Source organism: Nonomuraea recticatena (genome assembly GCF_039533245.1).
Lineage (GTDB): Bacteria > Actinomycetota > Actinomycetes > Streptosporangiales > Streptosporangiaceae > Nonomuraea > Nonomuraea roseola.
In genome coordinates this window covers 1-54,396 of record NZ_BAAATE010000022.1, presented here as the reverse complement: position 1 = coordinate 54,396, position 54,396 = coordinate 1, and the positions used below count along the sequence as shown (strand labels likewise).

Sequence of the window (54,396 nt, the reverse complement as noted above, 5' to 3'; positions counted from 1 at the left end):
ACGTGCTTCTGCTGGACGCCCACCCCCGGCTCGGTGAGTCCTGGCGACGCCGCTGGGACTCTCTGCGCCTGTTCACCCCCGCCCGCCTGAGCGCGCTGCCCGGCATGTCCTTCCCCGGCCCGGAGAACCGCTACCCGGGCAAGGACGAGGTGGCCGACTACCTGCAGGCGTACGCGACCCGCTTCGAATTGCCCGTCCACCTCGCCACCAGGGTGACCGGGCTGCGTCTGACCCCGGACGAAGGCTTCGAGGCGATCACCAGCCACGGCACCTTCACCGGCGACGGCGTCGTGGTCGCCACCGGCCCGTTCCAGCAGCCTCATATCCCCGACCTGCCGATCCCGCCCGAGATCGTCTCGCTGCACAGCGCCGCCTACCGTAACCCCGAACACCTGCCCGACGGGCCCGTGCTGGTCGTCGGCGGAGGCAACTCCGGCGTGCAGATCGCCGCCGAACTGGCCGCCACCCGCCCGGTGACCCTCGCCCTCGGCAAACGGCGACCCGTGCTGCCCCAGCGCATCGGCGGCACCGACGTCTTCACCTGGCTTCAGGCTCTCGGCCTGGTCCGCGCACCGGTCACCGGCCGGCTCGGCCGCCTTGTCCGCAACCGCGACCCCCTCATCGGCCTGGGACCCCGCGACCTGCGCCGCCTGGGCGTCCGCGTCGTCGACCGCATCACCGCAGCCGACGGCAGGCGGCTTCGCAGCGACACCGGAGAAACCATCGCCCCGTCGGCCGTGATCTGGGCGACCGGCTACCGTCCCGACTACCGCTGGATGCACATCCCCGGCGCGCTGGTCGGCGGGCTCCCTCTCCACACCGGCGGCATCAGCCCGATACCTGGCCTGACGTACCTCGGCCTGCCCTTCCAGCGCAACCGCGGGTCCGCCCTGCTCGGCTGGGTTGGCGAGGACGCCGCAACGGTCGCCGCCACCTTTGCGGCTCAACCGCAGGCCACCAGGACCGCGACGAGCCGCCACCGCTGACCCTTCGCTGGCGCACCCGCCGGCCCTGCGTGCGGCGGACGCGCCCGCGGCGGACATCGCCGCTGCGCTGGGTGATGGGGAGGGCGTGGAAGTCGCGCGGGGTGGGGTTCGTGGCGGTGCAGCGCCGCCGGCCGCCGCTGGAGTGGGAGGTGCAGGCCCAGGTAGTGCCTTCCGCGCAGCCGGTCGCTGGCTGGGAAACGATCGCCGTGCGAGTGTCGTTGATCACCTCAGGTGGTGCTGTCCTGACGGTGAGGGAGAAGGACGTGGCGGTCGCGGAGGTCGAAGGGGTGGCAGCCGGGTACGAGCTGCACGGCCCTGTCGATGGTGAGCCGGTGCTGCTGCTGGGCGGCACCAGCATGCCGCGCGGGGTGTGGACGATGATGCAGCTGCCCGCCCTGGTAGAGGCGGGCTACCAGGTGGCGGCCGTGGACCCGCGCGCACCGGGGAGTCCTCGGCGCCGCTGGGCGGGTACGCGATCGCCGACCTGGCCGCCGACGCGACCGGGGTGATGGCGCATCTGGGCTGGGCGCAGGCTCGGAGCACGCCGGGCGATCGCGGCCAGTACCTGGCTTGCATCGAGTGGATGCTGGATGTCGATCACGCCGCCCGCTGGCCGCGCATCGGCGTCCCGGCGCTGGTGCTGGCACTGGAGCATGACCTGCCGTTCCCGCCGCGCGGGGGACGCCTGGCGGCGGCGGTGATGCCACAGGGCCGCTTCGCTGAGATCGCCGGCCATGCGCATGGTGGTGCGATTGCGGCCGGCGACCAGATTGGCGCGGCGGTGCTGGAGTTCTTCGCCGAGCACTGACCCCATCGCTCAGAATTGGCGCCCGTGGGATCGGTGGCCACGCCCGGGTGGCGGGGATGTTCTCAGTCGGCGGCATCGGCGATCACCGGGCGGGAGTTCGTCTCGCGTCCGGCCTTGCGCTTGAGTCAGGCGGGTCAGGAGAGCGTCAGAGCTGTGTCGCCGTGCGGATCAGCCCGGCGAGGGCGAGGGAGCGGCTGTGCGCGGGCCAGGCGATGTGGGTGACGACGGGGGGTGCGTCGGTCAAGGGGACGGCGGTGTGCTCGGCCCATAGCCAGGCGCGGGCGGAGTCGGGGAAGACGGCTACAGTGCGTCCGAGGGCGATCAGCTGGGCCAGCTGCGTCTGGTCGTGGATCTCGGGGCCTGGGCCGGGTGGATACGTGCCGTGGCGGGACCAGCGGGCGAGCGGAAGATCGGGGATGTCGCTGACGTCGGCCAGGGACAGAGTCTTGTGCGCGGCGAGGGGGTGCCCGGCGGGCAGGATCGCGATCTGCCCCTCGGTCATCAGTTCCTCGCTGTCGAACCCGGCGAGGGAGTTGAACGGCGCGTGCATGAGCGCCACATCAGCGCGGCCATCGCGCAGCATTTCTTCCTGCTCGCACGTGCCGCTCGGTAGCACCTCGACCTCGGCGGCGTCAGGCTCGGCCGCGTAGGCGTCGAGGAGCTTCTGCAGCAGTTCGTGAAAGGCGGCGGCCTTCACCGCCAGCACCAGGCGGTGGCGGGGTTCACCTGGTCTGTCGGCGCCACCGGCGCGACGGGTGCGGCGAGCGGCGGCGGTGATCGCGTCGAGGGCTGCGCGGCCCTCCTGCAGCAGTACCTCTCCGGCACCGGTCAGGGAGACACCACGGCGGTTACGTTCCAGCAGGGAGACGCCGAGGCGCCGCTCGAGCTGCTGGATCGCCCGGGACAGCGGTGGCTGGGCCATGCCGAGGCGCTCGGCGGCGCGGCCGAAGTGCAGTTCCTCGGCGACGGCCATGAAGTACCTCAACTCGCGGGTCTCCAAGGTGTCCACGGCCACACCATCCTCCACTGATACCTGCCAGGTATGACAGAGCACTGTATCGGTGTTGGAGGCGCCGCTCGGCCGCGAGCGAAGATCGACGGCATGAGCGAAACGAAGATCGCGCTGGTGACCGGCGCGAACAAGGGAATCGGGTACGAGATCGCCGCCGGGCTGGGCGCCCTCGGGTACCGGGTGGGCGTGGGAGCCCGCGACGAGGCCCGGCGCGAGAGCGCCGTTGAGAAGCTGCGCGCCGCCGGGGTGGACGCATTCGGGGTGCCGCTGGAGGTGACCAGCGACCAGAGCGTCACCGATGCCGCGGACCTGATCGAACGGCAGGCCGGGCGCCTGGACGTCCTGGTGAACAACGCCGGTATCTCAGGAGAGACGGGGCCTGGGTGGGCTCAGGACCCGACCACGCTCGACCTCGACATGGTCCGCACGGTCGTGGAGACCAACGTCATCGGTGTCATCCGGGTGACCAACGCGATGCTGCCGCTGCTGCGGCGCTCGGCGTCGCCCCGCATCGTCAACGTCTCCAGTGCCGTCGCCTCCCTGACCCGGCAGGCGGACCCGGACATCGAGATCGGCCCCATCATGGCGGCCTACTCGCCGTCGAAGTCGTTCCTCAACGCCGTCACCGTGCAGTACGCCCGGCAGTTCGCCGGTACGAACATCCTGATCAACGCCGCCTGCCCAGGCCTGGTCGCGACCGACTTCACCGGCTTCCACGGACCCCGCACCCCTGAGCAGGGCGCAGCCACGGCGATCCGGCTCGCCGCGCTGCCCGACGGCGGCCCGACCGGTTCGTTCTTCGAGGACGACGGCGTCATCCCCTGGTGACCCCGAACCTGTCGTGATCATGCGGTAAGCCCTGCCCGCCGAAGCGGCCGCGTCTACGGGCTGCTGTCGCCGCGGGTATGACCGCCGGTGAGATGGGCCTCGCCCCAGGGCGCCGTGCTCCGAGAGCGTGCTGCAGCGGCTGGCGGTAGGCGCCGCCCAGATGGTCGCCCTGCCCGCCGCCATAGAACATCGGCATTCCCTTCGTTCGGCATGGTGCCATCGAGGCAGGCCCGCCCTGTGGTCAGCAGCCGGCCCGATGCGTCAGGCGGTCGCTGGCGCAGGCTGGGTGTCGCGCAGTGCGGCCAGGGCGGAGGCGAACATGGTGGTCTTGATCGCGGCCAGGGTGGTGCGGTCCTTGCCGGCCAGGGGCCGGACCCGGGCGTCGGCGGTGGCGATGAGCTGGTCGAGCTCGGCGACGTCGTCGACCAGGCCCAGGTCTCGGGCTTCGGGGGCGCTGAACCGGTGGCCGGTGGTCATGGAGGCGATGGCGGCGGCCGGGGTGAGCTTGCCCTGGATGAGGGCGGCCATGCCGGGGGTGAAGGGGATGTTGATGTCGACTTCAGGCAGGCAGAAGTACCCGCGATCGGCGCGCATGAACCGGTAGTCGTGGGCCAGGGCGAGCATGGTCCCGGCTCCGAAGGCGTGACCGTTCACGGCGGCGACCGTGGGGACGGGCAGGGATAGCACCCGGGCCAGAAGATCCTGGACCCGCTCAACGTAGGGCAGCAGTTCATCGGGGTGGGCTCCGAGCCAGTCCAGGTCCAAGCCGTTGGAGAAGAACTTGCCGTGGGCGGTGGTGACGAGCGCGGCCGGGCCCGGGTGATCGACCACGGCGTCCAGGTGGCCGTGGACGGCAGTGATCCACTCAGGAGAGAACCGGTTCTCGTCCCCGCCGAGATCCAGGATGAAGACGGGGCCGTCGTTGCGCAGTTCAGGCATGATCGATCAATCCTTCGTTGTCGGGATGGAGGACCTCCGGCAGGGATGGCCGGGCGGCGGGATGGTCAGGACGGCACGGACTGCGGCTTCCAGCCGCTGCCGACTGTCGGGGTCGATGGGCGTAGCCGCGGATATGGACTCATCGGCAGCGGGGGCGATGAGGGAACGCCGGAACGCCGCGGTGGGCAGGTCGACCACGCACAACGTGATGACGGCGACCGCGGCCGCATCTGCGCGGTCCCACATGCCGCGGGCCAGCTGCGAGAGCAGGGCCAGCAGTCGCCGGTCGAGCGCGAACAGGTCGGCGGCCAGCTGGTCGGGCAGATCAGGCCCCAGAAGCTGCTCACGGCGCACGCCCATCAGCATCCGGGCCGCCGCTGGACGGCGCAGCGCGAAAACGGCAGGCGCGTCGGCCGCCGCGACCACCGCCGTGGCCGGCTGCCCCCCGGTGTTCAAAGCCTGCTCAACCAGCGTGGACTGTAGGTCGAGGAAATCGTTCGCCGCACGCAGCCAGACCCGCCCCAACAGCGTGGGCAAAGACCCGAACGAGTGATAGATCGCCCCATTCGACATCCCCGTAGCCGCCGCCAGGCCCCGGATGGTGACGCCATCAGGCCCCGAGCCGGCCACCAGCCGCTCCGCGGTGTCCAGGATCAGTTCGGGGTCGTGAATACGAGGCCGCGCCATACCCCAGACCATAACAGAGCGCGTGCTCTGTTATGGTCTGTTCGGGGTTCGTGATGGGCGTGCTCCATGGTGCGCCCAGCCAGTGGTGGAAGGCGCCGATGAGCCGCATGCCGGGCATGACTGCGGCGCGATGGCGCCGTCGTCCTGGTAGAACCCCATGCTGTCGAAGCGGAGCGCGAGGTCGACGCCCGCATCAGGACCGTTGCCGGATCCCGCTTCGTCACTGATCTTCTCTGCGCGAAGGTGGCCTGACACCGTGGACAATCAGGACATGGGGGATCTAATCGAGATCATGGACTATGACCCGGTTTGGCAGACGGAGTTCGCCGCGATCGGGACAGCGTTGCGTGGGGCGCTCGGTGACGGCGCACTGCGGGTCGATCACATCGGCTCGACGTCGGTACCCGGCCTGGCCGCCAAGTCGGTCATCGACATCCAGATCTCGGTACGCTCGCTGGAGCCGCTGGATGCCTACAGGGCTCCGCTGGAGCGGCTCGGCCTGGTGTATCGGGCGGACAACCCCGAACTGACCAAACGATACTTCCGCGAGGCGCCAGGCGGCCGCCGCACCCACATTCACGTGCGCGAGCTCGGCAGCTTCTCCCAGCAGTTGCCCCTACTGTTCCGCGACTACCTGCGCGCCCACCCCGCCACCGCGGCCGAGTTCGCGCGGGCGAAGCGACGATGTGCGCGAAAGTTCCGCGATGACAGGCAACAGTATGTCTATGCCAAGGAGCCCTTCGTCTGGGACATCGTGCGGCGCGCCGACACGTGGGCTCAGAGCGTCGGCTGGCGGCCGGGTCCGAGCGACGCCTGACCCGGCCGACAACAAAATCTGAACGAATCCACCCAGAAACGCCCGCATGAACATGACGGGCGGAACCTTTGTGAGGGTGGAGTCCTCCCGTTTCTCCCTGCTGACCGGCTCGACCGGAGGGAAGCGCGGTGGTCTCTACGGCCAGGACACAACAACGGCTCCGTGCCTCTTGATGATCAACCCGCTGGACGGTGCCGGGACGGCTGCGGATTTCGGGAGGTAGCGGATGGTCGCGGCGCCGCGACGGCGGTGCTCGCGCGCCCAGCGCCGCAGCGACTCCACGTAGCGGTCGGCGATCTGCTCGTCCGAAGGCGCGTGCGCGATGACACCGGTCTCGTATCCGCCCGTCTCCTCGTTCTCCCGGCTCGTCCTGTAGCGAAGCTGCTGCCGCTGATCAGAACGGGTGCCCCGCGGCCCGTTGAGCCGGCGAGTAGTTTCTGGTCGATGCGCTCCTGATCGGCGAGCAGCGTGGCCATGTGCGGGTCGCTGGTGAGAAGGAACAGCTCCAGCTCGTCCGGCAGATCGAAGGCCGCTCCGGACCAGCGCTCGATGCCCGGAGAATGCAGCGCCTGCCGCAACGCCGCCACGTCGACCTGCTGGGTGTGGTCGTCGAGGCGCACCGACACCCCGTCGTCGATCGCGACCAGCCGCTCGGTGTGGGAGCCAGCGCCCTGAAACGGCACGAAGCCGCACAGGCCGTAGCTGCGGCTGATCAGACCGCCCTCGCCGTCGCGGTCGAACGCGATCGTGCGGGTCACCCCTTTCAGTCGCAGCGGGACGACGATGCGGCCGTCCGGACGGAGCTGCTCCAGCCACGCGGGCGGGATGTCCCACGCCCCAGCCGTGACGATGATCCGGTCGTACGGGGCGTTCGCGGGCACGCCTTCCTCGGCGTCGGCCAGGACCACGTCGACGTGGTCGTAGCCTGTCGAGCGCAGGCATGAGCCGGCACGCTCGACGATCTCCGGATCGATGTCCACGGTGGTGACGCGACCCTGCTCACCGACGATCTCGGCCAGCAGAGCGGCGTTGTAGCCGCCAGACCCGATCTCCAGCGCCCGCATGCCGGCTTCGATGTCGGCCTGCTCCAGCATCACGACCTGAATGTGGGCGGCCGACATGGAGCTCAGGGCCTTGCCGTTGACGTCGCGTTTGATCACCAGAGGGTTGTCGGCGGCGTAGGCGTCCTCCAGTGGCGCACCCGGCGCGAACAGATGCCGAGGCACGGTGGCGACGGCCGCTGCCACCGACTCCGACCGAATGGCTCCCAGATCGTGCAGCTCGCTCACCATGGTTGCCCGGAGCTTGGCGGCAGCCTGGGAGTCGTCGGTGGTCACGGGTGATTCCCTCTCATTCGGTGATGGCTCGTTGGTCGCGGTCAGGTTGGCTGCTGACAGGCGCTCTTGCGCGCTTGACGGCAGGGCTTGTGGTGGTCGCCGGGTGGAGCCTGGCACGTCCGCTGTCTGGTCTGTGGCGTCGCGTCCACCTCGGCCGGATATCTGTCCCGCACTGCTCCCGCGTCGCCGCCGGATCCTGCTCCTCGAACCGCGCCTGCTCCCCGATCGCCCCCGACTGCTCGACGAGGATGAGCGCCTCCGGCCCTTCAGCCAGTCTGGCTCGCGTGGCCGTCCTCGATCAATGGCCGTGGCGGCGACGCCGACCTCGTGGGTGGGCTGGGTGACCGCCTGCGCGACGACCTCGTAAACCGTCCGGGGCCCGGGGGACAGGTACAGCCGCTCCCCGCCCGTCGGACGGTCCACGCCGCCTTCATGCGACCTCGCGGGGAAGGGTCGCGGTGGGGCGGCGGGTCAGGGCCCCGACGTGGCGTCGGCCTTTAACAGCTCCGCGACCAGCGGGCCTACGACTCCGGTTGCCCCGGGGCCAGAATCGTCATGCCACCTCCATGAAGTCCGCCGCGTGGTCGCGGGCCCACCGGGTGAACGCGCGCGGCGGGCGGCCGGTGAGCTCCTCGTACGTGCCGGTCGGCGGCAGCGCGCCGGGCCCGTCGAGCGCATCGGCCAGCAGCTCGATCAGCCAGTCGGCGACGTCCGGTGGGCAGCCGTCCGCGAGCCACTGAGCGCGGGCCTGCGCCGGGGTCAGCTCCTCGAAGCGGACGTCCGCCCCGATGGCGGCGCCGATCGCCGCCGCCTGCTCGGCCTGGGTGACCTTGGCGGGGCCCGTGATCGTGTACGCCGCGCCGAGGTGGTCGTCCGTCAGCAGCGCGGCCACTGCTACCTCGGCGACGTCCGCCTCGTGGACCAGAGGGTAACCGGACCGGCCGTACGGCTCGCGTACCGTGCGCTCGGTGCGGATCCGCTCCGCCCAGCCGAGGGCATTGGCGGCGAGCAGGCCGGGACGCACGTGGGTCCACTCCTTGCCGGTGGCCTCGACCATCAGCTCCAGCCCGCGATGGGCCGCCCGCTCCTCCTCCAGGTGCCGCCCCAGCGCGCTCGGGTCGTCGGACGGGGCGAATCCGGCCGCCGCGGCCGAGTGGACCACGAACCTGCGTACGCCGGCCGCCGAGGCCCGCTCGACGAAGCCGAGGTCGGCCGATTCGGGCACGTGGTAGGCGAACGGGAACAGGTAGACCCGCTCGACCCCGTCCAGCACATCCGGCCAGGTCTCCGGCCGCTCGAAATCGCCGCGGACCAGCTCCACCCCATCGGGGAGGTGGGCCGCCCGCGGGTCGCGCACCATGGCGCGTACCCGCTGGCCGGCTCCCACCAGCCCGTCCACCACGCGACGGCCGATGTTGCCGGTCGCGCCCGTCACTAGAATCGTCACGTTGCTCCTCTGACTTGCCGGATGGGCAATGGGCCGCCGCCGCGGTCCGTGGCCTTGGCTTCGCGACGGCGGCCTCTGACCCGGGGGATGCTAGGCCGGGTTCGGTGGACTCGCATATGGACCGGTCCAAGCGGGCGCCCTGTGTGATGCACGGCGCGCCGGAGCGCGGTGTCCTGAGAGCCTCTCGGCCGCTGTCCGAAAACGATGGGGGCCGGTCTGCAGGCGGCTCGTCGTCCCGCTCGCCGGTGGGCGGGGGAGGAGCTTCCGGTGCCGTGACGTGAGCACGAGAGAGCACCTGCACAATCCGGTTGATCGTTGATGGTGGCGACGCGATCCCTCCGCTCCCGTCAAGAAGCCGGATCTCAGGCCTCGTCGGGGTGGGCTCCCGGCCAGTGGCCGGCCGGCAACCCGGTCGAGCAGCAGGGAGGTGCAACGTGGCCTGGCCGTACTACGGGTGGGGCGGCGCGGCTCAGCTGAGCGCTCCTGGGAAGGGGAGGGGACGGCGACCGTCAGGGGTGTTCGCGGTGGAAGGATTGCCTGCGCCACAGCCAGGAGGCCAGCAGGGCGATCGCCGCGCCGGCCAGGCCGGACAGCGCCATCGCCAGCAGCGAGGGCCCGCTACGCGCGGCGTTCGCGTTGAGTGCCGCGCAGGCCCGGTCGAAGGTCGCCGGATGCTTGGCGCGCCAGGTCTGCAGGCTGACCGGGGTGCCATCTTCCAGCAGTATGCCCTGCGCTGAGGCGACCGAGGGCTCGAACACCCTGATCGCGGAGATCATCTCGGCCTGGCGCTGGGAAGCGAAGCAGTACACCGTGTCGGCGTCGCTGGGACCGGAGCAGCCGGTCAGGGCGACGAGCGTCGAGAGCGTCACGACCCATCGGGGAACGGCCACCGGGCGCCCTACCCCTGCGAGCGCCCCTCACGCCATCCGCGCCCTGGACCATCGCCGACCACTCTGGCGAGACCGGCTACGTCGTCATGCCGTCACCCCGAACACGAATGACCTTCTCAAACGCCCAGGAAGAGGGACACACGCCCGCTTAGGCGTGCTCAGACGTGGGCGGCGACGTTCGTCTTCCCGCGCCGCGAGGGCGGTGAGTCATGACGCGGGTCAGTCGAAGGGGGGAAGGCTCAGCAGGCTCATCAGCCTGGCCATCTGTCGTGGTGTGTTGCGGACATGGAGCGTGTGATCGGCGGTGAAGGCGGTCAGCGCCTTGATGGCGGAGATGTCGGCGAAGGTGACGGCGCCGAGGTCGAGGATGAGCCGCTCGTCGATGCGGCGGGCCTGGGTCAGGATGGACAGCATGGCCCGGCTGTTGGTGGCGTCGATCTCGCCGGCGAGCCAGATCACCGACGAGGCCGGCGTCACGGTGCAGGTGATGCGCAGCATCCGATCGACGTACAGCAGTTGCTCGGGTCGGGCTCGCTCGGGCGCGAGCTGCTCAGGGGCGTTTCCGTCGGCGAACTTGGGCAACTCCTCCAGCGGGCCGTCGCCGCGCGACATCACGGCACCTGATCTGAGCGGCATCATGTTCCTTTGATCGACAACGGCTCGCTGGTCCATGCGAGCCGCGACGTCACTCCAATTCCGTAAAAAGATTACCGGAAAAACTTTTCGCCTTACAAGCTTCGTGCGTCAGGATCGCCTTCGATATACTCGCCAGACGATGGACAACGCTGCCGATCGACGCTCCGCTTGGACGTTCCTGACCAACCACGCCCGCGTGCTGTTGGCGGTCGCGGCGGATCCCCACGTGCGCATGCGCGACATGGCGGCCAAGATCGGCATCACCGAGCGAGCGGCTCAGGGCATCGTGGCCGATCTGGTGGAGGCCGGCTACCTGGAGCGCATCCGGGTCGGGCGTCGCAACCACTACCAGATCAGACCTGATCAGCACTTCCGCCATCCGGCTGAGGCCGACATGCCGGTCCAGGTGCTGATCGACATGTTCACCCACCGCGACCTGCCGTCCGGCGCGCTCCGGAAGGAATCCGAGCCCGTTCTGACCTGATCGCTCCAAGCACACGTGGGCGTGTATCGGACGTGGTGCGATCATTCATGCCATGACAGCTGATGGGGATGGCAAGGAGGTCGTCTTCCAGCGCGTTGGCGTCGACCGTATGGGCGAGGTGCTGAGCGTGCTCGATGAGGCGGCGCAATGGCTCAACACATGTGGAATCAGCCAGTGGCCTGCGCATTTCGAGGCCGCATGGGTTGAGGAAGCCATTTTGCGCGGCGAGACGTGGCTGGTGACAACGGGGGACAAGGTCGCCGGGACGGTCACCATGGACTGGTCGGATCCCCTGTGGACGGATGCCGACGCGGCGGGATACGTGCACCGCATGGCCGTGCGCCGATGGGCGTCGGGGCTCGGGGTCTGCATTCTCGACTGGGCAGCCAACGCCGCACAGCAGCGGGCCGCCAAGTACCTGCGGCTGGACTGCGTGAAGTCCAATGATCGGCTGCGTGCCTACTACGAGGCGCGCGGCTTCGAGCACCGCGGAGACGTACCGGTGGGTGGGGCTCCTGGTCAGCGGTTGGAGGACGGCCTGGTCACCTGGGTGAGCCGCTATGAGCTTGCCTTGCCACGGGCGTGACCTGCCCGTCATAGCCACTCGTTGCTTGCCGCGACAAGGCCGACCACCGCGCGAGCCACACTTCGTGCGGTTGCCGACCGGTGGGTCTTGTCTGGAATCGTGCAGCGACTCCCACGCCGGCGCAGGTAGGTGTCCGGGGAGTATCAGACCGGATTTCGGCGCCAGATACGGTGACGACGGCTGTTTGCCCTTGTTGAGCGCCGCGCGACCGCCCCCGGCGCTCGTACGCGACCGCGGCAACGACGTGCGCTGACCCGGCGTGGCGTCATCCGCGCCTACCACGCCGAAATCGACCCGGCGACGCTCAACCGTGGAGTCCAGGCCATGGCCGACGTGCAGGTGCGGCCGCTTCGCGCAGGCATCGGAGTCTGTTGAAACTCCCGCTGAGCGCCAGCCGGTCAGCACTCCCGAACATGTCCCCAGCCCGCCAAACGGCGGCACAGAGTCAGGTGGTCGCGGCGGGCGCGATGTCGAAGGCCGCCTCGAGGCGGGTGAGCCTCAGCACGCGGTGCAGCTGGCCCTGGACGTGGGTCAGGCGCAGCGCTGCGCCGTTCTGGTCGGCGGCGTGCTGGACCTGGAGCAGGCCTTGAAGGCCGCTGGAGTCGCAGAAGGTCAGCGCAGCGACGTCGACCTCCAACGTCGCGGGCTGGGCGGCCAATGCGGCGTCGACGGCTCGGCGCAGGACGGGTAGCGCGGTGATGTCGAGTTCGCCGACCAGGTGCATCACCGGCCGGTCGGGATGGCGGAGAAGGTCCACGTGTAAAACGGTCATGGAGGCCTCGCCCAACGACGGGGGTGGGTGTCGCCAGCGCACAAGCCGCGCGACTGGCACGGTGCCGTGGTCTCACTGTACGCCGCCCCTCATGCCACACCCCAGACGCAAGGTGCGCAAGAAACTGCAGCGGCTTTTGGCCTGCGGTGACAGAGGCTGGCGGCCCTTTTCCGCCGTAACCTCGGTGGCAGGCCCGCGGGGGCCACATGCGGTGGCGGTCATCGGGTAGGGCATCGGGAAACACCACTTCAGGGGGATGACATGGCCAAGACCGTAGCCGACGTGATGACCGCCGATCCGCAAACCATCGAGGCCGCACAGCCCGTCTCCGCGGCGGCCCGCCTCATGCTCGATCACGACACCGGCGCCGTGATCGTGACCGAGGACGGCCGCGTCAGCGGCATCATCACCGACCGCGACATCGCCATCAGGGTCGTGGCGGCCGACAAAGGCCCCGACACCCCGGTGGCGGACGCCTACAGCGGCGACCTCACCAGTGTGGGGCCGGATACGAGCATCGCGCAGCTGGTGCAGCTGATGCGCTCGGCCGCCATCCGCCGGGTGCCGGTGGTGCAAGACGAACGGGCCGTCGGCATCGTGAGCATCGGAGACTTGGCGATCGAACGCGATTCCGACTCCGCCCTGGCCGACATCTCGGCCGCCGAGGGCAATCAGTAGATCACCGGGAAGACGACCGTGTGACAAACGTTCACGACGAGCGGCCCCACCGGGCCGCCGCCCTCGCCACCGCCGCTCAGGCCATCGAGCGTCAAGCCGCCGCCCAGACCGTCACCGTCGTCGCCGACAGCATCGCCTTCACCGGCCGGGACAAGGCTTCCAGCGCTCTCCGCACAGGGCAGCGCCTTCATCCGCCGGCCTTCGCGACCTTCGGTTCCGGGGCTGCCGGAGTCGCTGCCTCGCCTGGGCGGCGGCCAGGCGCGAACATTGCGATGATCATGCCGACGAGGGCCATCGCACCGCCCAGGAACAGCGCCGCCCGAAACCCGTCGATGGCCGCCGCCGGCGTGGCGTAGCCGCGGTTCGCCGCGAACATCGCGCCGAGGAAGGCAACGCCGAAGACACCTCCGAGCTCCCGCATGGCGTTGTTGGCACCGGAGGCGACACCCATGTCCTCCATGGGCGCCGAGCTGAGAGCCACATTGATCGTGCTCGGCAGGCTCACGGCGATTCCGATGCCACCGAATGCCAGCGGCGCCAGCAGGACGAGGTACCCCGGTGTCCGCGCCGGCCACCGCACCGAGCCAGGCCAGGCCTGCCGCCATGAGAAGCAGACCGCCCACGATGAACGGGCGGGCGGTCGGAGAAGCGGCCCGCGATCGGGGCGACCACCAGCACCATCGCGGTCAGCATCAGGCCGAACCCGAGACGGGTCGCCCCCGTCTTGTTCCCCACCCGTTCCCAGTCGCCGTCCAGCAGCGTCCACGCCGCGATCAGCTCTTCCGGCCCCCACTCCCGACGCACCCGAATCCGCCCTCCGCCCGACTGTCTCCGACAGGAACACGATCAAGCAGAAGCGCCACGCAGCCAGCAGCATGGCGGCTGGGGACATCTTCGGGAGCGGAGGGCCTAGTCGCGGTCGCGGCGGGCGGCCGCGCGGACGCACGCCTTGTTGACCTGGTCGTGTTCGGTCTCTGTGAGGTCGTCCATGATGGCGCGGTAGGCGGCCGGACGCCGCTCCTGCAGTGCGGTGGCCATGGCGTAGGTGGCGGCGTCGCACGCTTCGTCCTCTGCCTTCGAGGGTATGGGCGCGGGCTGCTTCGTTGTCGCCGCGGCGGGCCGGTCTTCCTCCTCCAGGGCCCGGTACAGGGTGGAGCGGCCGACACCGAGGTGCTTGGCGATGGCGGTGATGGACTCACCGCGGGCCTGGCGGGCGCGGGCGGCGGCCAGCTTGTCCGCATCGAGTGCGGGGGGCCGGCCTCCGGTGCGGCCGTGGGCGCGGGCGGCGGCCAGGCCGTCCAGGGTGCGCTCGCTGATCAGGTCGCGTGCCATCTCGGCGGCCATGGCGGCGACCATGAACAGCATCTTGTCGGCGATGGTTTGCCCGTTGGGCCGGTGCAGGCCGGCGCAGATGCCGGACAGGATCTGAAGGTTGATGCCTCGCGGGGCGAGCTCGTCTTCGAGGAAGACCAGCAGCTCCTTCATGCTGCGGGCGATGCGGTCGGGTTTGTAGATGACCAGGGTGTCGCCGGGGTGCATCCGCTCGATGGTGGCGCGCAGCTTGGGCCGGTCTTTGCGGGTGCTGGCGGTCTCTTCGACGATCTCGCGGCAGTGCGCGCCTTCGAGGGCCTGCATCTGCGACAGGTGGTCTTGGGCGCGGGTGGAGACGCGGGCGTAGCCGATCCGGATCGCGTTGGCCGGGCCGTGCGGTTTCGTCTCGGTGACGGTGGGGGCGTTCACTCCGACCATCGTCCCTAAAACCGTCCCTAAACTCAAGAAGCGAGAGGGTGGTTTCGGGACGACTGTCGGTTTCTGAAGTCGTCTGCACGGATGCGCGAAGTGGCCTGCACGCCCACAGCGTGCAGGCCATCTACCGGAGGATCCGTACCTCCGCACCGGGTAGATCGGACCACCAGCGGTCATGGCGGCGGTAAACCCCCGGCTCGCGGTCGGCCAACAGCGCCGCCAGCGCCTGCGCCTCGGCGGCCAGCTCGTCCCACACCTGGCCGGGCAACGGATGGAACGCGGTGGCCTCGATCCCATCCTCGGTCGGCCGCCACACGCCGGCGACATAACCGTCGACCAGGAGCGTCGGCAGGACATCGCCGTTGGCCCGGGTGACGAGCCTGCGATAGTCCGGCGGGATGACCCGGCTGCGGTCGGCGTGGGCGAGCAGGACGTTGTCCCACATGGGCAGCAGCCGTGCCGGGGCGGGCGTGTCCTCGACCGGGCGAGGCGCGCCTGGCAGGTCGAACAACTCCGAGCCGTCCGGTCCGGTCAGCCGCTGGAGTGTGCCTGCTAGGGCGTCAATCGCGGCGCGGGCGCGCTTGCGAGTCACCAGCGCGAATTGCGCCACGTCGACAGCCGATGCCGGGCCGAACCCCTCCAGATAGCGCAGGACCAGCCTCTGCAGGGCTTGGTCGGCCTCCGCTCCGAGCGTCGGCGGGATTCCGGCGGCGACGTAGGCCGGGCGGGCGCCGAACGACCACGGCGCTCCCGTGGCCGCGTGCAGGAGCGGGGCGTAGGTCCGGAGCGCCCACCACACGCCCTTCGGTGGAACGCCGAGCCGCTCTTCGATCCATGACTGGATCTCGTCCGCGAACCGGGGCTGATCCGCGAAGGCCAGCAGGTCGCCGACCAGTGCGTCAGCGTCGGCCGGGGTGATGCCACTGCGCGTGAAGCGCGGGTCGCCGAGCCGGGCGCCGCGCAGCGAGGGCTGCATCGCCTCATGGAGGTGGGGGTGGTCGTCGGCGTGAACGGCGTGCAGCGTGATCCGCAACAGCGTGGCCTTGACGATCTTGCGGTCGGCGAAGGCCGCGTCCAGGTCGGCCGGGTCGAACGCGGTGATCCGGTTCCATAGGGCCAGGTACGGCGAAGCTGCATGTTGCGCCTGCAGGGCGACCACCCGGCGCACCGCCTCGGCGACATCGAGGGCCTCCCGCCCCAGAAGCAACTGGCGCGCGAGGGTGGACCGGTTGAGTTCGCGCATGGTGAGCATGCCGTCATTCCTCCTCAGCCGGCAGGGTCGGATAGTCCGTCATGGGATACAGGCCGACGGCGAATCCGTAGGTCGTCTCACCGGAGCGAGGCATCAGGTCGAACTCCTGCACGAGGTCCTTGATCCGGTGCCAGAACTCGGTGGCCTGATCCGGCGAGATGCGGGCATGCCGGATGAACGCGTACAGCTGGTGAGCCTGATAGGCCGCGGCGGATTCCTTGGCAGCGACCTCGAAGTCGTTGAAGTCCAGCGGCAGCGGGCCGCCGCCCGGAGCCTGGCCGACGCCGACGTAGAACATCCGGGCCGTACGGCCGTAGTAGCGCTCGTCGATCGCCCGTACGCGCCGGGTCCGTACCACGTACAGCAGCCCGGCCTCGGCCAGAACGTTGACGTGGTGCGCGACCGTGCTCTTGGGTCGTTTGACCGCGGTGGCCAGCTCGGTCACGGTCGCGGCCCGCTCGTGCAGGAGGCCGAGAATCGTGGTCCGCAGCGGATCGCCGATGGCCCGGATCTGCTCCGGAGTGGTGAGGACGATCGTGTCGGTGAGCTCGTAGTCGGGCATGTTGTTTGACATATCCAGATTAATCTACCGTCTTCGACTGTTCGGGATATCTGGTTCATAGCCTCCGGATCGCGTTGCCGGGCTGTGCGCCGTGGTGGCGGTGACGGTGGGGGCGTTCATTCGCCCATCGTCCCGAAAAGGATCCCGAAACCTAAGAAGCGAAGGGGAAATTTCGGGACGACTTTCGGGACAGTCGTTCCTGGGAAAACGCGCTTCCCGATCGTCCACGTCGGCACGTCCCGTAAACGACGGGCGCAGGTGCTGCGCTGGTTGGTGGACGCCCTGGGGGAGGAAGGCTCCCGTTACCTGGCACAAGACGCCGGAGACCGCGCCCTCGACGTGCGGCAGCGAGCCGAAGCCTTGGACGCGAACTGTGGCGATCCCTGGCCCGCACCGCCCACGACCACCCCGAGATCCCTCTAGTGACCGGCTGAGCCCAGAACCCCACACCGACCGTTTCCCGGCAACGCGGGCTTCCCGCCTGGTGGGGGGCAGCTAGAACGAGGCCAAGAGAAGGTCTGTGAGGCCCTGTTTGGCGTGTTCGTCGCCGCCGAGGTGCAGCGAGCCCGAGTCCAGTGCCGCCGCCAGGGTGATCTGGTGGTCGCAGATGGCGCGGAGGGTGTCGAGGTCGGTGGTGAGGGTGGCGTGGGGTGTCGTGGGTGCGCTGTCGCGGCTGATGTGGAGCGAGTCGTCGGTGACCTCGATGAAGTAGGTGTCGGCGTCGATGTGCAGTTCGTAGACGCCATGGAGATGCGCGGCCTGGGCCGGGTCGAAGCCTGCCTTGATGCTGAGCAGGAGCGAGTCGATGCCGAGAAGGCCGTCGGGGGCGGTCGCGGTTTGGCTGCCCCAGCGGCCGAGGTAGAGGATGAGCGGTTCCAGCGCGCGGCCCCGGTCGGTGAGTTCGTAGAGGCGGACGCGGGTCGGGGGTGGCAGGTCGCGGCGTTGTACGACGCCGTGCTCGGTCAGGTCGCGTAGCCGCTGGGTGAGCACGTTCGGGCTGACGCCCGACAGGCCGGCGTGCAGGTCGTTGAAGCGTTTGGGGCCTAGCAGGAGGTCGCGTATCACCAGCAGGGCCCAGCGTTCGCCAATGACGTCCAGGCCGCGGGCCACCCCGCACGGGTCTCCATAGCTGCGCATGCCGCTCATAAGCTTCAGACTACCGCAGGGGTCCTAAATTAAGAGCAGCGCTTGTTGTTTAGGAGTTGCTTCGCTAGCTTGAGGCCTCATGAGCCTCTCTGACACCCAGGCGGCGGACCCGCCGCAGGGCGACGTGCGACTGCTGGACACCCCCATCGCGCAGCGCCTGCTCAACGACTCGACTCTGGTGGCGCGGCTGGCCTACACCGGTAAGGACGGGACACCGCGGCTGATCCCGGTCAACTTCCTCTGGAACGGCGGCGAGGTCGTCATCGGCGCTTTCGCCGGCACCTACAAGATCCGCGACCTGCGCGCCCGCCGTGACGTGGCGATCTGCATCGACACCGCGGACGTTCCACCACAGGCCCTCATGCTGCGTGGGAAGGTCACCCTCACCGAGGTGGAAGGAGTGCTTCCCGAGTACGCCACGATTCAGCTCGCGGGGATGGGCGAGGAGGCCGGAACCGCCTACCTGACGGCGATCGACCAGCCGGGCCTCCGGATGGTCCGGATCGCACTGCGCCCCACCTGGGTCGGCGTCCTGGACTTCCAGAAGCGCTTTCCGGAGCGGACTCCCGAATCCGTCCTGGCCGCCTTCGGCGCCAACCGATGACCACCCCTGAGCAAGGACGTCTGAGAATGGGCAAGATTGTTGTGACGGCGTTCGTCACCCTCGACGGCGTGATCCAGGCACCCGGCCTCCCGGACGAAGACCGCGACGGCGGCTTCGAGTCCGGCGGCTGGACCCAGCCCTACGCCGACCCGGTGGTGGACCAGCGCACCACCGAATCGGTGCTGGACGCCGACGCGCTGCTGATCGGCAGGCGGACTTATGAACTGTTCGCCAGTTACTGGCCCGGCGCCGATCCAGCAGACCTGCGGACCGTCCAGCTCAACAGCCAGCCCAAGTACGTGGCCTCCCGCACCCTGCGGACCGTCGACTGGAGCAACTCCACCCTGCTGCGCGGAGACGTCACCGAGCAGGTCGCCCAGCTGAAACGGCGGCACGACCACATCAGCATCTGGGGCAGCAGCCAGCTGATCTCCACCCTGCTGCCCGCCGGACTCATCGACGAATTCGTCCTGCTGACCTACCCCACCGTGATCGGTGGCGGCAAGCGGCTGTTCAACGCCGGCACCCCGCTGGACCTGGAACTGACCGACACCACGACGGCACTGACCGGAGTGGTCATCTCCACCTATCGACGGACCTGATCGACGCCGCCTCCCTGGTGCCGCAAGAGGGACCACGTCGCAGTTGCCGGCCGTGCAGACGGCTTCGGAAATCAACACCGGCCCGGCAAGACGCCAAGTTCAACGCACCGCGACGGAGAACGAAAGATGCGCAAGATCATTGTGTCGATGTGGACGACGCTCGACGGATTCGTCGCCGGTCCGCGAGACGAGATGGACTGGTTGCAGATCGACGAGCAGGTGCTCAGGTATGAGCGGGAGCTGGTGGAGGGCTCCGGTGGCCTGCTGCTGGGGCGGATCACGCACGCCGACTTCGCCGGCCACTGGCCGCGGGCCGCACAGGACCCTGACGAAGCGGAGGAGGTGCGGAGATACGCCCGACGGGTCGACACCATGGAGAAAATCGTCATCTCCGCTTCGGGAAGCATCGCGGCGTGGCAGAACACCCGCAGACACGAACGCGTGGACCCGGACGAGATCATCGAACTCAAGCGCGGCCACGGCGGGGACATCGTGGTCTACGGCAGCCTAGGAGTGATCTGGTCTCTCGTTGAGCTCGGGCTCGTCGACGAGTTCCATCTGCTGGTACATCCCGTGTTCCTGCGCGACGGCAAGGCTCTGTTCGAGGGCGGCCGACCACCGCAACGGCTGGAGCTGATCTCCGCCGAGCCGTTCACTTCAGGAGTCGTCCTGATGAAGTACCGGCCGGTCGACCGCGCCGCCTCCTGAATCCCGAGGCGGCCGGCGATACGGCATCGTCGGGCGCGCTCGGTCTGGGCGGCCATGCGCGTTGGCGGGCCTACCAGGCGGACAGCACAAGAATCTGATCTTGTCGATAATCGCGGCCATTGCCGGAGTCAGGCGGAGCACCTCGTGCATTTCCAGCAGGGCGTCGATCTGGGCTTTGGCGACGTCGACCGCGTCGCCCCGCCGCGCGGCTCCCGGTCTCGCCGCTTGTGCCAGCAAGCTCTGGAGTACCTTGCAATGCTAAGTTAGAATGCTAAGTTATGTGTGTGGAACGCAACCTCAGCCTCAACCTGCACGTGCTCGTCGCCCGCCTTGACCGGGCGGCCGACCGGATCCTGCGGGCCGAGCACAACATCTCCTACAGCCGCTTTCTTGCGCTGGCCCTGGTAGGCGAGCTGGGCGTCTCAACGCAACGCGCCCTTGCCGACGGCCTGGGTGTGACCGAGCCGTCGGTGAGCCGCATGACCGCCGTCCTTGCCACCGAGGGGCTTCTCGATGTCCAGCCCGACCCTGCGGGTGGGAACCGCCGGCAGCTCAGCCTCACCGACGAGGGAAAACAAGTCGTGGCCTCGCTCCGGCAGGAGTTCGAGGAAAGGCTGGCCGCCCTGGTCGCACACAGCGGTGTGCCCTACGCCGAGTTCGCCGAGCACACCGCGACGCTGCTCGCGACGTTGGACCGCGCGGAACGGGAGTCAACCAGATGAAGCAGGCCAACCAGATCCCGCAGACGCATCAGCGCACAGTCTCCTCAACCGACGGCACGCCGATCAGCTATCAAACGATAGGCGCAGGGCCGGGCCTCATCGTGCTCGGCGGCGCTCTGCGAACCTCGCAGGACTACCTGCCGCTGGCCTCCGCTCTGGCCCGCTCCTTCACTGTGCACGTCGTCGACCGGCGAGGACGCGGCGCCAGCGGCCCTCAGGGGCCCCAGTACACCCTGGGCAAGGAAGTGGAAGACCTGCTGGCCGTCCAGGCGGAGACCGGCGCGCGGCTGGCATTCGGCCACAGTTACGGCGGCCTTGTCATCCTTGAGACCGCACGGTCGTTCCAGGTGTTCGAGCGCATCGCGGTCTACGAGCCCGGAGTTGCCGTCGGCCCCCTTTCCACAGACTGGATGGCCCCTTACCAGGAACGGCTGGCCGCAGACGATCCCTATGGCGCGTTCGTCCATTTCATAAAAGGCTCGGGCGGCGCGCCCGCCTTCGTGTCCAAGCTGCCGTACTGGTATCTGCGGATGGCGTTGCGTGTCGGGTTCCGCGGGCCGAGTTGGCAGCGGATGCGGCCGCTTCTGGAGGTCAACCTGGCCGAGCACGAGCAGATGGCGGGCCAACAGGGCCGGCTTGCCGCGTTCGCGGCGGTCACCGCTCCGGTGCTGCTGCTGTGCGGGGGTCGTACGCCGCGGGCGACCAGAGCGGAGTTCGATGCTGTACGCGACGCCCTTCCCCAGGCCACACTCGAAAGTGTGCCCGGCCTGGACCATTTCGGGCCGGAAGGGAAAACGGCCCCGGTTGTGGCCGAGCGCACCCTGCAGTTCCTCCTTTGACGTTCAGCCCGCGCCCTGTCCAGACCCTTTCCCGTCCAGCTGTGGTGACGCACAACTGTCGCCCGGCGTTCAGCGTGATGCTCCTGGCTTTTGCGGCCTATGTCGTCGGCGCGATCGTGGCCAGGCTGCGTGCCAGGGCTCCGGCCACCGGCGAAGGGGTCGCGCGCCGGGCATCCCGGGTGCTGTTGGCCAGCGGGGGGCTCGTCTTCGTGCCGTGGGAGGTGTACTGGGGGCTGCTCACCCCCTGAGCGGTGGGGCGGCCATCGATTCGGATTCGCCGAAGCCGACGCCCTGCGTTGTCGGAGATGTCGAGGCGCTGCTGTGGCGCCTGAACGACGCGTTTGAACTCCTCTACGAGGCCCTCACCGAAGCGGTGATCGGCATTCAGGCGGGGGATGGAGCCGGCTCAGGCGACCGACTCATGGCGCGGTGCGGACGGCGTGTCTCGTCGTGACCTCGCTACAGTGCGCTCGGTATGCCGAACGAAGGAAGCAGGTCTTCCTTACCGAACACGGTGATTCGGCTGATGCCGCCCGGCGTGACGGTGAGGACGGCGAGGCCGAAGGCGTCGTAGGTGCCGTTCTCCCCGCGTAGGTAGGCGGCGGCGGCGGGCTGCCCGTTGGCCTGGACGGCCACCATCCGCCAGGTTCCGGGAGAGCCCAGCGCCCGGGCGAGGTGACGCAGGCAGGTGTCCAGCCCGGAGAACCACGTGGAGTAGCCGACCATCTCCAGCGCGGCGTCCTTGCGCAGGGCCCGTTCCAGAGCCGCCAGATCCGCCTTCTCGAAGGCGGTCATGTACTGCTCCAGCAGGTCCTGGACACCATGCTCGGTGGGTTTCTCGTGCGTGGTGTCTAGGCCGGTCAGGGCCGCGCGAGCGCGCTGCAGCGAGCTCTTGACCGCGGGCACGGAGGTCTCCAGCATGGCCGCCACGTTCGCGGCAGGGAATTCCAGCACCTCGCGCAGCAGGTAGACCGCCCGCTGCCGCGGCGTCAGCTTCTGGAGGCTGGCAATGAGGGCGAGACGCAGTTGTTCGCGCGAGGTGACGATGGAGGCGGGGTCGCCCGGGCCGGGCGTGACCATCGTGTCGGGGATCGGCTGCAGCCAGAGCACGTCTCCGCCCGCCGCTTCGGGCGGGGCATCGGGGTCACCGAACGCCGCCCCGAGGCCGGAGGGCAGCTCACGCCGGCTGCGTTGCTTGCGCTCGTTCAGGCAGGCGTTGGTGGCGATCGTGTAGAGCCAGGTACGCAGAGACGAGCGGCCTTCGAACTTCTCAAAGCCGCGCCAGGCGCGCAGGTAGGTCTCCTGCACCAGGTCTTCGGCTTCGTGCACCGAGCCCATCATGCGGTAACAGTGCGCCAGCAGCTCGCGACGGTATGGCTCCGCGAGCGCGGCGAACTCCTCGTGCGTGCTCACCGTGGTCCTCTCCCGCCTGTTGTGTCGACTCTCGCTGAGCCTCACCAATGAGGACCATCCAGGGCGGCAAAAGGAATCGCCGCCGAGCGGTCCAAAGACAGCCGAGCGGTCCAAAGACAAGGGCAGGCGAAGAAATCGGCCGATCCCGCCGGCGCCTACGACACCTGGGTCCTCTCCCGAAACGACGGCTAGTTCGAAGTGATCAAAGGTCCAGCACGTCCAGGGCCCCATCGATTGAGGAGGTCTCCAGGTGCCGGACGGTGGCATGCAGCGTCGCGTTGCGCCGTGGGTCTTCCCGCAGCGTGGGTGCCTTGAACGCCATCCCGTACCCGGCAGCAACTGGCCTGGGGTGCCTGCGTGGATGGTGTTCGGCTGGATCTCCCCGAGGCATGCGCATGCTCGACACGAGGCGTGGTATCGGCACCTACGTCACCATGAGCAGAGCAGGGAGCCGCCGGTCACAACCGCCAACCCCTATGCGTCGGCGTCGCGCGGGTCGAGCAGGGCGGCTGCGTGCCGGCGGGCCTCTTGCAGCCAGTGGTCCCGTTGCCGTTCGTTCGCGTCCGTCACGGTGCGGAAGACGATCCTGCGCAAGTCCGTGATCCCGACGTAGGGCAGCACGCAGGCGCTCCAGATCCGCTGCAGCGGGTCGCCGAACTCGTCCCGCTCGCGTTCCGCGGGGGTGTCGGAGGTGTTGAGCACCAGCGCCCGCCCGGCCTTCAGCAGCCCGGTGGGCTCGCCGTCGGCGGTGCCAAGCTTGTAGGCGACGCCGGGGACGAGCACGCGCTGCACCCAGCCGGCCAGCATCGCGGGCGGCATGCCCCACCAGTTGGGATGCACGAATACCAGGGCGTCAAGCTCGGCGACCTCGGCCCGGTGTGCCTGGACCAGGTCGTCGGCAGAGGGTGCGACGTCCGCCACGGTCTCGGTCTCCGCGGCTGACAGGGCCGGGGCGAAGCCCTCGGCGTACAGGTCGTGCGCGCGGACTTCGACATTCAGGCCGCGGAGTTCGTCCACCACCGCGTCAAACAGGGCCCCGTTGAAGCTGTCCGGCCGGGGGTGAGCGAGATAGACGCCGATACGCATGGGCATGTCCTTTTCGTTGTGGGCAAGCTGGATGACCTGCGCGGATGGCATTATCGGCAGGTTCGTCGGGCAGGGCCGGTGCGGGGGAGCTACCTTCAACGGTGCCGGCCGACTCCGCTCGGCGCATCCGTGCTGTGTCCCTCCCGTGCTGAGCGGGCGGGGTTCAGGAGAGCGGGCAATTCCCCTCGGGAGGTGACGCCGAGTTTGGGGTAGGCGTTGTACAAGTGGTAGCCGACGGTTCGTGGGCTGAGGAACAGCTGAGCGGCGATGTCGCGGTTGCTGAGCCCGGTGGCTGCCAGCTTGGCGACCTGGAGTTCCTGGGGAGTGAGGCGGCTCAGCAGGTCGAGGTTCTGAGTTCGGGAGGGCAGGCTCTCGCCTGTGGCGCGCAGTTCGGCGCCCGTGCGCTCGGCCCACGGCTTGGCGCCGAGTTGTTCGAAGACCTCCAGCGCCGAGCGTAGCGGGGAGCGGGCGTCGGTCTTGCGTTGCTGCCTGCGTAGCCATTCCCCGTACAGCAGGTGGGTACGGGCTCGTTCGAACGGCGGGTCGTGCTGGTGACGGTGCAGGTGGACGGCTCGGGCCCAGGCGTCGTCTCCGCCGTTCAGCATCGCCTGGCAGCGGGCAGCGATCGCGTGTGCCCAGGGGTGCGCGGTGTGGTGGGCCCAGCCTGCGTACCGGCGGGCCGCATCGTGGGCGCAGTCCGGCTGGCCAGCTCGTATGGCGGCCTCGGCGAGGTCTGGCAGGCTGTGGACCGTGACCAGCTTGTTAGGACCCTGTACGGCCTCGAACAGCCTCTCCAGGGCGGCATCGTGCCTGCCGAGGCTGAGGTCGAGCAGGGCTGTGATGGCCGTGGCCCGCGTGTGGCCCGGGGCGGTTCCGTGTGCCATGATCTGGGCCGTCAGTTCTCCGCAGCGTTCCTGGTCACCCTCGATGGCGGCGAGGTGGGCGAGAACTGCGCGCAGGAAGACGAGGTTGTGGGTCTGGCCGATGTCGTGTGCGATGCGTAGTCCCTCGGCCGCGTTGGCACGGGCGTCGCGGTGAGCGCCGCGCCACAACTGGGTGCGGGCGAGCAGCATCAGGGCGCGGGGCAGCACGCCGATCGCGCCTTGGGCCCTGCTCTCGCGTTCCAGGCTGACAGCCTGGTCGTGCGCGGCACGGTAATCGCCGAGCAGGAGCTCCCACCAGGTGATCTTGGCGCTCTCGCGCAGGCCGCGCGGGTAGGCGCTCAGATCGCGGTCGAGCAGCAGGCGCACGGCGAGCGCCGCCTCTGCCGCCCCGTCCCCCGTCCCGTTGAGCCGGGCCTCGGGCTCGGCTCCGCTCAGCGCGGCGATGTGGCCGGCCAGCTCGCCGATGCGTGGGGCGCCGGCCAGGCGCAACCGTAGCGCTTGGTCGGCCGCTGCCCGTACCGCCGTGAAGTCTCCCACGGTCCAGGCCCTCTCAACGGCGGAGAACAATAGGTCGGCCGCGAGATCGGGCTCATGTCCTGCGACGGCGCAGGCCGCCTCGGCCAAGAATTGGTGCGCGAAGGTGGCGCTGCTGCGCTCGTCGGCCAGGTCGGCTCTGAACTTGGCCACCATGGCCCGGGCCACCGGGTCGGCGATCAGCGCGGCCGCATCGTCGGCGAGGATCGCCGCGCGATCCAACTGGCCCGCGTCGGCGGCGGCGCGGGCGGCGTGGGCCAGACGGCGCCCGCGCTCGCGAGGGTCGGCGCTGAGCCTGGCGGCGCGCTCGTAGGCGGCGGCGACGACGGCGTGCCCGCCGCGCTCGCGTGCGCTCTGCGCATGGCGTTCGAGCTCGGCCGCCACCTGTTCGTCCGGTCCGGTGCTCGCCGCGGCCAGATGCCACGCTCGCCGCCCTCCTTCGAGCACCTCGGCGAGGGCCCGGTGCACGGCCAGCCGATGGCTGACGGTGGCGCTGCGGTAGGCGGCTGTTCTGATCAGTGGGTGCCGGAACACCAGGCGTTCGTCGGTCATGACCAGAAGGCGCTTGTTCTCGGCAGGTTCCAGATCGGCCAAGCCGGCGCCGAGCCGCCCGGCCGCGGCGAAGACCGTGGCCGGGTCGCCGCCTTCCTCTGCGGCGGCCACCAGGAGCAAGGTCTGGGTCGCCTCGGGCAGCGTGGCGATGCGGTCGGCGAAGGTCTGCTGGATGCGGCTGAAGGTCGAGGGGACACGAACGGCGTACGGCTCCGCCGCGAACTGGCCCTCCCGTTGGGCGGCGGGCAGTTCCAGCAGGGCCAGCGGGTTGCCCCTGGCCTCCTGGAGAATCCGGTCACGCGCGTACCTGGGCAGGTCGGCAGCATGCTCGGCGAGTAGCCGCGCCGCGACCTCCGGGGCCAAGCCCGCCAGCCGCAGCTCGGCCACTCCCGGCGCGGCGAACGACGGGGCGTGGACGTCACGCGCGCCGAACAGCATGACGACGCCTTCGGCCTCCAGGCGCCGGGCGGCGAACAGCAGCGCCTCGGCCGAGGCGCTGTCGAGCCAGTGCGCGTCGTCGATGACGCACAGCACGGGCCGCTCGTCGGCCAGGTCGGCGAGGAGGGTGAGCACACCCAGGCCGACCAGGAATCGGTCGCCGTCCAGGACGGCGGCCATCCCGAAGGCGCCGCGCAACGCCTGCGCCTGTCGTTGCGGCAGCGCGCCGATCCGGTCGAGCGTCCCCTTGAGCAACAGGTGCAGCCCCGCGAACGGCAGCCCGCTCTCCGACTCGATCCCGGCTCCGCGCAGAACGCGCAGGTCGCCGGCGGCCTCGACGGCGTGGTCGAGCAGGGCGGTCTTGCCGATCCCCGCCTCGCCCCTGAGAACGAGCGCGCCGCTCATCCCGTTGCGCGCCCCCTCCAGGAGCCGGTTGATGATGGCCATTTCGTCGGGCCGCCCCTGAAGCATTCCGGAATATTACCTTTCGACCATTTCGGGCGCAGTTACGGGATCAGTATCACTTTGCCCGTTGTACGTCTGGACTCCAGGGCCGCGTGCGCGGCGGCTGCGTCGGACAGGGCGAATCGCTGGACCAGGGGGTCGAGCAGGCCGTTCGCGACCTGAGCGAGGGCACGTTCCTCAAGCCTGCGCACACCGCCCGGCCGGCTCAGCAAACCGGGTCCGGGCGCGGCGCAGAGGGTCAGCCCGCGTTCGTACAGCTCGCGGGGGGACACCTCGACGGGATGTCCGCTCAGCCAGCCGTACATGATCAATCGACCGCCGTACCCCAGGAGATCCAGCGCCTCGCGGGCGATGCCGCCGCCGATCCCGTCGAAGGCAGCTGTGAGCTCCCTGCCGTCCAATTCGTCGCGCAGGTGCTCTGCCCACTCGGGCCGGGTGTAGTCGATCGCGACCGCCGCGCCGAGCCGTCGGGCGATGGCGGTCTTGGAGGGGCCGCCCGCCGTGCCGACAACGGTCGCGCCGACGCGCGCTGCTGCCTGGACGAGCAGGCTGCCCACCCCACCCGCCGCAGCGGGTATCAGCACGACGTCCTGAGAGGTCAGGCGGGCGGCATCCATGATGCCGACCGCAGCACGACCGGTGCCGACGGCGGCCACGGCCGCGTGATCGGGCAGGCCGTCCGGGATCTCGTGCACCGCCGCCACCTCGCGCACTGCAAGCTCGGCGTAGCCGCCGCTGGCCAGGCCCAGGCAGGTGACCACCCGCCGGCCGAGCCAGCAGGCCGCGACGTCCTCCCCCAGCGCCTCGACTACGCCGGCGACCTCTCTGCCGGGAATCATCGGCAGGTCGGGCAGCCAGCGATGGGTCCCTTCCCTGACGGCGACGTCGAGCCAGGTGACCCCGGCCGCGGCGACCGCGATGCGCACCTGGCCGGGACCGGGACGGGGGGCCGGGACGTCTGACTTGTAGACCAGCTTCCGCGCGTCGCCGAAGGCGTACTGCCTCACAACCTGCACGATCAGGCTCCGTACGGGTGCTCGGCCTTGGCGTTCTTCAACGTGCGGCCCCACCACAGCAGCTGGTCCAGCATCGCCTTGGCCGCCCGCTCGGGACCGGCCGGGTCGCGGTGCCTGCCCTGGGCGTCGAAGTGGTGCCAAGGGTCGGTGAAGCTGATCGTGTCCCTGATCGTGACCGCATGCAGCTCAGCGAAGACTCCGCGCAGCGCCTGGGCCGCGTGCTGGCCGCCGGAGATCCCACCGTAGGAGATCAACCCCACCGGCTTGGCCTGCCACTCGGTGTAGTGCCAGTCGATGACGTTCTTGACCGAGGCGGGGAAGCTGCGGTTGTACTCCGGTGTCACCACCACGAACGCGTCCGCCGCGCTCAGACGCTGCGACAGATCGGCCAGCCACGGCGTGGGCGGGAGCCCCGGCGGCAGCGTCACGGGCAGGTCGACCTCGGCAAGATCGACCACGTCGAGCTGGATCCCGCCGTACGCCCTGGCCTGAGCGACGAACCAGTCGGCCACGACCGGCCCGAACCGGCCCTGTCTGGTGCTGCCGATGATGACCGCCACGTTCAGCATGATGTTCTCTTCTCATCCGGGTCGAGTGGACGAGGACGACGGTAGGACCGCACAGGGTGACGGCTCCTCTGTCGATCGACTGGGTATGCCCGCCCAGGCGATACCGGGACGGCCGATCCCAGTCACTTGACAGAGGCCCCGGCCAAGAAACCGCTCCTAGCGTGGGCGGCATGAACACGACCGTCCAGTTCGTTGCTGACATTCCCTGCGTGTGGTCCTACTTCGGTTACACCCGTCTGCGGCGGGTCCTGGCCCGATTCCGCGCCCAAGGGGGACGGGCTGACGTCGTGTTCCGCCCCTACCAGCTGGATCCCGACGCCACCGTGGCAGGAGAGCCGAAAATGGAGGTGCTGCGCCGCGCCTTCGGCCAGGACGCGGCCTCAGCCGTGGCCGCGATCACGGCCAAGGCCGAGACGGAGGGCCTGCGGCTGCGTCATGACAAGGCCGTCTACTCCAACACCTTCGAGGCGCACCGCATCATCGCGGTGGCCGCCCGGCAAGGGCTGGGAGAGGAGATGGCCGAGCGGTTGTTCCGCGCCCATCACACCGACGAGCTCAACGTCGCCGACGTGGACACCCTCAAAGGGCTCGCCGCCGAAACCGGCGTCCGATGGAGTGATGAAGGCGCCGACGAACTGCGCGCCGAGCTCGACCGGGTCCGGCGCTCGGGCGTTCGCGGCGTGCCGGTGTTCCAGTTCCCCGGTCGGCCGCCGCTCACCGGAGCCCAGTCCGAGCAGGCCCTTCAGGCCGCGCTCGCCGCGTACCTGCCGTGACCGACCGCCCCAGGAAAGGAAGAGACATGACCGAGATCATCCACCGTCACATACAGGTCGCAGACCTCCGCATGCACGTCGCCGAGGCAGGCACGGGCCCGCTGGTCGTCCTGCTCCACGGCTTCCCTGAGTCGTGGTACTCCTGGCGCCACCAACTGCTCGCCCTGGCGGCGGCCGGATATCGCGCGGTGGCACCCGACCAGCGCGGGTACGGCGGCACCGATCGACCCAATGCCGTCGAGGACTACACCATCCTGCACACGGTCGGCGACGTCATCGGCCTGATCGCGGCGCTCGGAGAGGAGCAGGCGGTGGTGGCCGGCCACGACTGGGGTTCCGGCGTCGCCTGGAACAGCGCTCTGATGCGGCCCGACCGGGTACGTGGAGTCATCGCCCTGGGCGGTCCGTACGGGCCCCGGCCCGCCGCTCCGCCGCTGGCCACCATGCGCAAGGAAGCCGGCGAGAACTTCTACGTCGCCTACCTCCAGCGGCCCGGAGTCGCCGACCGCGAACTCTCCCAGGACCCTCGCACCACGGTGCGCCGAGCCCTCTTCGGCGCTTCCGGCGAGGCGTACCCGTGGAATCCGATCGTCCCAGAGGACGGCGGGCTCCTGGACACCTGGCGCGAACCTGAGCAACTGCCCGATTGGCTGACCGAGGCCGACCTCGACGTCTACGCCGCGGACTTCGCACGCACCGGCTTCACCGGCGCCCTGAACTGGTTCCGCAACCTCGACCGCAACTGGGCGCTGACGAGCGCATGGCAGGACGCTGTGATCCTCCCCCCGGCCCTCTACATCACCGGCGACAGAGACACCGCCGCCGCTCTACCGGGAGGCAAGGAGCTGATCGCCGGCCGTTCGACCGTCGTTCCGAACCAGCGAGGAGCGGTCGTCCTGCCCGGCTGCGGCCACTGGACCCAGCAGGAACGCCCCACCGAGGTCAACAAGGCGATCATCAGCTTCCTGGCGTCCCTATGAGGCCGGAACCGACATCTCCATCCATGAACCGACACGCGAAGGAACAAGCACAGTGACCGAGCGGCCCTACGCCTTCCACCTCCCCGCTGATGAGCACGACGTACGCCGGATCGAGGAACTCGTCGCACAGCTCGAGGCCGGCTTCAACCGCAAGGACGCCGCGACGCTCGACGGCCCCTTCACCCGCGACGCAGCCGTGACCGCGCCTGACGGCACGACTCTGCGGGGTTGGGACGAGTTGTTCGCCTACCACACCGCACGCCTGGCAGGTCCTGTCAGCGACTGGAGCACCCACATGTCCGTCCTCAGAGTGAGCCCTTTGAGCCCTGAGATCGCAGTCGTCCACGTACGACAGGACACGACGACCCCGGACAGGACCTTCAGCAACCACGGCCTCCTCGTGGTGACAAAGAAGGATCGGACGTGGTGGATCAGCGCCATGCAGAACACCAACGTGACAGCACCATGACCCTGGTCCTGCCCGACCCCGCGGCAGCCCGAAGTAGCCGGCGTCATGATGGCCGGCCCGCCGACTTCAACCTCGGCATCTCCGGCGCAGTCTGCCGTTCCACCGAACCGGAGCTCCGTCCGAGCTGGTGACGCTCTGACCTGCGAGACACCGTTCGAGCCGGTCTTTCCCGATCGCCTGATGAGACGTGGGGCCAGGTCGAGGCACTCGAAGCCGCCGAACGGGTCCAGCGCCGGTTCTGATCCCGTTTCTCAAGTCCCGGTTAGGGGGCCATGACCGCCAGGACGGTGTCGACGTAGTCGGGGTCGGGCGGGTCGCCGGCCACCAGAAGCCGGAACCAGAGGGGCCCGGTGATCAGATCGGCCAGCACGTCGGGTGCGAAGGCGGGTAGTCGGCCCTCGTCCTGGATCCGCTGAATCTGGGCGACGGTCGTCTGCCTGGTCGGTACATAGATGCGCTGGTGGAACTCCTCGGCCAGAGCCGGATCGTGCTGCACGGCCCCCACGACTCCGGCGATGAGCGGCCCGATGTCCGGCTCGGCGAGCACCCTGGCGATGGAGTGCAGCCAGCCACGCAGATCCTCCAGATGGTCCCCGGTCTGGGGGAAGGAGAGCTCTGTCGCGATGTGCTCCATGAACGCGTCGATGATCACGGCGTGCTTGGAGGGCCACCAGCGGTAGATCGTCGGCTTGCCGACACCGGCTCTTGCCGCGATCCCCTCGATCGTCACTCCGCCGTAGCCGTGCTCCCGGTGCAACTCAAGGGCGGCCCGCAGGATCGCCGCCCGGGAGCGCTCGCTGCGGCGGGAGGAGTCGGCGGTTCTCGTCATGGCCCCGATCATAGCCGTCACGTTACGAAACGTATCGTTTTGCCTTCTGGCATGAGGATGTGCCATGCTCCGCTTCGTTACGTTACGTACCGTTTCGTTGGAGGTTCTGTGGCCATCCTTGTGCAACAAGTGCACGATGCCGCGGTATTCGGGATTGAGTTCGTCAGGACGAACCAGACGACGGGGGCGATCGCTCCCAGCGGGCGGCGACTGTGCCGGGCACTGTCGCGCCATGTGCTTTCCCTCGACACAGGTCCGCGCGCGATTCTCGAGGTCGGACCGGGCACAGGCGCGGTGACGAGGTATATCGCCGCCAGGCTGGGGCCGCGCGACCGGCTGGATCTGGTCGAGGCCAACCCGCGTCTCGCGGCTCGGCTGGAAAGGACGATCGAGGAGGAGCCCGCGCTGACCGGGCGTACCCGGCTATGGGTACGCCCGGTCCAGGAGCAGGCCCTGGCCGACTACGACGCGATCGTGTGCGGGCTGCCGTTCGCCAACTTCGACGCAGACACCGTGCGGTCGATCTTCGATCAGCTGCTGGGGGCATTGAAGCCGGGCGGCAGGCTCTCCTTCTTCGGCTACGCCTGGACGGGAGCCGTAGAACTGCTGGCCCCCTCCAGGGCCGAGACCCGCGGCGTGCTGCGCGACATCGTGCGCAGGCATCAGATCGGACGCGAGCTGGTGACCTGGAACGTGCCACCGGCCTGGGTGCACCACCTGTCCGCCGAGAAGGGAGCCGGGCGATGACCGCGCAAGAGCCCACGCAGGCGGAGGCCGCTCAGGAGCCGGGGGGCCCGCGGCGCGGTCGCCGGGCCTTCTTCGGACTGGCCGCCGCCGCGGCCGGAGCCGCGGGCCTGGCCGGCGCGGTGGCGATCCCGCCCTACCTCACCGAGACGCCCACGAGCGCGCCACCCCCGGCCTCGCCCCGTGGCCGCTTCGACGGCAGAGTGGTCCTCATCACCGGGGCCACGTCAGGCATCGGCGAGGCCACGGCCAAGGCGTTCGCCGCCGAGGGGGCGAAAGTCGGCTTCTGTGGTCGGCGGGCCCACCATGGCCGCCGGGTGGAACAGGAGATCCGCGAGGCTGGCGGCATCGCCCGTTACCTGCAGGCCGACGTGCGCGACCCCGAGCAGCTACGGCGGTTCGTGGACGAGACGGTCGGCGCCTTCGGCCGGCTCGACGTCGCCTTCAACAACGCCGGGATCACCAAGTCGGCGCCTCTGCACGAGATGACTCTCGAGGACTGGACGGATGTGCAGCACACCAACGCCAGAGGGGTCTTTCTGGCCATCAAGTACGAGGTGCCGCACATGCTGAAGAACGGCGGCGTGATCATCTGCACCGCCTCGGAGTCGCGACGCCCTGGAGGCGTGGCCTACAGCTCCAGCAAACAGGCGATCAAGGGCATCGTGGAGGCCGCCTCCATGGACTACGGCTCCAAGGGGATCCGGATCAACGCCATCGCCCCCGGAACGACCGACACCGCGTTGGTGCGGCCGCCGTCTTTGCCCGATGCGGTGTGGGAGGCGTTCAAGCGCGCCTGGGGTCCGCGAAACGCCTCGGGTCTGCAGCGGATGGCCTCGGCGGAGGAGATCGCCAGATCCGTGGTCTCGCTGGCGACCGCCGAGTTCTCCTACATGGCCGGCTCGACAGTCCTGGTCGGCGGGGCGCCGTTCGGCGGTGGCCCGATGAACATGCCGCCTGGATTCCCCGCTGGCTAGGTGCCAGCCCTCGTGCTGGTCACTACGGAGAACCTCGACCGTGTCCCCGCGGTCAACACGCGGTCCCCGTTCTTCATCACCCAACTCGGCCTTCGGCGGCTACGCGACGACGGCCGCGCATCGACATCTCTACGATGCTGACAGGCGGCTTCTCGGAGGAGGGCAAGGCAAGGAGTCCATTCCTCTCCCTGCCGGATCTTCTTCAGCTTCCTGTCCACCTTGCAACCAGAGAACAGGTCCCCTCATGCGACAGATCAGCACGTCAATCGAGATCCATGCCTCACCCCAGCACGTCTGGGCGGTCCTCGTCGACTTCGCCGGCTACAAGGGGTGGAACCCCTTCATCCGGGAGGGCTCGGGCCAGGCCACGGTGGGGAACACGCTGACTTTGCGCATGCATCCAGAGAGCGGCAAGCCGATGACGTTCCGTCCCAAGGTGGTTGCGGCCGAGCCCGGTCGCGCGCTCCGCTGGATCGGGCATCTCATCGTCCCGGGCATCTTCGACGGCACCCACGAGTTCATCCTGACCGCGACGGACAATGGAACGCACCTCGTCCAGGGTGAGACTTTCAACGGCTTCCTGGTGCCCTTTGTTGGAAAGATGATCGCGGGCACCGAAAGGAACTTCGTGCGGATGAACGAGGCATTGAAGAAGCACGTAGAGGGCCAGGAACTCCTCTAGGGTCTATACGGAATTGAGGTCGGAGGGATGCGCCTGCGCTTAGGCCGTGTCCGGTCGATCATGTGAATCGTTAGATCATGCGTTGAGTTCTTTCGAGACTGGAGTGGGAGCGGCTGGCCCCGTTCATGCCGGCCGCTCATCCACGGGGCGGCCGGTGGCGAGACCGCCGGCAGGTGATCAACGGGATCTTGTGGCGGATACGGACAAGCCCTCCTGGCCGAGGCCGACCGGCGCGGCGCTGGACTGGAACAGCCAGATCGACTCCACCATCGTGCGCGCTCACCAGCACGCCGCCGGAGCCCGAAAAGGGGGCTCACCGCCCAGCAGTCCCAGGCCGCGCAGGGGCTGGGCCGATCCCGCGGCGGGCTGAGCACCAAGATCCACACGATCGCCGACGGCCGCGGCCGGTCGCTGGCCTCGCACATCACCCCCGGCCAGGCCGCCGACACCCGTCAGCTGCCGGTCCTGCTCGACCGGATCCGCGTGCCGCGACCGTGCGGTATCGGCCGGCCGCGCAAGAAGCCCGACTCCCTCACCGGTGACAAGGCCTATTCCAGCCGGGCCAACCGCGCCCTGCTGCGCCGTCGCCAGATCCGCACCACCATCCCCGAACCCCGCGACCAGCAGGCCAACCGCAAGCGACGCGGCCGCTCAGGTAGGCGCCCACCCACCTTCGACGCCGACCACTACAAGCGCCGCAACCAGGTCGAGAGGGGCTTCAACCGGCGTAAACAGTTCCGAGTGGTGGCCACGCGGTATGACAAGCTCGCCGCCCACTACGCCGCCACGGTGACGATCGCCGAGATCATCGACTGGCTACGGGCTCAACCCGACCGGTCTCATTCATGATCGATGGCAGGTCCATGCCTTCCACACCAGCCCTCGTAGGGGAATTGCGGCGGCGCACGCGCCTGGCCCTGCGGCCGAAGCCGCTCCGGGCTCCTCACGGAAGAGCGATTCCTTCTCAGCGTGGGGTTTGTCTCTATGGGTGAAAGCCTCGCCGAAACAGCGCACGCCCCGGCGAGAAGCCCTGCACACCCACACCTGTGCCGCCTACGGCATGGGTATCGCCTGCCTGCTGCACGCAGGCGACCACTCAAGGAAACCGACGCCGTCCCCTCCCGCGCATTCACGGTGTGACGGCGTATACCGCAAAGGAACTCTGCACATGACAGGCAAGACCGATAGGCTGACTGAGCACTACCGGCAGGTCAACGCGGCGTTCGAGCAGAATCCGCCGATCTCGCTGGAAGAGTCCCGCGATCTCAATGACCACTGGAGCGACGCGACCACCGAACCTGGTGGGGTCGACTATGTCGAGGTGGACGCGGGCGGCGTGCCGGCCATGTGGGCGACGCCGAAGGCCAGTGTGGAAGATCGGGTGCTTCTGTGCCTGCACGGAGGTGGGTTCATCGGCGGTTCGATGTACACCCATCGCAAGATGTTCGCGCATCTCGCCAAGGCCGTCGGTGCCAGGGCCCTCATCGTCGACTACCGCCTGACGCCCGAGCACCAGCACCCCGCCCAGATCAACGACGCCTCCACAGCCTACCGTTGGCTGCTCGATCAGGGCATCAAGGCAGAGCACATCGCCGTCACCGGCGACTCGGCAGGCGGTGGGCTCAGCGTGCAGACGATGCTGCACGCCCGCGACAACGGGCTGCCCGTCGCGGCGGCCGTGATGCCGCTGTCGCCCTGGTTCGACATCGAGAACGGTGGCCAGACCCGCACGACCAACCGGATGACGGACGCCCTCTTCGGCGGCGAGACACCGATGAATCTGGAATTCCTGGTACAGATCCTGCTGGGCGAGCACGGCGACCCCAAGGACCCGGCCATCAACGCTCTGTACGCCGACCTGGCCGGCCTGCCCCCGCTGTACATCCAGGCCAGCAGCACCGAGATGATCCTCGATGACAGCCACCGGCTCGCCACACTCGCCGAAAAGGAGGGCGTGGAGGTCAAGGTAGAGATCTTCGAAGACCAGCAGCACACCTGGCACATGGGCGCCGGCCGCGCCCCGGCCGCCGACGAGGCGATCAGGAAGCTGGCGCAATGGGTGCGCCCCCGGCTCGGCCTCGCCTGACGCCATAGACCTGAAAGCCCCCGGGCGGGTGTTACGGCTGTCTTCGCCGACCGGGACACCCGCCCAGGCTCCCTCCCTTCCCCGTGCACCGTCCACCCGTACGACCTGTTCAGTCGACCACGCCCGACTCACTCACTCGTTCATAAGGGGCTCCTATGACGATCCACACGCATGACACCTCGATCGCCGAGCAGTCGCAGAAACTGACGGCGACCATGATGAGCCAGGCACCCGCCGGCGCGCTCAGCCCGTTCACCGCCGAACAGGCTGCACTGCGAGCCGCGGGGGTCCCGGCCGGGCTCGCCACGCTGGGATTCATGGTGCCCGACATGCCCCTCGTCGATGTCAACGGCCATTCGACGTCGCTGTATGCGATTACGGGCGGCCGGACGACTGTGCTGGTGTTCTACCGGGGGGTGTGGGGACCGTACTGCAACCTGGCGCTGCGGACGTACCAGAAGCGGCTACTGCCGCAGCTGGCCAACCGCCGGGTGGAACTGGCGGGTATCAGCCCTCAGACCTTCCAGGGGTCGCTGGCTGTGCGGCAGCAGAATGAGCTGACGTTTCCGGTCTTTTCTGACGTGGGGAACCGGCTGGCCGCCGGTCTCGGCATCCTCACGCAACCTACGCCGGACGCCCTGGCATCACTGGCCCGGCTGGGCATCGACGTGGCCGCCGCCAATGCCGATGGCACGGTGACGGTGCCGATGCCCACTGTCGCCATCATCGACGGCGCTCATGTTCTCCGATGGATCAGTGTCCACCCCGACTACACGTCGCGAACCGAGGTTCCGGACATCATCTCCGGCCTCGACGCCTTGGCCTAGACGAGTAGGTCCAGTCTCCGGTCTGTGGTCGTAGGCGATCAGTGACCGGGTGATGGGCTGGCCGGTGGCGCGGTTGTGCCCGATCGCGGTGGTCAACGCCAAGATGCGCTGAGCGGTGCGCGCGCCGCCCCCCTCCGGGCTATGTCCGCCGGGAAGCTCGAGATCGAGTTGGCCCTTCAGGGTGTCGTTGACCGATTCGATGAGCTGACGAATGGGTTTGAGGTTCTGCTCGCCCGGGCGGGGTGTGCGCGGACCTGTCCAGCCCTAATCGGCGCGGCAAGGTCCTGGAACTCCTGGCCGGCCAGCCCTGGCGCGCCTGGAAAGGAGCCGAACTGGCCGCCATCCTCGGTATCGACAACATCAACAGCTTCCGCGTCCCCAATGGTCCCGTCAGGGCTACGTCAACAAGATCGGACCAGGCCTCTACGGATCACTCGGAGATTTCGGCACGATCTAGCGCCATGCGGACACGGCCCGAGCGACATAGGTGTCGAAGTCGATCGGGGCGCGTCCGAGCACACGCTGCACGTCGTCACACGGCTCGGCGTAGAGGCCCTCGCGCATCACAGCGAACAGCGCGTTGAGTTCCGCCGTGGCTTCCTCGGAAACTTCCTGCGCCAGGAGTTCGCCCCGGTACTGCTCCGGAGTGAGCTCCTCGTACCGGATGGACCGTCCCGACACCTTGGCGATGGCCGCCACAGCCGCGCCGAAGGTCAGCGCCCGGGGCCCGGACAGGGTGTACACCTGCTCGTGATGGCCATCCTCGGTGAGCGCCGCCGCGGCGACGTCGGCGATGTCCTGAGTGTCGATGAACGGCTCCGGCGTGTCCCCGATGGGCAGGGCCAGCCGTCCCTCGCGCAGCGGGGCCAGCCAGATCTGGGGGTCGTCGAAGTTCTGGTTGAAGTTGTTCGAGCGGATGATCGTCCACTCCGCACCGGAGTCGCGCACGGCCCGTTCCGCCGCGGCCATGCCGAGCAGATCCCTGGGAAACTTGTCGATCTCGCGGCCGGACAACGCCACGAACCGGTGCACACCCGCCTCGGTCGCCTGCTTCACGAACACCTCGGCGGACTCCGGTTCCTGCGGCGCGACCAGGTAGAGCGCTGACGCGCCCGCTACCGTGGCCGCCCACGTGTCCTGATCGGACCAGTCGAACCGCGTTCCGCTCGACCGGGTCGCGACGCGGACGTCCTCGCCGCGCCCGCGCAACGTGTCCACCAGGCGGCGCCCGGTCTTGCCCGTTCCGCCCAACACCACAATCGTCATGCCCACGAGTCAAGCGGTTCGGCACGCTCACGGACATGGTTCAGCGTCCGGGGCACATGTCCGATCGTCCGTAGACTTTGCTGCATGGATCCGGTCGATGATCTGCTGCGCACTATCCGGTCGGAAGGCGCCGGAGTCGGCATCGAGGAGTTGACGCCACCCCGGCGCCTCACCGGCGATGCGGCCCTGACCTTGCTCGCACCGATTCAAGGCGTGACTGAGCTGGCAGACAGCGTTGTGCGCGTCGGCGAGACGGCGATCGTGCGCGGACCGTTCACCGCCCACTCGAACGAACACACTGTCCTACTCGTCGCGGCGTACAACGTGCGCGGGGCCGTGGCACACCGGCTGCTGGACATACTGCCGCCGATGCTGGTGCTGCCGGACAGCGACGACTGCACGGCGATGCGAGACTTCCTGGCGTCGCAATCCGCCTCGTGCGCGTCCGGTCAGCAGGTCGTGCTGGACCGGCTGCTCGATTGGCTGCTGGTGTGCACGCTGCGTGCCTGGTTCGACCAGCAGCCCGCAGCCCCCGTCGGATGGAACGACGAGACGCTGGGCCCGGTGCTTCGTGCGATGCACGCGGCGCCCGGCAGGCCGTGGACGCTGGCCGCACTGGCCGACACGGCGGGCGTGTCGCGGACCACGCTCGCCGAACGGTTCGTCAAGGTGGTCGGCAAGCCACCGCTGACGTACCTGAAGGACTGGCGGATGACGTTGGCCGCCGATCTGCTGGCCGAGTCGACATCGACCGTCGCCGCGGTCGCCCACCAGGTCGGGTACGCCGACGCGTTCGGGTTCAGCACGGCCTTCAAGCGCTTCCACGGAGTCAACCCCACCGAGTGCCGCACGGACTGCCGGGCGTGACCGGGAAGTGAGCGGGACGCGAGCGGCGGCCGGCATCGTGGCCGGTGCTGGACGGGAACCACTCGAGTGACCCCGTCCAGCCCTTAACGGAATCCGTTGCCCACTTTCGGCCCTGACGCCTGCCACGGACGAGCTGATCAAGAAGGATCAGCAGGCCAATCGGCTGAAGCGGAGCAGCGCCGGGCGGACGACCGCCCGGCTTCGACGCCGAGCGGTACACCGAGCGCAACCCTGAATCATGGGTTCGGCCGCCGGATGGACATGATCGTCGGAGGCGTGCCACACTGGCGGCGACAATCAACACAAGCTTGTCAGCGCCTGGTCGGTCGGTGGAGTGCGCTGGCGTGCTCGCTCGTCGCGAGCACGACCAGTCACGCCTTCACGCGGGATCACGGTCGTGTACGCGCCGAGCCGTACACGAAAGGACCATCATGTCCACCGACCAGTTCGGGCTCGCCGAAGGTGACTACGTCCCCGATCCCGATCGCGACACGACGCTGCTTATTGACGCGTTCTACGATCACCTCGCCGCGACCCTGCTCGAGTACGCATTTCCCAGCGATCTCACGACCGCCATGCGGGCACGTCAGGGCGAACTCGAAGCCGCGAATCAGCACCTGATCGTCGACGAACCCGCCCGCCACAACCTGCGCATGACCCTGGCCCTGGTGGCTGCCTACGAATTCCTCCTGCCCAGGCTGGGCCAGGAGACGGCCATCGCCGCCGTCCGTGCGGCTTTCGTCGAACCGCTCGGCGACACCATGAAGGAGGGCACCAGGGCGATGCTGGACACCGCGCCGGACGCCTTCCAAGCCATGGTCGAGCTGAGCAAATCGCGCGAAGAGTACGCGTTCGGGAAAGGGTTCGTCTTCTCCCGGCCGGTCGACGACGACGAGCGCTATCACGTCGACGTGCGTCGGTGCTTCTACCACGACGTTCTGGTCGCCAACTCGGCGCCGGAACTGACCCCGGTCATGTGCGCGTTCGACGCGAACTGGATCGAGGCCATCTCACCCGACAGGCACGGCTTCCACTTCGATCGCCGCACCACCATCGGAACGGGCGGCACGCATTGCCCATTCCATTTCAGCCGGAGCCAAGAAGCGGGCTGACACCCTCATAGCCACACCTTGGGGGCTCCTTCCCAGCCGGGACGGAGCCCCCGCGTGCTCCGCGATCCGACTCGATGATTCACGGGACACGTCCTAGGAGTCCGACGCCATTGAGGCGGCGGTGGCGTCTTCACAACCGGCTGAAGGCTCGCCGATAGGCGCGAGGCGACACACCACGGCGCTGGATGAACAACTCGCGGAGCACGGAGACCGAACCGATGCCGACCTGGTGGGCGATCTGTTCGACCTGAAGGTCGGTGATCTCGAGCAGTTCCTCGGCGCGATCAAGCCGTCGTGTGCGCAACCATGCGTACGGTGTGGTTCCTGTCGCCAACCTGAAGCGCCGGGCGAACGTACGGGGGCTCATGAGCGCCTGGGCCGCCAGGTCGTTGACCGACAGCGGCTTGTCCAGGTTCTGCCGCGCCCAGTCCAGCACGCCCGCGAGCCGTTCGTCACCACCGTCGGTCGGCACGGGGACGGGAATGTACTGGGCCTGGCCTCCGTCGCGGTGGGGGGCGACGACGATCTCGCGGGCGATGGCGTTGGCGATCGCCGCGCCGTGTTCGCGGCGCAACAGGTGGAGGCAGAGGTCGATCCCGGCGGCCGCGCCGGCGCCGGTGACGACGGCGCCCTCGTCCACGTAGAGGACCTCCGGCATGACGGTGACGGCCGGGTAACGAGTGGCCAAGTCGCCGGCCAGGCTCCAGTGGGTGGTGGCGCGGCGACCGTCGAGCAGACCCGTGGCCGCCAGGACGAAGGACCCCGTACAGAAACTCGCGACGATCGAACCCCGCTCGCGAGCGGCGCGAATCGCTTCCACCACGGCGGATGAAGGTGCGTCTGGCGGAGCCGCGTCGTCCGCGGGGATCACGATGATCAGATCCGCTCGGGCGAGGTGGTTCAGCCCGAACTCGACATGGAGCGGAAGGCCGAGGTCTGTACGCACATTGCCGGGCCGCTCCGCACACACGAAGAACTCGAAGGCGGGCAGGCCCAGTCGCGTGCGGTCAGCGAAGACCTTGCCCACCAGCCCGAGGCTGAAGGCGCTCACTCCTTGCATGGCGAAGGCAGCGATCGAACGGAAAGGGCGCACCACCGCATCATGGCAGAAATCCGGCGAACATCTGCAGTCTTGCCACTTCCGACCGTGGACCGGCCGCTCCACACTCGTCATGAAACACAGAAAAGAGGTGAACATGATGGATCTCACGGCCAGCGCGGTTCAGACCGTCCTGCATGAGGGGTACGGCAGCGCAGGGGTGGCCAGCACGGTCGGCTATGTCGAGGACGGCGATGTCCGGCTGGTGATCGATCCCGGCATGGTGCGTAGCCGATCGTTGATCCTCGACCCGCTGACGGCTCGGGGAGTGGCACCGGATCAGGTCACCGACGTGGTGTTCAGTCACCACCACCCCGACCACACTCTCAACGCGGCCCTGTTCCCCAACGCCAGGTTCCATGACCACTGGGCGATCTACCGCGACGATGAGTGGATCTGGAGGGACGCCGAGGGCTACCGGCTAAGCCCAGGGATCATGTTGATCCGCACGCCCGGACACACCTTCGAGGACATCACCACCCTTGTCGGAACGAGCGAAGGCATCGTCGCGTTCACACATGCCTGGAACGACGCCACCTCGCAGGGAGACAGGCACGCCGTCGACATGGACGCGCTCCGCACCGCGCGCAAGCGGGTGGTGTCCGTCGCGGACATCATCGTGCCCGGCCACGGCCCCGCCTTCATTCCCGGTCCGGAAACGCCACTCTGACGGGAGACCGGCACCCCCCTCGCACACGAAACCGGACAACAGGCGGAGCAGTCCCAGCAGCCCGTCCCCACCGACGACGACCCTCAGAGCCCGAACGATCCGCCTCCACAGGTTGAATAGTCGTGACGGCTGGCGTTCGGCGCGGGTCGCCTTCGACGGCGCGAAGGTCACTTGATGCACGGACCCGGATGGGCCTTCCGCAGGGGGAGGGGAGGCGGCGGGCTGGACGCCTTGGCGAGACGGTCCGTGTCAGCGGAGGGGGTCGAAGTCGGTCAGGGCGGCGGGTTGCTTGCCGGTGGTGATCTGCTCGGCGAGCAGCCGGCCGGTGACCGGGCCGTGGGCCAGGCCCCACATGCCATGGCCACCCGCCACGTAGACGGTCGGAGCCACCGTCGCGCCGATGAGCGGTCGTCCGTCCGGAGTGACGGGGCGTGGCCCCACCCAGACGTCGCTACGTTCCTCCCACCGCACCCCCTGCAGGAGCGGGCGGGCGGAGGCGATGATGGCCTCCAGCCTGGCGGGGACCTGCGGGGCGTCCGGGTCGCGGAACTCCATGGTGCCCGCCACGCGCAGCCCGCCCTGGTAGGGCGTGCACGCCACCCGGACGTCGGGCAGGTAGAGGGGGCCTGGCACGGGGTGATCGACCGGCACGGTGAAAGAGTAGCCGCGGCCGGCCCGTACCGGGACCCGCACGCCCCACTGCCGGGCCAGGCGGGGCAGCCAGGCGCCGGTGGCCAGCACCACCGCGTCGGCGGTGAGGACGGTGCCCTTGGCCGAGCGCAAGATCACCTTTCTGTCGTCGGTGCGTATCTCGGCGACCTCGACGGCCTCCACGGTGGCGCCGCGTCGCATGACGGCCTTGCCGAGCGCGTGCACGAAGGCGCCCGGGTCGACGTAGCACTGGCCGTCGATCCGCACGCCTGCCGTGAGGGCCTCGCCTGCGAGCGGGGCGTGCGCGGCGAGTTGGTCTCCGTCCAGCACGGTGTGCTCGACCCGCTGCCCGACGGCTTGGAGCCTGCGCAGTTCGCGCAGCAGGCCCTCGGCCTGGCGGGGGGTGCGGAACGCGGCGGTGATCGGCGCCGCGGTGATCGGTGCGGACACGCCGTCGGCGGCGAGCACCTCGTACGCTTTGACGCATTCGTCGTTGAGCGGCAGGTTGGCGCGCGCGGCGCGGGTCCAGGAGCGCCAGTGGCTGTTGGCGGCGAAACGGGCCAGGAACCTCCACAGGCCCGGGTCGAAGCTGGCGGGCACGTGCAGCGGCGCGGCCGGGTTGAGCAGCGAGCGCAGGCCGTAGCGCAGCACGGCGGGCTCGTTCAGCGGGATCGCCAGGCCAGGCGCGATCCATCCGGCGTTGCCCCAGGATGCGCCGGCCGCCACGCCGCCGCGGTCGACCACGTTGACCTTGACGCCGCGCTCCTGCAGGAACCACGCGGTCGACAGGCCCACAATGCCCGCGCCCACCACGATCACCGATCGCGGCCAGTTGTCGACCATGCTCAACCTCCAACGGTACGGATGCCGGTGTCGCAGCCAGCATGGCCGGGGCGGCGACCGGCGACGTTGTGCGCGGGAGACAATCGCGGCGGCGCGGTTGTGGACCCGGGACAACGCCACTGCGGAAACCGTTGACAGGTCCGCATCAGGTCATCGGCGCGGTTCGTCCGCGGCGGCGGCCAGCATGATGGTCATGGCCAGGCGCTGGCGGGCGTCGCCCAGGTCGAGCGGGGTGAGCTCGCCCATCTTGCGCAGCCGGTTGCGGACGGTGTTGGGATGCACTTCGAGACGGTTCGCCGCCAGGGTGAGGTCGCCCTGGCACTCCAGCCAGACCCGCAGGGTGGCGGCGAAGTGGGTGCCGTGGCTGCTGTCGTGCCGCAGCAGCGTGGAAACCGGTCCGCGGGCCGGGATCCGGCCGGTACGCGCGGTCGCGCGCAGCCGCCGCAGCAGGATGTCGTCCCAGGAATCGTCATAGGCGGGCGGGACGGCGCCGGGTTCGGCGCTCTCGTTCAGCGCCAGGCATTCGTCGGCCTCCTGGCGGCCGGAGGGCAGCTCCGTGACCTCGGCGGGTGCGCTGATCCCTGCCGTGACGCGCACCCGGGTGGGCAGTTCGGCGTGCAGGGTTCTGATCCAGCGCCGGGCCGCCTCGGCGGGCTCCGCGGGTTCGGCGGGCAGAAGGGTGTAGAGCGTGTCGCCGAGCAGCGCGCTGCGTCCCGGCCGGGACCAGCCGAAGCCGGCGGTGGCCTCTTCGAAGGCCAGCAGCAGCGCGGCGTGCCGGTCATCGGGCGTGTACGCGCGGATCGCGATGACCCGCATCGTCCTGGGTGCCAGGCCGAGCCGGCTGATCGCCGTCGCGGCGTCGGCGCTGCCCTCCAGCAGCCGGATGACCAGGTTGGACTCCACCTGCCGCTCCAGGTCGGCGCTGGTGCGGGAGCGCAGCAGGTGCAGCGCCACGGTGAGCGCGCCGTCGGCCAGCGCGTGGCGGTGGGCGCCGGTCAGCGGCCGCTCGCACGTCACCCACACCGAGCCGAGCAGCTCGCGGCCCGCCCGCACCGCCACCGCCATCCGCCCTGTCAGGCCGTGACCGGCATCGGGGGGCACGAACACCGGTTCATCCGTCGCCGCCAGCCGGGCGAGAACCCCTTGCTGCCGGAACAGCTCACGGAGGCGATCGGGGACCCGCCGGGCGACGATGGTCTCCAGCCGGGCCGGGTCGCCGGCCTGCTGGGAGCGGGAGTAGGCCAGCACCCGCGAGTGCCGGTCCTCGATGGTCACCGCCCCGCCGATGACGTCGGCCAGGTTGTCGGCCAGGGCGAACAGGTCGGTCGGGCCGCGTCCCGAGGCGGTCTCGCGGCTTTCCAGCACCAGCCCGTACACCACGCCGGCCAGCTGGCTCCACGAGACGGCGGGGTCGGCCAGCAGCACGGCCACGCCGTGCCGGTGGCCCAGAGCGGCGGCCTTTCGCTCGACGTCCGCCTCGCCCGCGCCCTCGGTGTCAGGGGCGGGGCGGACCAGGACCGCCTCGGCCCTGGCCGCGGCTGCCCACCGCACCGCCTCGTCGATCGAACAGGTGCCCACGGCCAGGAGCAGGTCGCCCGCGACGTGATGTTCGCAGGCCTCCGGCATCGCCACGCTGCGCAGCCATGTCGAACGTGCCTCGGGACGGCCGAACAAGCGCACGCCGTATCCGCCGAGCACGTTCACCAGGCGGTCCACTGTGATCAAGATCAGCTCCGGATCGTCGAAAACGAGGGGGCGAACAGGGCCGCCCCCGGGTTGCGGATGTCAGGCGGCCTCGTGCTGTCACCGGCAGTCGATGCAGGTACGCGCCAGCGGCCCGCCCCCGACGTCGAGCGGCAGGTGAGGCCGGGCGGCGAGGACGTCCGAGCCGACGCCGACGGCGGCGGCCAACGACTGCTCCACCAGCCGCACCTCGCACCCAGCGATCTCGGCCACCCCGCGAGGCCGCCACCGGCGCCCCGGCCAGAGTCCGGCGGTGGGCGTGCGGCATGCGTGGTCGGACTCCGCGGCGTGGTGGCCGCAGAGCCGGGCGGGGAAGATGTCGGCTAGGTGCGCGGCGGGCTGCGCGATCCCGCGGTGCGGTGCGCGAGCTGCTGGGGATCGCGGAGCGTGTCCGTGTCCGAGCCCGGTGACGGCAGCAGCGCCAGATGGGGGAGCGTGCCGTGGCGTTCGCCGCGCATGGGCGGCCACAGCGAGAGCACGTGGTGCTCGCGGGCCCCGGCCGCGTGCGGCGGGAGGGTGGACAGTTCGGTGTCCCACCCGCCCAGGCTCCATGCCGGGCCGGAGGTCGAAACCTGCCCCACTGCGGGGCCGCCGCCCGCCCAGCCCGAAACGCCGGCCAGTGCCAGGGACAGCAGGACCAGGCCCATCACGCCGGCGAACGCGATGGACCTTTGTGGCGTTCTCCACGGTCCCGTCATAGGCCCGACCATAGCCCAGGCCACCGGGAAAGGCGGGTCAGGCCGCCACCGGTGGTGCGGGGGGAGCGCGGCCACCGCGGGCTGCGGGTCGCCCGAGAGCCAGGGTTCTCGGGCGACCGATCCACGGTCCGCTACGGCCTGACCAGGATGACGTTGCCGAGCGAGCGCTGGCCCGTGGCGTCCGACGGCCGGTTGACGATGCCCGTGCCGGCAGTGGCCATGACGCTCGATCCGCCGCCGTCGAGGTTCATCGCCTCCACCGCGCCGAGCCGCTTCATCAGTTCAGCCGTCTGTGCGATGCCGAGACCTTCGCTGTATCCGGCCTGGCGGCCGTCAACCACGACGAGCATCAGCCGGCCGCGATCGTCGACGCCGATCATGGATCGCGGGTTGGCGCGCAGGGCCCAGTTGTAGGTGAACGTCTGATCGGCGCCTTCGCGGATCAGGCCGTCGGCGCCGGCGTTGACCGACACCTGCCCGTCGCGGACCAGAGTGGGCCCGACCTGCAGGATCGTGGTACTGGGGGTAAGGGGGACACGGTGTCCCCTGCTGTCCTCGACGCGTTCGGAGACGGTCAGCCGTCCTCCGGGCTCGGCGTGGGCGAGGAGCCAGGCGGCGCTGTCGCCGATCGCCTGGATGCTCGATCCGCCAGGCGGGATGCTCGCACCACGCGTGGTGTTGACCGCGAGGACAGTGCCACGCGCGTCGAGCAGGGCCTCGGCCCCTTCGCCCTGCGGAGGCAAGCCCCATTCAGGGGTGAAGAGCACAAGCTCACTGGAGTCGGTGCACTTCAGGTCGTGCTGCGGCTTCTCCGTGGGCTGGTCGCCGCCGACGCCGCCGCAGTTCCAGATCTCGCCCGGCAGCCGGTTGACCCCGTCGATCTCGATCGACGCGCGACCGGCTCGCAGGGTCACGTGCGAGGTATAGGCGTCGACGTCGACCCGGCGGCCACCATGCGTGATCTTGATGCCGCCGCGGCCCTGGGTGGCGGAGCCGAGGAGCTTGCCGTCCTTGACATACAGGCCGCCCGGGGCGCGGTTGTAGAACCACTGGGCGTTGATCCCGGCTGCGGCGCCGGTCGCGGCGACCAGGTCGGTCAAGGTCTCCGTGCCGTTCAGCACCGGGCCGAAGTCGGTGTCCACGGTGCCGCGGAACTGGCGGAAGTCGACGCGCAGCACGTGGACCTTCTGCGGCGCGCCCGGGTCGATCCCGTCCTGCGCGGTGTAGCGGGTGCCGCCCGCGAAGCCGGCCGCCTTGACCCGGGTCAGAGCCGCCGCCGCCTCACCACTGGTGGGGTAGCGGCCCAGCCGTACGATCCAGCCGAGAACGCCCGCGGGACGGTCGGCGAAGGCGGGCTGGTCGACCTGCTCGAGGCGGGGCTCGAAACCCTTCTCCCGCAGAGCTCCGGCGACCCGGTCGGCGATCTCCTTCGGCCCGAGGGCCGTTCCCGCCGTGTTCAGCGGGCCGTCAACGGTCGCGGGGAGGTAGACGTGCACCGTCCAGAAGTCGTCGGCGTCCTGCGCGCCCAGCGAGAGCATGCTCAGCGTCACGCCCGGAGGGAGCTCCGCCTCGGTCGCCGCCGCGGGAGCGGCTGTGGCGGTGGGAAGCAGGAAGGCCAGCGCCGCCACCAGGGACGATAAAGCCTTCACGGACGGTGTAGCTCTGTGGCGCATGTGCGTCCTTTGTTCACGGGTGGGGTCGGATCGGACGCCCTCTGAACAGGCGACAGCCCGGTGACGAAGCAGGGCGGCGCCTCATTGACTACCGGTCCCTCAGCGCCTCCGTCAAGACGACGTCCGAGGGCTATGCCGTACCGCCGCCGGCTGGACAACCCGCGTACACCTGGCGGTCATCCCCCTTGACCTGCGCACTCACCGAGCCTTGACGGCAGCGCCCTGCCCTCTTATTCTTCCGAGTCAATTAATAAATATCGTTAAAAAACCCACACCCCCCGAGGATCCCCATGAAGAATCTGCTCCGGCTGGCCGCCGCCGCGCTCACCGCGCTGCCGCTTGCCGCGTGCGCCGCCGAGAGCGAGGGCCCTGTCACCCTCACCTGGTGGCAGGGCCCCAACGCGGAAACCCCCACCCAGGCCGCCGTGGCCGCCTGCACCCGCGACGGCAAGTACACGATCAAGGTCGAGACCCTGCCCGACGGCTCCGACAAGCAACGCGAACAGCTCGTCCGGCGGTTGTCGGCCAAGGACCGGGCGGTGAACCTCGTCACCATGGACGTCGTCTGGACGGCCGAGTTCGCCGAGGCCGGCTGGATCCTGCCCCTGCCCGCCGCCACCGCCGCCACCGTCACGCAGGGCACGCTTGACGGCGCGCTCAAGTCCGCGACGTGGAAGGACAAGCTGTACGCCGCACCGCTGCTGTCCGGCTCGCAACTGCTCTGGTACCGCAAGTCGCGAGCCCAGCAGGCGGGCATCGACCCGGCCAAGGGCGAGCTGACCTGGGAAGAGCTGCTCGCGGCCGCCGGCCGTATGCCCGAGGGCGAGCGCGGCGTGGCCACGCCCGGCAATCGCTACGAGGGCTACACGGTCTTCGTCAACGCGCTCGTCGCCTCGGCGGGCGGTCAGATCGTCGACGCCGAGGGCAAGCCCGGCCTCGACGGCGACGCCGGGCGGGCGGCGGCGTCCGTCATCGGCTCGCTGGCCTCCGGCCCGGCCGCGTTGAAGGGGATGAGCACGCTCGATGAGGAGACCATGCGCGCGGCTTTCGAGCAGGGCGAGGCGTCGTTCATGACGAACTGGGGCTACGTCTACGCCGCCGCCGCCGAACGCGCCAAAAAGGAGCCCGCGTTCAAGAAGGTCTTCGACGACTACGGCTGGGCCCGCTACCCGAGGGTCACGGCCGACCGTGCCAGCGCTCCTCCGCTCGGCGGCTCCAACATCGCCGTGGGAGCCGGTACGCCCGAGGACCAGCGTGACAGCGCCTTCGCCGCCCTGGCCTGTCTGACCTCGGAGCAGGCGCAGAAGGGCTTCATGACGCAGGCAGGCATCCCGGCTGCCCGCGCGTCGGTCTACGACGACGCGGAGGTCCGCGCCATGTTCCCCTTCGCCGACGTCATGCGCGACTCGATCGCCGAGGCGGCGCCCCGGCCGATGGTCCGCAAGTACAACGCCCTGTCCACCGCGATCCAGACGGCCTTCCACCCGCCCGCGTCGGTGTCGCCGGAGACCGCGGCCAAGGCGCACGCGGCCGTCGCCGAGGCAGTGGGGCCGTGAACGGTGGGGCGCTGAACCGGACCCGCAGGGAGCAGCGGCTGGGCTGGCTCATGGCCGGCCCGGCGCTGCTGCTCATGACGGCGGTGACGGTCGTGCCGATCCTGCGCACCGCCGGGCTGTCGCTGGAGCGCTACTCGCTGAGCGCTCCGGACGAGCGGGAGTTCGCGGGGCTGGACAACTTTCGTGAGATCCTCACCGGCCAGGACTGGTGGCAGGACCTCGGCGCCACGATCGTCCTGACGGTGACCAGCGTGGGCGTCGAGTTCGTGCTGGGCTTCGCCCTGGCGATGGCGATGCACAAGGTCCTGTGGGGCAGGCGGCTGTTGCGCACCGTCGTGCTCCTGCCGTACGCGGTGCTCACGGTGGTGTCCGCGTTCGCCTTCCGCTTCGCCTTCCAGCCGTCGGTGGGGTTCGTCGGCGGCGACTTCAACTGGCTCGGCGAGACCTGGTCGGCCTACACCGTGATCGTGCTGACCGAGGTCTGGAAGACCACGCCGTTCATGGCGCTGATGCTGCTGGCCGGGCTGGTCACCGTCCCCGGTGAGGTGTACGAGGCAGCGAAGGTGGACGGGGCGGGCGCCTGGCAGCGCTTCTGGCGCGTGACGGTCCCGTGCGTGCGCCCGGCGATCATGGTCGCCCTCCTGTTCCGCACCATGGACGCCTTCCGGATCTTCGACACGGTCTACATCCAGACGCAGGGCGCGGTCGGCACCGAGACGCTGTCGTTCCTGAGCTACCGCTTCCTGATCAGGGACCTGGAGGTCGGGCTGGGCTCGGCCGTGTCGGTGCTGCTGTTCGCCTGCGTCGCGCTGATCGCGAGCGGATTCGTCAGGGCGTTCAGGTCCGAGCTGGGAGGTGGGAGATGAGCCGCCGGATCGGCGACCTGCTGGTCACCGCCGTTGTCGCGGTCTGGACGCTGGCCCCGCTGGTGTGGGTGGTGAGCCTGTCGCTGAAGCCGCCCACCCTGCAGAACGACGGCCGTTTCCTGCCCGCCTCGCCCACGCTGGACAACTACACCGGGCTGTTCACCAAGCCGGTGTTCACCAGCGCGCTGGGCAACTCCGTGGGCATCTCGCTGATCGCCACGACCGTCTCGGTGCTCGTCGCCGTCCTCGCGGCGTACGCGATCGCCCGCCTGCGCTTCCGCGGGAGCCGCCTGGTGCTCGGCGTCGCCCTGTGCCTGACCATGTTCCCGGCGATCGCGCTGGTGGGCCCGCTGTTCACACTGTGGACGGAGGTCGGCCTGTTCGACACCTGGCTCGGCCTCGTCATCCCGTACGTGTCGTTCTCGCTGCCACTGGCGATCTGGTTGATGACCGCCTTCTTCCGTACCATCCCGTGGGGTCTGGAGGAATCGGCGCAGATGGACGGGGCCACCCGCCTCCAGGCCCTGGTCAGGGTGATCCTCCCCGTCGCCGCGCCGGGGGTGGTCACCACGTTCCTGCTCACGTTCCTGGCATGCTGGGGCGAGTTCCTGTTCGCGATCTCGCTCACCTCCACGGAGTCTTCTCGTACGGTGCCCGCCGCCCTGGCCTTCTTCACAGGGGATTCGGAGTTCCAGCAGCCGTACGGCGCCATCGCCGCGGCCGCCCTGCTGGTGACGGTGCCCGTCGTGATCCTCGTGCTGCTCGGCCAGCGCCGCATCGTCGCCGGGCTCACCTCCGGCGCCGTGAAGGGATGACCCCATGCGTGACCTCGCCGATCTTGCCAGAATCACCGGGACCGATCCCGGTGTCTCCATGAAGGTGTTTCCATGACCGCTTCCGCGACCGCTCCTCTGCTTCGCCGCCTCAACGCCGAACGGGTCCTCGACGTGCTCCGGGAGGTCGACGCGATCCGGCACACCGAACTCGCCGACGCCGCGCGCCTGTCCAGGCCGACGGTCGACGCGGTGATCGAGGATCTGCGGCGGATCGGGCTGATCGCCGAGGTGGAGGACGACACTCCCGGACGTCGCGGCCGCCCCGCCCGGCTCGTCCGGCTGAAGGCGGAGAAGGGGCATGTCGTCGGCATCGACATCGGGGTGCACAAGTGCATGGTCTCGGTGGCGGACCTGCGCGGGACCGTACTGGCGACCGAGGTGCGCACACTCGGACAGGAACTCGGCCGCAAGGCGCGGCTGGACGGGGTCCGCCGCGCTGTCCGTGACGTCCTGAAGCGGGCCCGGGTCGAGCGCTCGGCCGTGCTGGCGGCCTGCACGGCGACGCCCGGCATCGTCGACCCCCGCACCGGGGTGGTGCTGACCTGCGATGTCCTGCCCGACTGGACGGGCCTGAACCTGCGGACCGAACTGGGCCGTTCCTTCAACGCGCCCGTCCTGGCCGACAACGACGCCAACCTCGCCGTGGTCGGCGAGCGCTGGCGTGGCGTGGCCGCCGAGAGCCAGGACGTCATCTACGTGCTGGCCGGTGAACGGCTGGGCGCGGGGATCGTCTCGGGCGGACAGGTCTTCCGCGGCCACGACGGGGGCGCGGGGGAAATGGCCTTCCTCAGCCTGCTGGAGCACACCCCCGGCGCCGAGGGCATCGGCGCGCTGGCCGCCAACGTCGGCAAGGAGGTCGTGGCCAGGCTGCGCGAGCACACCCACGAGCTGACGGGCGACGCCGCGCTCCTGCTGGCCGCCGCCCGCGACGGCGACGCCGAGGCCCAGCAGGTGCTCGAACAGATCCTCGCCCGCATGGCCAGGGCGGTCGGCACCCTGGCCCTGCTCCTGAACCCCGAGCTGATCGTCATCGGGGGCGGCGTGGCGGCGGCCGGCGAGCAGATCGCCGAGCCGATCCGGCGCAGGCTGCCGCAGATGACCTCCCTTGCGCCCCAACTGCAGGTGTCGCTGCTGGGCGACAGGGCGGTCACCGTCGGAGCCCTGCGGACCGCGCTGGACGCCGTCGAAAGTTCCCTGCTGGACGACCTGAACACCTGAGCGGAGAAGCATGTCACCCGTGTCCTTGGCCATCGTCGGAGCCGGAGACCGCGGCACCGGATACGCCCGGTGGGCGCTGGCCCACCCGGAGCAGGCGCGGATCGTGGCCGTCGCCGACCCATCCGCGGAACGGGCGCTGCCCCTGGCCGCCGAGAGCGGCGCCCCGCGCTTCACCGGCTGGAAGCAGCTGGCCGAGATGGGCAGGATCGCCGACGCCGTCGTGATCGCCACCCAGGACGGCGAGCACGCCGAGCCCGCCAAGGCCTTCGCCGAGCTCGGCTACCACATCCTGGTGGAGAAGCCACTGGCCCCGACCGAGGCCGAGTGCCGTGAGATCGTCGCGGCCGTGGAGAGAGCCGGAGTGATCTTCGCCGTCTGCCACGTCCTGCGGTACGCGCCCTACACCGACACCGTCAGATCTGTGCTGGAATCCGGGCAGATCGGGGAGATCGTGTCCATCCAGCATCTCGAACCCGTGGGCTTCTGGCACCAGGCGCACTCCTACGTACGCGGCAACTGGCGCCGCTCGGACCAGTCGGCGTTCATGCTGCTGGCCAAGTCGTCCCACGACCTCGACTGGCTCCAGTACGTCGTGGGCCGTCGCATCCGGCGGGTTTCCAGCTTCGGCGGCCTCAAGCACTTCCGCCCCGAGAATCGTCCGGAAGGGGCCGCCTCGAGGTGCCTGGACTGCGCCGTCGAGCCTGACTGCCCCTACTCGGCCACCCGCCTGTACTTCGGCCGCCTGCGCGAAGGGCGGCACGGGTGGCCGCTGAGCGTGGTCACACCCACCTTCACCGAGGAGGCCCTCACCAGCGCCCTCAGGCACGGCCCGTACGGCAGATGCGTCTACGACTGCGACAACGACGTCGTCGATCACCAGGTCGTCGCCATGGAGTTCGACGGCGGGGCCAGCGGGACGTTCACCATGACCGCCTTCACCGCCGGTGGGCACCGCCGTACCCGGATCTTCGGAACGCACGGCGAGCTGTCGTGCGACGGCCAGAGCGTGCGGGTCCACGATTTCCGCACCGGCGTCTCCACGGCCGTCGCCGTGACCATGGACGGGGACGCGACGGCGGGCGGCGGCCACGCGGGCGGCGACGGACGCCTGATGGCGGCGTTCGCCGCCGCGGTCTCCAACGGCGAGCGCGACCGGATCCGCTCCGGGCCCTCCGAATCCCTCGCCTCCCACCTCGCCGTCTTCGCCGCCGAGAGAGCCAGGCTCACCGACCGGGTCATCACCGTGGAGTGAGTCACCACCCGAAACCGATCACGAAAGGAACTCGCCGATGCGGGCAGCACTCAGAACGTTCCTCGCCACGCTCCTGTCCTTATCCCTGCTCCTCGCCACCGGGCCCGCCCACGCGGACACCCCCGACGCTGACAACTGGCCGCGGCCGCGCTTCATCTCCTACAACGTCTGCGGCGCCGCGGCTCAGTGCGAGAACATCTATGGCGACTCGCCGGCCGCCTGGCGTGACCAGCTCGTGCGCGCCATCGACCACTGGGGCGCGGACCTCGTGATGCTCCAGGAGGTCTGCTACGGCCAGTGGACGCTCCTGCGTGACCACCTGCAGAGCCGTTCCAGCGGACCGAGGTACGACTCCGTCTGGGCGGCGGCCCTGCCGTCGGCCTCGGGCTGCTCGCGATGGGGTACGGATCACCGCTTCGGCCTGGTGATCTTCGCCAAGGGGGAGGCGGGGACCATCAACAACGGCTCCCGTAGCGTCCACGCGCTGCCCGAGGCCGAGCCGGTCGAGAACCGGATCATGCTGTGCGCGAGGGCGTCGGTCACCGGCCGGGCGGTCCGTGCCTGCAACACGCACATCGACTACCACCGCTCGACCGCCGTGGCCCAGGTGGGACGCGTCGCCTCCCTCACCGAGGCCTTCGCCGCCCAAGGGGAGCCGGTGGTGCTGGGCGGGGACTTCAACGTGCTGCCCAAGGATGACGTCCTCGACCTGCTGTATGACCACACCGGCGGTCACGGCGTGTTCCAGGAGGTCGACGAGAACGACAAGAGCTACTTCACCGGGACCGAGTGCGGCCAGGACCAGGACCGCTGCCGCAGCGGTGAGGCGACCGCAGAACCGGGATGCTCGCCCAAGGTCGGCGAGCCCGGAAAGATCGACTACATCTTCCTGAGTCACTACTGGTTCACCACCGTGCGCGGTGACGCGGCCGCCTGCACCCCCGGCATGTCCGACCATCATCTCCTGCGGGGCGCCGCCGCCTGGGAACACTGACCGCACGGCAGGCAGGCACTCGACTGGTATCAGGACCAGCTGATACCAGTCGAGCGCGATGCCCGGGACGCGCTCGTAGCCCGGCGACCATCGAAGTCAGCGGGCGACCTTGGTGGAGGCAAAGGGGTAGTCACTGTGCAGCAAATCCGGTGAGAAACCCCAGTCTTGTCGTACGCGACTTCGGACGCGCTACAACACCATCTCTACCGTCATCGCAGAAGTTCAGACACCGGCCCAGCGGGACGCCGGGCGGACCCCGTGGTGGCGGCCCGGCCGTATCGCAGCGTGACGCTGGCCCGGACCCATCGATGGCGCCGATCGGGTCCGTAGGCGGCGTCAAGTCATCGGACGTCACATCCCAGCGGTAGCTACCTGGACGTGGTCGGCGCGGCCCCCAACGGTCGTGTCCTCGCCGCGCCCGCGTGAGCCTCCGAAGGACAACACCAGGGCGATACCGCAGCTCAGGACGCATAGGGCCATGTCGGCGGGGTAGCCCCGCGATGAGGTCTCGCGCTCGTAGAAGGTGATCGCAGACCCGCCACGGTGGCGGAGGGGGAGTGCTGGATGACCGTTCACAAGCCGACCACGGACGAGCCGCTCACATCACCACTCGCTCCGGCCAGGACTCGCCGCAAAGGCG

The 54,396-nt window shown here is 69.5% G+C and carries 58 protein-coding genes and 2 pseudogenes (1 of these 60 only partly in view); 32 read left to right on the top strand and 28 right to left on the bottom strand.

Features of this window, described 5'->3' with window-relative positions:
• From ABFX50_RS33270 to ABFX50_RS33260, 3 genes are all read left to right on the top strand, one after another.
• Window positions 1–986, top strand: partial view of a flavin-containing monooxygenase gene (locus ABFX50_RS33270; protein WP_346152008.1) — the 3' portion only. It extends 70 nt beyond the left edge of the window; the window shows 986 of its 1,056 coding nt (coding positions 71–1,056); its start codon lies off the left edge, out of view; its stop codon occupies window positions 984–986.
• 110 nt (window positions 987–1,096) lie between these two features.
• The gene (locus ABFX50_RS33265) at window positions 1,097–1,495 is read left to right on the top strand and encodes a hypothetical protein (RefSeq protein WP_346152007.1); all 399 of its coding nucleotides are present in this window, start codon (window positions 1,097–1,099) and stop codon (window positions 1,493–1,495) included.
• Complete coding sequence (locus tag ABFX50_RS33260) at window positions 1,495–1,794, top strand: alpha/beta fold hydrolase (protein WP_346152005.1); 300 nt, start codon at window positions 1,495–1,497, stop codon at window positions 1,792–1,794. Before ABFX50_RS33265 ends, ABFX50_RS33260 begins: the two co-directional genes overlap by 1 nt.
• A gap of 145 nt (window positions 1,795–1,939) precedes the next feature.
• Here the strand turns inward: ABFX50_RS33260 and ABFX50_RS33255 are convergent, their stop codons facing one another.
• On the bottom strand, window positions 1,940–2,803 hold the full coding sequence (locus ABFX50_RS33255) for a LysR family transcriptional regulator (protein ID WP_346152003.1): 864 nt from the start codon (window positions 2,801–2,803) through the stop codon (window positions 1,940–1,942).
• A gap of 93 nt (window positions 2,804–2,896) precedes the next feature.
• Here ABFX50_RS33255 and ABFX50_RS33250 point away from each other — a divergent pair, with 93 nt between their 5' ends.
• On the top strand, window positions 2,897–3,634 hold the full coding sequence (locus ABFX50_RS33250; RefSeq protein WP_183660934.1) for an SDR family oxidoreductase: 738 nt from the start codon (window positions 2,897–2,899) through the stop codon (window positions 3,632–3,634).
• 261 nt (window positions 3,635–3,895) lie between these two features.
• Here the strand turns inward: ABFX50_RS33250 and ABFX50_RS33245 are convergent, their stop codons facing one another.
• Both ABFX50_RS33245 and ABFX50_RS33240 read right to left on the bottom strand, forming a co-directional pair.
• Window positions 3,896–4,573 carry an enoyl-CoA hydratase-related protein gene (locus ABFX50_RS33245; RefSeq protein ID WP_346152001.1) on the bottom strand — a complete coding sequence of 226 codons (678 nt, stop codon included), beginning with the start codon at window positions 4,571–4,573 and terminating at the stop codon, window positions 3,896–3,898.
• Window positions 4,574–4,579: 6 nt separating this feature from the next.
• Window positions 4,580–5,260, bottom strand: coding sequence for a TetR/AcrR family transcriptional regulator (locus tag ABFX50_RS33240; protein ID WP_346151999.1), 681 nt, complete (start codon window positions 5,258–5,260; stop codon window positions 4,580–4,582).
• 256 nt (window positions 5,261–5,516) lie between these two features.
• Here ABFX50_RS33240 and ABFX50_RS33235 point away from each other — a divergent pair, with 256 nt between their 5' ends.
• Entirely contained in the window at window positions 5,517–6,077 is a 561-nt protein-coding gene (locus tag ABFX50_RS33235) for a GrpB family protein (protein WP_346151997.1), read from the top strand.
• A 176-nt stretch (window positions 6,078–6,253) separates the two neighbouring features.
• On the opposite strand, the gene fxlM is transcribed toward ABFX50_RS33235, so the two are convergent.
• The 4 genes from fxlM to ABFX50_RS33215 form a co-directional block, all read right to left on the bottom strand.
• Complete coding sequence (gene fxlM / locus ABFX50_RS33230; RefSeq protein WP_346151995.1) at window positions 6,254–7,414, bottom strand: methyltransferase, FxLD system; 1,161 nt, start codon at window positions 7,412–7,414, stop codon at window positions 6,254–6,256.
• A gap of 553 nt (window positions 7,415–7,967) precedes the next feature.
• Window positions 7,968–8,861, bottom strand: coding sequence for an NAD(P)H-binding protein (locus tag ABFX50_RS33225; RefSeq protein ID WP_346151993.1), 894 nt, complete (start codon window positions 8,859–8,861; stop codon window positions 7,968–7,970).
• Window positions 8,862–9,370: 509 nt separating this feature from the next.
• Window positions 9,371–9,751, bottom strand: a complete 381-nt coding sequence (locus tag ABFX50_RS33220) for a hypothetical protein (protein ID WP_346151991.1) — start codon at window positions 9,749–9,751, stop codon at window positions 9,371–9,373.
• 219 nt (window positions 9,752–9,970) lie between these two features.
• The gene (locus tag ABFX50_RS33215; RefSeq protein ID WP_346151989.1) at window positions 9,971–10,363 is read right to left on the bottom strand and encodes an STAS domain-containing protein; all 393 of its coding nucleotides are present in this window, start codon (window positions 10,361–10,363) and stop codon (window positions 9,971–9,973) included.
• Window positions 10,364–10,526: 163 nt separating this feature from the next.
• Here ABFX50_RS33215 and ABFX50_RS33210 point away from each other — a divergent pair, with 163 nt between their 5' ends.
• Window positions 10,527–10,871 (top strand): helix-turn-helix transcriptional regulator, encoded by a 345-nt coding sequence (locus ABFX50_RS33210; RefSeq protein WP_346151988.1) that lies wholly within the window; start codon window positions 10,527–10,529, stop codon window positions 10,869–10,871.
• A gap of 52 nt (window positions 10,872–10,923) precedes the next feature.
• Window positions 10,924–11,457, top strand: a complete 534-nt coding sequence (locus tag ABFX50_RS33205; RefSeq protein ID WP_346151986.1) for a GNAT family N-acetyltransferase — start codon at window positions 10,924–10,926, stop codon at window positions 11,455–11,457.
• Window positions 11,458–11,902: 445 nt separating this feature from the next.
• Here the strand turns inward: ABFX50_RS33205 and ABFX50_RS33200 are convergent, their stop codons facing one another.
• On the bottom strand, window positions 11,903–12,214 hold the full coding sequence (locus tag ABFX50_RS33200) for an STAS domain-containing protein (RefSeq protein ID WP_346151984.1): 312 nt from the start codon (window positions 12,212–12,214) through the stop codon (window positions 11,903–11,905).
• Window positions 12,215–12,490: 276 nt separating this feature from the next.
• On the opposite strand from ABFX50_RS33200, the gene ABFX50_RS33195 reads away from it, so the two are divergent.
• Window positions 12,491–12,907, top strand: coding sequence for a CBS domain-containing protein (locus tag ABFX50_RS33195; RefSeq protein WP_183660924.1), 417 nt, complete (start codon window positions 12,491–12,493; stop codon window positions 12,905–12,907).
• On the opposite strand, the gene ABFX50_RS33190 is transcribed toward ABFX50_RS33195, so the two are convergent.
• From ABFX50_RS33190 to ABFX50_RS33165, 6 genes are all read right to left on the bottom strand, one after another.
• A complete protein-coding gene (locus tag ABFX50_RS33190; protein ID WP_346151981.1) occupies window positions 12,901–13,098 on the bottom strand; it encodes a hypothetical protein in 198 nt (65 codons plus the stop codon). The genes ABFX50_RS33195 and ABFX50_RS33190 overlap by 7 nt on opposite strands.
• On the bottom strand, window positions 13,095–13,412 hold the full coding sequence (locus tag ABFX50_RS33185; protein ID WP_346151979.1) for an MFS transporter: 318 nt from the start codon (window positions 13,410–13,412) through the stop codon (window positions 13,095–13,097). Before ABFX50_RS33185 ends, ABFX50_RS33190 begins: the two co-directional genes overlap by 4 nt.
• Before the next feature lie 404 nt (window positions 13,413–13,816).
• A complete protein-coding gene (locus tag ABFX50_RS33180) occupies window positions 13,817–14,647 on the bottom strand; it encodes a recombinase family protein (RefSeq protein WP_346151977.1) in 831 nt (276 codons plus the stop codon).
• Between the two features lie 130 nt (window positions 14,648–14,777).
• Complete coding sequence (locus tag ABFX50_RS33175) at window positions 14,778–15,905, bottom strand: winged helix DNA-binding domain-containing protein (protein WP_346151976.1); 1,128 nt, start codon at window positions 15,903–15,905, stop codon at window positions 14,778–14,780.
• Between the two features lie 4 nt (window positions 15,906–15,909).
• Window positions 15,910–16,479: an ArsR/SmtB family transcription factor gene (locus tag ABFX50_RS33170; protein WP_346151975.1), complete on the bottom strand. Its 570-nt coding sequence runs from the start codon at window positions 16,477–16,479 to the stop codon at window positions 15,910–15,912.
• Between the two features lie 483 nt (window positions 16,480–16,962).
• Window positions 16,963–17,613, bottom strand: a complete 651-nt coding sequence (locus tag ABFX50_RS33165; RefSeq protein WP_346151973.1) for a winged helix-turn-helix transcriptional regulator — start codon at window positions 17,611–17,613, stop codon at window positions 16,963–16,965.
• A gap of 79 nt (window positions 17,614–17,692) precedes the next feature.
• Here ABFX50_RS33165 and ABFX50_RS33160 point away from each other — a divergent pair, with 79 nt between their 5' ends.
• From ABFX50_RS33160 to ABFX50_RS33135, 6 genes are all read left to right on the top strand, one after another.
• Entirely contained in the window at window positions 17,693–18,217 is a 525-nt protein-coding gene (locus ABFX50_RS33160; RefSeq protein ID WP_346151970.1) for a pyridoxamine 5'-phosphate oxidase family protein, read from the top strand.
• A 26-nt stretch (window positions 18,218–18,243) separates the two neighbouring features.
• Window positions 18,244–18,819, top strand: coding sequence for a dihydrofolate reductase family protein (locus ABFX50_RS33155; RefSeq protein ID WP_346151969.1), 576 nt, complete (start codon window positions 18,244–18,246; stop codon window positions 18,817–18,819).
• A gap of 126 nt (window positions 18,820–18,945) precedes the next feature.
• A complete protein-coding gene (locus ABFX50_RS33150; protein WP_346151967.1) occupies window positions 18,946–19,527 on the top strand; it encodes a dihydrofolate reductase family protein in 582 nt (193 codons plus the stop codon).
• Window positions 19,528–19,811: 284 nt separating this feature from the next.
• Entirely contained in the window at window positions 19,812–20,249 is a 438-nt protein-coding gene (locus ABFX50_RS33145; protein WP_346151965.1) for a MarR family winged helix-turn-helix transcriptional regulator, read from the top strand.
• Complete coding sequence (locus tag ABFX50_RS33140) at window positions 20,246–21,088, top strand: alpha/beta fold hydrolase (RefSeq protein WP_346151963.1); 843 nt, start codon at window positions 20,246–20,248, stop codon at window positions 21,086–21,088. Before ABFX50_RS33145 ends, ABFX50_RS33140 begins: the two co-directional genes overlap by 4 nt.
• 77 nt (window positions 21,089–21,165) lie before the next feature.
• On the top strand, window positions 21,166–21,336 hold the full coding sequence (locus tag ABFX50_RS33135) for a hypothetical protein (RefSeq protein ID WP_346151961.1): 171 nt from the start codon (window positions 21,166–21,168) through the stop codon (window positions 21,334–21,336).
• Window positions 21,337–21,547: 211 nt separating this feature from the next.
• On the opposite strand, the gene ABFX50_RS33130 is transcribed toward ABFX50_RS33135, so the two are convergent.
• The 5 genes from ABFX50_RS33130 to ABFX50_RS33110 form a co-directional block, all read right to left on the bottom strand.
• Window positions 21,548–22,732, bottom strand: a complete 1,185-nt coding sequence (locus ABFX50_RS33130; RefSeq protein WP_346151959.1) for a sigma-70 family RNA polymerase sigma factor — start codon at window positions 22,730–22,732, stop codon at window positions 21,548–21,550.
• Between the two features lie 243 nt (window positions 22,733–22,975).
• A complete protein-coding gene (locus ABFX50_RS33125) occupies window positions 22,976–23,638 on the bottom strand; it encodes an NAD(P)H-dependent oxidoreductase (RefSeq protein ID WP_346151957.1) in 663 nt (220 codons plus the stop codon).
• 44 nt (window positions 23,639–23,682) lie between these two features.
• Window positions 23,683–26,466, bottom strand: coding sequence for an AAA family ATPase (locus ABFX50_RS33120; protein WP_346151956.1), 2,784 nt, complete (start codon window positions 26,464–26,466; stop codon window positions 23,683–23,685).
• A gap of 35 nt (window positions 26,467–26,501) precedes the next feature.
• Window positions 26,502–27,476 carry a zinc-binding dehydrogenase gene (locus tag ABFX50_RS33115; protein WP_346151954.1) on the bottom strand — a complete coding sequence of 325 codons (975 nt, stop codon included), beginning with the start codon at window positions 27,474–27,476 and terminating at the stop codon, window positions 26,502–26,504.
• A gap of 2 nt (window positions 27,477–27,478) precedes the next feature.
• A complete protein-coding gene (locus tag ABFX50_RS33110) occupies window positions 27,479–28,045 on the bottom strand; it encodes an NADPH-dependent FMN reductase (protein WP_346151952.1) in 567 nt (188 codons plus the stop codon).
• A gap of 170 nt (window positions 28,046–28,215) precedes the next feature.
• On the opposite strand from ABFX50_RS33110, the gene ABFX50_RS33105 reads away from it, so the two are divergent.
• Genes ABFX50_RS33105 through ABFX50_RS33095 form a run of 3 tightly spaced genes read left to right on the top strand, consistent with a single transcriptional unit; the run spans window position 28,216 to window position 30,267 of the window.
• Complete coding sequence (locus ABFX50_RS33105) at window positions 28,216–28,818, top strand: DsbA family oxidoreductase (RefSeq protein ID WP_346151950.1); 603 nt, start codon at window positions 28,216–28,218, stop codon at window positions 28,816–28,818.
• Window positions 28,819–28,844: 26 nt separating this feature from the next.
• Complete coding sequence (locus ABFX50_RS33100; protein WP_346151948.1) at window positions 28,845–29,798, top strand: alpha/beta fold hydrolase; 954 nt, start codon at window positions 28,845–28,847, stop codon at window positions 29,796–29,798.
• Window positions 29,799–29,850: 52 nt separating this feature from the next.
• On the top strand, window positions 29,851–30,267 hold the full coding sequence (locus ABFX50_RS33095) for an SgcJ/EcaC family oxidoreductase (RefSeq protein WP_346151946.1): 417 nt from the start codon (window positions 29,851–29,853) through the stop codon (window positions 30,265–30,267).
• A 262-nt stretch (window positions 30,268–30,529) separates the two neighbouring features.
• Here ABFX50_RS33095 and ABFX50_RS33090 read toward each other — a convergent pair whose 3' ends face one another.
• On the bottom strand, window positions 30,530–31,096 hold the full coding sequence (locus ABFX50_RS33090) for a TetR/AcrR family transcriptional regulator (protein WP_346151944.1): 567 nt from the start codon (window positions 31,094–31,096) through the stop codon (window positions 30,530–30,532).
• Between the two features lie 51 nt (window positions 31,097–31,147).
• Here ABFX50_RS33090 and ABFX50_RS33085 point away from each other — a divergent pair, with 51 nt between their 5' ends.
• From ABFX50_RS33085 to ABFX50_RS33060, 6 genes and pseudogenes are all read left to right on the top strand, one after another.
• Window positions 31,148–31,843, top strand: coding sequence for a class I SAM-dependent methyltransferase (locus ABFX50_RS33085; protein WP_346152191.1), 696 nt, complete (start codon window positions 31,148–31,150; stop codon window positions 31,841–31,843).
• Window positions 31,840–32,817 (top strand): SDR family NAD(P)-dependent oxidoreductase, encoded by a 978-nt coding sequence (locus ABFX50_RS33080; RefSeq protein ID WP_346151942.1) that lies wholly within the window; start codon window positions 31,840–31,842, stop codon window positions 32,815–32,817. Before ABFX50_RS33085 ends, ABFX50_RS33080 begins: the two co-directional genes overlap by 4 nt.
• Before the next feature lie 244 nt (window positions 32,818–33,061).
• Window positions 33,062–33,499 carry an SRPBCC family protein gene (locus tag ABFX50_RS33075; protein ID WP_346151940.1) on the top strand — a complete coding sequence of 146 codons (438 nt, stop codon included), beginning with the start codon at window positions 33,062–33,064 and terminating at the stop codon, window positions 33,497–33,499.
• Between the two features lie 125 nt (window positions 33,500–33,624).
• Window positions 33,625–34,348 (top strand): annotated as a pseudogene (locus ABFX50_RS33070) (IS5 family transposase).
• A gap of 319 nt (window positions 34,349–34,667) precedes the next feature.
• Window positions 34,668–35,585: an alpha/beta hydrolase gene (locus tag ABFX50_RS33065; protein ID WP_346151939.1), complete on the top strand. Its 918-nt coding sequence runs from the start codon at window positions 34,668–34,670 to the stop codon at window positions 35,583–35,585.
• 155 nt (window positions 35,586–35,740) lie between these two features.
• A complete protein-coding gene (locus ABFX50_RS33060; RefSeq protein WP_346151937.1) occupies window positions 35,741–36,412 on the top strand; it encodes a peroxiredoxin-like family protein in 672 nt (223 codons plus the stop codon).
• Window positions 36,413–36,436: 24 nt separating this feature from the next.
• On the opposite strand, the pseudogene ABFX50_RS51460 reads toward ABFX50_RS33060, so the two are convergent.
• Together ABFX50_RS51460 and ABFX50_RS33055 are read right to left on the bottom strand one after the other, a co-directional pair.
• Window positions 36,437–36,658 (bottom strand): annotated as a pseudogene (locus ABFX50_RS51460) (IS982 family transposase); the annotation flags it as partial.
• Between the two features lie 207 nt (window positions 36,659–36,865).
• A complete protein-coding gene (locus ABFX50_RS33055) occupies window positions 36,866–37,678 on the bottom strand; it encodes an NmrA family NAD(P)-binding protein (RefSeq protein WP_346151935.1) in 813 nt (270 codons plus the stop codon).
• Between the two features lie 84 nt (window positions 37,679–37,762).
• Here ABFX50_RS33055 and ABFX50_RS33050 point away from each other — a divergent pair, with 84 nt between their 5' ends.
• Entirely contained in the window at window positions 37,763–38,545 is a 783-nt protein-coding gene (locus tag ABFX50_RS33050) for an AraC family transcriptional regulator (RefSeq protein WP_346151934.1), read from the top strand.
• Window positions 38,546–38,976: 431 nt separating this feature from the next.
• Window positions 38,977–39,657 carry an L-2-amino-thiazoline-4-carboxylic acid hydrolase gene (locus ABFX50_RS33045; protein ID WP_346151932.1) on the top strand — a complete coding sequence of 227 codons (681 nt, stop codon included), beginning with the start codon at window positions 38,977–38,979 and terminating at the stop codon, window positions 39,655–39,657.
• Window positions 39,658–39,787: 130 nt separating this feature from the next.
• Here ABFX50_RS33045 and ABFX50_RS33040 read toward each other — a convergent pair whose 3' ends face one another.
• Window positions 39,788–40,717, bottom strand: a complete 930-nt coding sequence (locus ABFX50_RS33040; protein ID WP_346152189.1) for a GlxA family transcriptional regulator — start codon at window positions 40,715–40,717, stop codon at window positions 39,788–39,790.
• Between ABFX50_RS33040 and ABFX50_RS33035 the strand changes: the two genes are divergently transcribed.
• A complete protein-coding gene (locus ABFX50_RS33035; protein ID WP_346151930.1) occupies window positions 40,716–41,426 on the top strand; it encodes an MBL fold metallo-hydrolase in 711 nt (236 codons plus the stop codon). The genes ABFX50_RS33040 and ABFX50_RS33035 overlap by 2 nt on opposite strands.
• Window positions 41,427–41,675: 249 nt before the next feature.
• Here the strand turns inward: ABFX50_RS33035 and ABFX50_RS33030 are convergent, their stop codons facing one another.
• The 5 genes from ABFX50_RS33030 to ABFX50_RS33010 all read right to left on the bottom strand — a co-directional run bounded on the left by ABFX50_RS33030 (window position 41,676) and on the right by ABFX50_RS33010 (window position 47,010).
• Window positions 41,676–42,920 carry an NAD(P)/FAD-dependent oxidoreductase gene (locus ABFX50_RS33030; protein ID WP_346151928.1) on the bottom strand — a complete coding sequence of 415 codons (1,245 nt, stop codon included), beginning with the start codon at window positions 42,918–42,920 and terminating at the stop codon, window positions 41,676–41,678.
• A gap of 150 nt (window positions 42,921–43,070) precedes the next feature.
• Complete coding sequence (locus tag ABFX50_RS33025) at window positions 43,071–44,645, bottom strand: PucR family transcriptional regulator (protein WP_346151926.1); 1,575 nt, start codon at window positions 44,643–44,645, stop codon at window positions 43,071–43,073.
• A gap of 78 nt (window positions 44,646–44,723) precedes the next feature.
• Window positions 44,724–44,876, bottom strand: a complete 153-nt coding sequence (locus tag ABFX50_RS33020; protein ID WP_346151924.1) for a hypothetical protein — start codon at window positions 44,874–44,876, stop codon at window positions 44,724–44,726.
• 110 nt (window positions 44,877–44,986) lie between these two features.
• Complete coding sequence (locus ABFX50_RS33015) at window positions 44,987–45,361, bottom strand: hypothetical protein (protein ID WP_346151922.1); 375 nt, start codon at window positions 45,359–45,361, stop codon at window positions 44,987–44,989.
• A gap of 131 nt (window positions 45,362–45,492) precedes the next feature.
• Window positions 45,493–47,010, bottom strand: a complete 1,518-nt coding sequence (locus ABFX50_RS33010; RefSeq protein WP_346151920.1) for a phosphodiester glycosidase family protein — start codon at window positions 47,008–47,010, stop codon at window positions 45,493–45,495.
• Window positions 47,011–47,324: 314 nt separating this feature from the next.
• Between ABFX50_RS33010 and ABFX50_RS33005 the strand changes: the two genes are divergently transcribed.
• The 6 genes from ABFX50_RS33005 (at window position 47,325) to ABFX50_RS32980 (ending at window position 53,756) form a co-directional block, all read left to right on the top strand.
• Window positions 47,325–48,590, top strand: coding sequence for an extracellular solute-binding protein (locus ABFX50_RS33005; protein WP_346151919.1), 1,266 nt, complete (start codon window positions 47,325–47,327; stop codon window positions 48,588–48,590).
• Window positions 48,587–49,456: a carbohydrate ABC transporter permease gene (locus ABFX50_RS33000; protein WP_346151917.1), complete on the top strand. Its 870-nt coding sequence runs from the start codon at window positions 48,587–48,589 to the stop codon at window positions 49,454–49,456. The genes ABFX50_RS33005 and ABFX50_RS33000 overlap by 4 nt, the downstream gene beginning before the upstream one ends.
• Window positions 49,453–50,271 carry a carbohydrate ABC transporter permease gene (locus ABFX50_RS32995; protein ID WP_346151915.1) on the top strand — a complete coding sequence of 273 codons (819 nt, stop codon included), beginning with the start codon at window positions 49,453–49,455 and terminating at the stop codon, window positions 50,269–50,271. Before ABFX50_RS33000 ends, ABFX50_RS32995 begins: the two co-directional genes overlap by 4 nt.
• A gap of 72 nt (window positions 50,272–50,343) precedes the next feature.
• Complete coding sequence (locus tag ABFX50_RS32990; RefSeq protein WP_346151914.1) at window positions 50,344–51,510, top strand: ROK family transcriptional regulator; 1,167 nt, start codon at window positions 50,344–50,346, stop codon at window positions 51,508–51,510.
• Window positions 51,511–51,520: 10 nt separating this feature from the next.
• Window positions 51,521–52,762, top strand: a complete 1,242-nt coding sequence (locus tag ABFX50_RS32985; protein ID WP_346151912.1) for a Gfo/Idh/MocA family protein — start codon at window positions 51,521–51,523, stop codon at window positions 52,760–52,762.
• Window positions 52,763–52,799: 37 nt separating this feature from the next.
• Window positions 52,800–53,756: an endonuclease/exonuclease/phosphatase family protein gene (locus tag ABFX50_RS32980; protein WP_346151910.1), complete on the top strand. Its 957-nt coding sequence runs from the start codon at window positions 52,800–52,802 to the stop codon at window positions 53,754–53,756.
• Window positions 53,757–54,396 lie beyond the last annotated feature (640 nt).

Excerpts from the sequence above, each read along its gene's own strand:
- ABFX50_RS33195 (WP_183660924.1), top strand. The coding sequence starts at position 12,491 with ATGGCCAAGACCGTAGCCGACGTGATGACCGCCGATCCGCAAACCATC.
- ABFX50_RS33140 (WP_346151963.1), top strand. The coding sequence starts at position 20,246 with ATGAAGCAGGCCAACCAGATCCCGCAGACGCATCAGCGCACAGTCTCC.
- ABFX50_RS32990 (WP_346151914.1), top strand. The coding sequence starts at position 50,344 with ATGACCGCTTCCGCGACCGCTCCTCTGCTTCGCCGCCTCAACGCCGAA.
- ABFX50_RS33155 (WP_346151969.1), top strand. The coding sequence starts at position 18,244 with ATGGGCAAGATTGTTGTGACGGCGTTCGTCACCCTCGACGGCGTGATC.
- ABFX50_RS32985 (WP_346151912.1), top strand. The coding sequence starts at position 51,521 with ATGTCACCCGTGTCCTTGGCCATCGTCGGAGCCGGAGACCGCGGCACC.
- ABFX50_RS33080 (WP_346151942.1), top strand. The coding sequence starts at position 31,840 with ATGACCGCGCAAGAGCCCACGCAGGCGGAGGCCGCTCAGGAGCCGGGG.
- ABFX50_RS33015 (WP_346151922.1), bottom strand. The coding sequence starts at position 45,361 with ATGACGGGACCGTGGAGAACGCCACAAAGGTCCATCGCGTTCGCCGGC.
- ABFX50_RS33090 (WP_346151944.1), bottom strand. The coding sequence starts at position 31,096 with ATGACGAGAACCGCCGACTCCTCCCGCCGCAGCGAGCGCTCCCGGGCG.
- ABFX50_RS33030 (WP_346151928.1), bottom strand. The coding sequence starts at position 42,920 with ATGGTCGACAACTGGCCGCGATCGGTGATCGTGGTGGGCGCGGGCATT.
- ABFX50_RS33170 (WP_346151975.1), bottom strand. The coding sequence starts at position 16,479 with ATGTCAAACAACATGCCCGACTACGAGCTCACCGACACGATCGTCCTC.
- ABFX50_RS33110 (WP_346151952.1), bottom strand. The coding sequence starts at position 28,045 with ATGCTGAACGTGGCGGTCATCATCGGCAGCACCAGACAGGGCCGGTTC.
- ABFX50_RS33160 (WP_346151970.1), top strand. The coding sequence starts at position 17,693 with ATGAGCCTCTCTGACACCCAGGCGGCGGACCCGCCGCAGGGCGACGTG.
- ABFX50_RS33240 (WP_346151999.1), bottom strand. The coding sequence starts at position 5,260 with ATGGCGCGGCCTCGTATTCACGACCCCGAACTGATCCTGGACACCGCG.
- ABFX50_RS33040 (WP_346152189.1), bottom strand. The coding sequence starts at position 40,717 with ATGCAAGGAGTGAGCGCCTTCAGCCTCGGGCTGGTGGGCAAGGTCTTC.
- ABFX50_RS33045 (WP_346151932.1), top strand. The coding sequence starts at position 38,977 with ATGTCCACCGACCAGTTCGGGCTCGCCGAAGGTGACTACGTCCCCGAT.
- ABFX50_RS33005 (WP_346151919.1), top strand. The coding sequence starts at position 47,325 with ATGAAGAATCTGCTCCGGCTGGCCGCCGCCGCGCTCACCGCGCTGCCG.
- ABFX50_RS32980 (WP_346151910.1), top strand. The coding sequence starts at position 52,800 with ATGCGGGCAGCACTCAGAACGTTCCTCGCCACGCTCCTGTCCTTATCC.
- ABFX50_RS33075 (WP_346151940.1), top strand. The coding sequence starts at position 33,062 with ATGCGACAGATCAGCACGTCAATCGAGATCCATGCCTCACCCCAGCAC.
- ABFX50_RS32995 (WP_346151915.1), top strand. The coding sequence starts at position 49,453 with ATGAGCCGCCGGATCGGCGACCTGCTGGTCACCGCCGTTGTCGCGGTC.
- ABFX50_RS33175 (WP_346151976.1), bottom strand. The coding sequence starts at position 15,905 with ATGCTCACCATGCGCGAACTCAACCGGTCCACCCTCGCGCGCCAGTTG.
- ABFX50_RS33135 (WP_346151961.1), top strand. The coding sequence starts at position 21,166 with ATGCTCCTGGCTTTTGCGGCCTATGTCGTCGGCGCGATCGTGGCCAGG.
- ABFX50_RS33125 (WP_346151957.1), bottom strand. The coding sequence starts at position 23,638 with ATGCCATCCGCGCAGGTCATCCAGCTTGCCCACAACGAAAAGGACATG.
- ABFX50_RS33060 (WP_346151937.1), top strand. The coding sequence starts at position 35,741 with ATGACGATCCACACGCATGACACCTCGATCGCCGAGCAGTCGCAGAAA.
- ABFX50_RS33120 (WP_346151956.1), bottom strand. The coding sequence starts at position 26,466 with ATGCTTCAGGGGCGGCCCGACGAAATGGCCATCATCAACCGGCTCCTG.
- ABFX50_RS33085 (WP_346152191.1), top strand. The coding sequence starts at position 31,148 with ATGAGGATGTGCCATGCTCCGCTTCGTTACGTTACGTACCGTTTCGTT.
- ABFX50_RS33130 (WP_346151959.1), bottom strand. The coding sequence starts at position 22,732 with ATGGGGCCCTGGACGTGCTGGACCTTTGATCACTTCGAACTAGCCGTC.
- ABFX50_RS33165 (WP_346151973.1), bottom strand. The coding sequence starts at position 17,613 with ATGAGCGGCATGCGCAGCTATGGAGACCCGTGCGGGGTGGCCCGCGGC.
- ABFX50_RS33190 (WP_346151981.1), bottom strand. The coding sequence starts at position 13,098 with ATGAAGGCGCTGCCCTGTGCGGAGAGCGCTGGAAGCCTTGTCCCGGCC.
- ABFX50_RS33215 (WP_346151989.1), bottom strand. The coding sequence starts at position 10,363 with ATGTCGCGCGGCGACGGCCCGCTGGAGGAGTTGCCCAAGTTCGCCGAC.
- ABFX50_RS33100 (WP_346151948.1), top strand. The coding sequence starts at position 28,845 with ATGACCGAGATCATCCACCGTCACATACAGGTCGCAGACCTCCGCATG.
- ABFX50_RS33055 (WP_346151935.1), bottom strand. The coding sequence starts at position 37,678 with ATGACGATTGTGGTGTTGGGCGGAACGGGCAAGACCGGGCGCCGCCTG.
- ABFX50_RS33210 (WP_346151988.1), top strand. The coding sequence starts at position 10,527 with ATGGACAACGCTGCCGATCGACGCTCCGCTTGGACGTTCCTGACCAAC.
- ABFX50_RS33245 (WP_346152001.1), bottom strand. The coding sequence starts at position 4,573 with ATGCCTGAACTGCGCAACGACGGCCCCGTCTTCATCCTGGATCTCGGC.
- ABFX50_RS33260 (WP_346152005.1), top strand. The coding sequence starts at position 1,495 with ATGGCGCATCTGGGCTGGGCGCAGGCTCGGAGCACGCCGGGCGATCGC.
- ABFX50_RS33150 (WP_346151967.1), top strand. The coding sequence starts at position 18,946 with ATGCGCAAGATCATTGTGTCGATGTGGACGACGCTCGACGGATTCGTC.
- ABFX50_RS33105 (WP_346151950.1), top strand. The coding sequence starts at position 28,216 with ATGAACACGACCGTCCAGTTCGTTGCTGACATTCCCTGCGTGTGGTCC.
- ABFX50_RS33050 (WP_346151934.1), top strand. The coding sequence starts at position 37,763 with ATGGATCCGGTCGATGATCTGCTGCGCACTATCCGGTCGGAAGGCGCC.
- ABFX50_RS33065 (WP_346151939.1), top strand. The coding sequence starts at position 34,668 with ATGACAGGCAAGACCGATAGGCTGACTGAGCACTACCGGCAGGTCAAC.
- ABFX50_RS33250 (WP_183660934.1), top strand. The coding sequence starts at position 2,897 with ATGAGCGAAACGAAGATCGCGCTGGTGACCGGCGCGAACAAGGGAATC.
- ABFX50_RS33205 (WP_346151986.1), top strand. The coding sequence starts at position 10,924 with ATGACAGCTGATGGGGATGGCAAGGAGGTCGTCTTCCAGCGCGTTGGC.
- ABFX50_RS33035 (WP_346151930.1), top strand. The coding sequence starts at position 40,716 with ATGGCGAAGGCAGCGATCGAACGGAAAGGGCGCACCACCGCATCATGG.